General features: G+C 51.9%; 47 protein-coding genes, 1 tRNA gene and 1 pseudogene (1 of these 49 cut by a window edge). 19 read left to right on the top strand and 30 right to left on the bottom strand.

What is annotated here, in order from left to right:
- The 7 genes from rsgA to HMPREF2625_RS09970 all read right to left on the bottom strand — a co-directional run.
- On the bottom strand, nucleotides 1–576 hold the 5' portion of the coding sequence (gene rsgA, locus HMPREF2625_RS09995) for a ribosome small subunit-dependent GTPase A (RefSeq protein ID WP_070524267.1). The gene continues 567 nt to the left of window position 1, outside the view; only the first 576 of its 1143 coding nucleotides appear in the window; it begins with the start codon at nucleotides 574–576; its stop codon lies beyond the left edge, outside the window.
- Complete coding sequence (gene aroA / locus HMPREF2625_RS09990; protein ID WP_083295671.1) at nucleotides 555–1973, bottom strand: 3-phosphoshikimate 1-carboxyvinyltransferase; 1419 nt, start codon at nucleotides 1971–1973, stop codon at nucleotides 555–557. Before aroA ends, rsgA begins: the two co-directional genes overlap by 22 nt.
- A 279-nt stretch (nucleotides 1974–2252) precedes the next feature.
- On the bottom strand, nucleotides 2253–2543 hold the full coding sequence (gene rsrA / locus HMPREF2625_RS09985) for a mycothiol system anti-sigma-R factor (RefSeq protein ID WP_070524266.1): 291 nt from the start codon (nucleotides 2541–2543) through the stop codon (nucleotides 2253–2255).
- Between the two features lie 36 nt (nucleotides 2544–2579).
- Complete coding sequence (locus HMPREF2625_RS09980; RefSeq protein WP_041321511.1) at nucleotides 2580–3221, bottom strand: sigma-70 family RNA polymerase sigma factor; 642 nt, start codon at nucleotides 3219–3221, stop codon at nucleotides 2580–2582.
- 203 nt (nucleotides 3222–3424) lie between these two features.
- Nucleotides 3425–3499 carry a 50S ribosomal protein bL37 gene (locus tag HMPREF2625_RS11185; protein ID WP_095343185.1) on the bottom strand — a complete coding sequence of 25 codons (75 nt, stop codon included), beginning with the start codon at nucleotides 3497–3499 and terminating at the stop codon, nucleotides 3425–3427.
- 197 nt (nucleotides 3500–3696) lie between these two features.
- The gene (locus HMPREF2625_RS09975; protein ID WP_013397390.1) at nucleotides 3697–4293 is read right to left on the bottom strand and encodes a GDSL-type esterase/lipase family protein; all 597 of its coding nucleotides are present in this window, start codon (nucleotides 4291–4293) and stop codon (nucleotides 3697–3699) included.
- Nucleotides 4294–4532: 239 nt separating this feature from the next.
- Nucleotides 4533–8363, bottom strand: a complete 3831-nt coding sequence (locus HMPREF2625_RS09970; RefSeq protein WP_070524264.1) for a multifunctional oxoglutarate decarboxylase/oxoglutarate dehydrogenase thiamine pyrophosphate-binding subunit/dihydrolipoyllysine-residue succinyltransferase subunit — start codon at nucleotides 8361–8363, stop codon at nucleotides 4533–4535.
- Nucleotides 8364–8728: 365 nt separating this feature from the next.
- Between HMPREF2625_RS09970 and HMPREF2625_RS09965 the strand changes: the two genes are divergently transcribed.
- The 5 genes from HMPREF2625_RS09965 to HMPREF2625_RS09945 all read left to right on the top strand — a co-directional run bounded on the left by HMPREF2625_RS09965 (nucleotide 8729) and on the right by HMPREF2625_RS09945 (nucleotide 14233).
- A complete protein-coding gene (locus HMPREF2625_RS09965) occupies nucleotides 8729–10081 on the top strand; it encodes a hemolysin family protein (RefSeq protein ID WP_070524263.1) in 1353 nt (450 codons plus the stop codon).
- Nucleotides 10078–11172 (top strand): hemolysin family protein, encoded by a 1095-nt coding sequence (locus HMPREF2625_RS09960; protein WP_070524261.1) that lies wholly within the window; start codon nucleotides 10078–10080, stop codon nucleotides 11170–11172. The genes HMPREF2625_RS09965 and HMPREF2625_RS09960 overlap by 4 nt, the downstream gene beginning before the upstream one ends.
- A gap of 158 nt (nucleotides 11173–11330) precedes the next feature.
- Nucleotides 11331–12299 carry a metal ABC transporter solute-binding protein, Zn/Mn family gene (locus HMPREF2625_RS09955; protein ID WP_238789001.1) on the top strand — a complete coding sequence of 323 codons (969 nt, stop codon included), beginning with the start codon at nucleotides 11331–11333 and terminating at the stop codon, nucleotides 12297–12299.
- A complete protein-coding gene (locus HMPREF2625_RS09950) occupies nucleotides 12300–13286 on the top strand; it encodes a metal ABC transporter ATP-binding protein (protein ID WP_070524252.1) in 987 nt (328 codons plus the stop codon).
- On the top strand, nucleotides 13283–14233 hold the full coding sequence (locus tag HMPREF2625_RS09945) for a metal ABC transporter permease (RefSeq protein ID WP_037231044.1): 951 nt from the start codon (nucleotides 13283–13285) through the stop codon (nucleotides 14231–14233). The genes HMPREF2625_RS09950 and HMPREF2625_RS09945 overlap by 4 nt, the downstream gene beginning before the upstream one ends.
- A 118-nt stretch (nucleotides 14234–14351) precedes the next feature.
- On the opposite strand, the gene HMPREF2625_RS09940 is transcribed toward HMPREF2625_RS09945, so the two are convergent.
- Entirely contained in the window at nucleotides 14352–14816 is a 465-nt protein-coding gene (locus HMPREF2625_RS09940) for a Fur family transcriptional regulator (RefSeq protein WP_037231042.1), read from the bottom strand.
- Between the two features lie 193 nt (nucleotides 14817–15009).
- On the opposite strand from HMPREF2625_RS09940, the gene HMPREF2625_RS09935 reads away from it, so the two are divergent.
- The gene (locus HMPREF2625_RS09935) at nucleotides 15010–15669 is read left to right on the top strand and encodes an MBL fold metallo-hydrolase (protein ID WP_070524250.1); all 660 of its coding nucleotides are present in this window, start codon (nucleotides 15010–15012) and stop codon (nucleotides 15667–15669) included.
- A gap of 15 nt (nucleotides 15670–15684) precedes the next feature.
- A complete protein-coding gene (locus HMPREF2625_RS09930) occupies nucleotides 15685–16113 on the top strand; it encodes an HIT family protein (protein ID WP_048755193.1) in 429 nt (142 codons plus the stop codon).
- A 177-nt stretch (nucleotides 16114–16290) separates the two neighbouring features.
- Here HMPREF2625_RS09930 and budA read toward each other — a convergent pair whose 3' ends face one another.
- The 6 genes from budA to glnA form a co-directional block, all read right to left on the bottom strand.
- Nucleotides 16291–17040 (bottom strand): acetolactate decarboxylase, encoded by a 750-nt coding sequence (gene budA, locus HMPREF2625_RS09925; protein WP_004004988.1) that lies wholly within the window; start codon nucleotides 17038–17040, stop codon nucleotides 16291–16293.
- Between the two features lie 90 nt (nucleotides 17041–17130).
- Nucleotides 17131–17616, bottom strand: coding sequence for a GNAT family N-acetyltransferase (locus HMPREF2625_RS09920; RefSeq protein ID WP_004004987.1), 486 nt, complete (start codon nucleotides 17614–17616; stop codon nucleotides 17131–17133).
- A gap of 154 nt (nucleotides 17617–17770) precedes the next feature.
- On the bottom strand, nucleotides 17771–18253 hold the full coding sequence (locus HMPREF2625_RS09915; protein ID WP_238382282.1) for a GNAT family N-acetyltransferase: 483 nt from the start codon (nucleotides 18251–18253) through the stop codon (nucleotides 17771–17773).
- 115 nt (nucleotides 18254–18368) lie between these two features.
- Nucleotides 18369–19235, bottom strand: a complete 867-nt coding sequence (locus tag HMPREF2625_RS09910) for a GRP family sugar transporter (RefSeq protein ID WP_070524249.1) — start codon at nucleotides 19233–19235, stop codon at nucleotides 18369–18371.
- A 226-nt stretch (nucleotides 19236–19461) separates the two neighbouring features.
- Entirely contained in the window at nucleotides 19462–19977 is a 516-nt protein-coding gene (locus HMPREF2625_RS09905) for a nuclear transport factor 2 family protein (RefSeq protein ID WP_070524247.1), read from the bottom strand.
- 607 nt (nucleotides 19978–20584) lie between these two features.
- Entirely contained in the window at nucleotides 20585–22009 is a 1425-nt protein-coding gene (gene glnA, locus HMPREF2625_RS09900; RefSeq protein WP_048755196.1) for a type I glutamate--ammonia ligase, read from the bottom strand.
- Nucleotides 22010–22199: 190 nt separating this feature from the next.
- Between glnA and HMPREF2625_RS09895 the strand changes: the two genes are divergently transcribed.
- The gene (locus HMPREF2625_RS09895; protein WP_048755197.1) at nucleotides 22200–22649 is read left to right on the top strand and encodes an RDD family protein; all 450 of its coding nucleotides are present in this window, start codon (nucleotides 22200–22202) and stop codon (nucleotides 22647–22649) included.
- A gap of 109 nt (nucleotides 22650–22758) precedes the next feature.
- Here HMPREF2625_RS09895 and HMPREF2625_RS09890 read toward each other — a convergent pair whose 3' ends face one another.
- The 3 genes and pseudogenes from HMPREF2625_RS09890 to lipB form a co-directional block, all read right to left on the bottom strand.
- Complete coding sequence (locus HMPREF2625_RS09890; RefSeq protein ID WP_013397374.1) at nucleotides 22759–23478, bottom strand: DUF4191 domain-containing protein; 720 nt, start codon at nucleotides 23476–23478, stop codon at nucleotides 22759–22761.
- A 255-nt stretch (nucleotides 23479–23733) separates the two neighbouring features.
- Nucleotides 23734–24741, bottom strand: a complete 1008-nt coding sequence (lipA, locus tag HMPREF2625_RS09885) for a lipoyl synthase (RefSeq protein ID WP_004004979.1) — start codon at nucleotides 24739–24741, stop codon at nucleotides 23734–23736.
- Between the two features lie 208 nt (nucleotides 24742–24949).
- Nucleotides 24950–25657, bottom strand: a pseudogene (gene lipB / locus HMPREF2625_RS09880) (lipoyl(octanoyl) transferase LipB); the annotation flags it as partial.
- Between the two features lie 563 nt (nucleotides 25658–26220).
- Here lipB and HMPREF2625_RS09875 point away from each other — a divergent pair.
- The gene (locus HMPREF2625_RS09875) at nucleotides 26221–27300 is read left to right on the top strand and encodes a hypothetical protein (protein ID WP_246826781.1); all 1080 of its coding nucleotides are present in this window, start codon (nucleotides 26221–26223) and stop codon (nucleotides 27298–27300) included.
- 144 nt (nucleotides 27301–27444) lie between these two features.
- Here HMPREF2625_RS09875 and HMPREF2625_RS09870 read toward each other — a convergent pair whose 3' ends face one another.
- The 4 genes from HMPREF2625_RS09870 to HMPREF2625_RS09855 form a co-directional block, all read right to left on the bottom strand.
- A complete protein-coding gene (locus tag HMPREF2625_RS09870) occupies nucleotides 27445–27792 on the bottom strand; it encodes a hypothetical protein (RefSeq protein ID WP_070524238.1) in 348 nt (115 codons plus the stop codon).
- Between the two features lie 146 nt (nucleotides 27793–27938).
- Nucleotides 27939–29612 carry a 2-oxoglutarate dehydrogenase, E2 component, dihydrolipoamide succinyltransferase gene (gene sucB / locus HMPREF2625_RS09865; RefSeq protein WP_070524236.1) on the bottom strand — a complete coding sequence of 558 codons (1674 nt, stop codon included), beginning with the start codon at nucleotides 29610–29612 and terminating at the stop codon, nucleotides 27939–27941.
- A gap of 166 nt (nucleotides 29613–29778) precedes the next feature.
- Nucleotides 29779–31161, bottom strand: a complete 1383-nt coding sequence (gene lpdA / locus HMPREF2625_RS09860; RefSeq protein WP_004004973.1) for a dihydrolipoyl dehydrogenase — start codon at nucleotides 31159–31161, stop codon at nucleotides 29779–29781.
- Nucleotides 31162–31491: 330 nt separating this feature from the next.
- A complete protein-coding gene (locus HMPREF2625_RS09855) occupies nucleotides 31492–32982 on the bottom strand; it encodes a leucyl aminopeptidase (protein ID WP_070524235.1) in 1491 nt (496 codons plus the stop codon).
- Between the two features lie 224 nt (nucleotides 32983–33206).
- Between HMPREF2625_RS09855 and HMPREF2625_RS09850 the strand changes: the two genes are divergently transcribed.
- From HMPREF2625_RS09850 to HMPREF2625_RS11140, 7 genes are all read left to right on the top strand, one after another.
- Nucleotides 33207–34118: a PAC2 family protein gene (locus tag HMPREF2625_RS09850; RefSeq protein WP_013397368.1), complete on the top strand. Its 912-nt coding sequence runs from the start codon at nucleotides 33207–33209 to the stop codon at nucleotides 34116–34118.
- 263 nt (nucleotides 34119–34381) lie between these two features.
- The gene (locus HMPREF2625_RS09845; RefSeq protein ID WP_070524233.1) at nucleotides 34382–36019 is read left to right on the top strand and encodes a DUF4192 family protein; all 1638 of its coding nucleotides are present in this window, start codon (nucleotides 34382–34384) and stop codon (nucleotides 36017–36019) included.
- A 274-nt stretch (nucleotides 36020–36293) separates the two neighbouring features.
- The gene (locus HMPREF2625_RS09840; RefSeq protein ID WP_070524231.1) at nucleotides 36294–37700 is read left to right on the top strand and encodes an RNA polymerase sigma factor; all 1407 of its coding nucleotides are present in this window, start codon (nucleotides 36294–36296) and stop codon (nucleotides 37698–37700) included.
- Nucleotides 37701–38107: 407 nt separating this feature from the next.
- Complete coding sequence (locus HMPREF2625_RS09835) at nucleotides 38108–38995, top strand: YwqG family protein (protein ID WP_013399322.1); 888 nt, start codon at nucleotides 38108–38110, stop codon at nucleotides 38993–38995.
- A gap of 143 nt (nucleotides 38996–39138) precedes the next feature.
- The gene (locus HMPREF2625_RS09830; protein ID WP_070524229.1) at nucleotides 39139–39993 is read left to right on the top strand and encodes a YwqG family protein; all 855 of its coding nucleotides are present in this window, start codon (nucleotides 39139–39141) and stop codon (nucleotides 39991–39993) included.
- A 12-nt stretch (nucleotides 39994–40005) separates the two neighbouring features.
- Entirely contained in the window at nucleotides 40006–40503 is a 498-nt protein-coding gene (locus tag HMPREF2625_RS11145) for a YwqG family protein (protein ID WP_256387840.1), read from the top strand.
- Nucleotides 40461–40889, top strand: a complete 429-nt coding sequence (locus tag HMPREF2625_RS11140) for a DUF1963 domain-containing protein (RefSeq protein WP_256387839.1) — start codon at nucleotides 40461–40463, stop codon at nucleotides 40887–40889. The genes HMPREF2625_RS11145 and HMPREF2625_RS11140 overlap by 43 nt, the downstream gene beginning before the upstream one ends.
- Before the next feature lie 34 nt (nucleotides 40890–40923).
- On the opposite strand, the gene HMPREF2625_RS09820 is transcribed toward HMPREF2625_RS11140, so the two are convergent.
- Complete coding sequence (locus HMPREF2625_RS09820) at nucleotides 40924–42057, bottom strand: ADP-ribosylglycohydrolase family protein (RefSeq protein WP_070524227.1); 1134 nt, start codon at nucleotides 42055–42057, stop codon at nucleotides 40924–40926.
- A 105-nt stretch (nucleotides 42058–42162) separates the two neighbouring features.
- Between HMPREF2625_RS09820 and HMPREF2625_RS09815 the strand changes: the two genes are divergently transcribed.
- The 3 genes from HMPREF2625_RS09815 (at nucleotide 42163) to HMPREF2625_RS09805 (ending at nucleotide 48145) form a co-directional block, all read left to right on the top strand.
- Nucleotides 42163–43350: a metallophosphoesterase family protein gene (locus HMPREF2625_RS09815; RefSeq protein WP_070524225.1), complete on the top strand. Its 1188-nt coding sequence runs from the start codon at nucleotides 42163–42165 to the stop codon at nucleotides 43348–43350.
- Nucleotides 43347–46538, top strand: coding sequence for an AAA family ATPase (locus HMPREF2625_RS09810; protein WP_070524223.1), 3192 nt, complete (start codon nucleotides 43347–43349; stop codon nucleotides 46536–46538). The genes HMPREF2625_RS09815 and HMPREF2625_RS09810 overlap by 4 nt, the downstream gene beginning before the upstream one ends.
- A gap of 89 nt (nucleotides 46539–46627) precedes the next feature.
- Nucleotides 46628–48145: a hypothetical protein gene (locus HMPREF2625_RS09805; protein WP_070524221.1), complete on the top strand. Its 1518-nt coding sequence runs from the start codon at nucleotides 46628–46630 to the stop codon at nucleotides 48143–48145.
- Nucleotides 48146–48249: 104 nt separating this feature from the next.
- Here HMPREF2625_RS09805 and HMPREF2625_RS09800 read toward each other — a convergent pair whose 3' ends face one another.
- From HMPREF2625_RS09800 to bcp, 8 genes are all read right to left on the bottom strand, one after another.
- Complete coding sequence (locus tag HMPREF2625_RS09800) at nucleotides 48250–48897, bottom strand: MBL fold metallo-hydrolase (protein WP_070524219.1); 648 nt, start codon at nucleotides 48895–48897, stop codon at nucleotides 48250–48252.
- 21 nt (nucleotides 48898–48918) lie between these two features.
- Nucleotides 48919–50010 (bottom strand): S-(hydroxymethyl)mycothiol dehydrogenase, encoded by a 1092-nt coding sequence (locus HMPREF2625_RS09795; protein WP_070524217.1) that lies wholly within the window; start codon nucleotides 50008–50010, stop codon nucleotides 48919–48921.
- Between the two features lie 198 nt (nucleotides 50011–50208).
- On the bottom strand, nucleotides 50209–51144 hold the full coding sequence (locus HMPREF2625_RS09790) for an alpha/beta hydrolase (RefSeq protein ID WP_070524215.1): 936 nt from the start codon (nucleotides 51142–51144) through the stop codon (nucleotides 50209–50211).
- A gap of 164 nt (nucleotides 51145–51308) precedes the next feature.
- Nucleotides 51309–52604, bottom strand: a complete 1296-nt coding sequence (locus tag HMPREF2625_RS09785; RefSeq protein ID WP_070524213.1) for a YihY/virulence factor BrkB family protein — start codon at nucleotides 52602–52604, stop codon at nucleotides 51309–51311.
- 231 nt (nucleotides 52605–52835) lie between these two features.
- The gene (locus HMPREF2625_RS09780) at nucleotides 52836–54317 is read right to left on the bottom strand and encodes a malate:quinone oxidoreductase (RefSeq protein WP_070524211.1); all 1482 of its coding nucleotides are present in this window, start codon (nucleotides 54315–54317) and stop codon (nucleotides 52836–52838) included.
- 182 nt (nucleotides 54318–54499) lie between these two features.
- On the bottom strand, nucleotides 54500–56482 hold the full coding sequence (locus tag HMPREF2625_RS09775) for an ABC transporter substrate-binding protein (protein WP_070524210.1): 1983 nt from the start codon (nucleotides 56480–56482) through the stop codon (nucleotides 54500–54502).
- A 255-nt stretch (nucleotides 56483–56737) separates the two neighbouring features.
- A tRNA-Leu gene (locus HMPREF2625_RS09770) sits at nucleotides 56738–56822 on the bottom strand.
- Between the two features lie 67 nt (nucleotides 56823–56889).
- Nucleotides 56890–57366, bottom strand: a complete 477-nt coding sequence (gene bcp, locus HMPREF2625_RS09765; RefSeq protein WP_070524208.1) for a thioredoxin-dependent thiol peroxidase — start codon at nucleotides 57364–57366, stop codon at nucleotides 56890–56892.
- Nucleotides 57367–57671: the final 305 nt, after the last annotated feature.

Genomic DNA, 57671 nt, shown 5'->3' with positions numbered 1-57671 from the left:
TAGCCCGGAGGCACTGTAATAATCGAGTAGTTGCTGTGGGTGAGAAACATCGGTTTTTGTAATGCACAAAATAGGCTCTATCCCGGCGTCATATGCAGCGACGACGGCTCGATCAATAAAACCTGTGCGCGGCTGCGGATTCGCAGCAGCAACCACAATGACCAGCTGGTTCGCATTGGCCACCACCACGCGTTCGGTTGTATCCGTGTCATCGGCGCTGCGGCGCAGTACCGAAGAACGCTCTCCCAAACGAACGATGCGCGCTAGGGTGTCTTTTGCGCCGGATATATCGCCGACTACATCTACAAAGTCTCCAGTGACAATGGGGGTACGGCGCAATTCGCGTGCCCGTGCCGCGATAAGAGTCCGTTCCTGTGGGGTGCCTTCATCGACAACTACTGACCACCGACCACGATCGACGGTGACGACGCGACCGCGTATAGCATGCTTGTACCGGGGGCGTTCCTTAGTGCGGGGTCGAGAACCCTTTTTATTGGGGCGAACTCGAACGTCGGATTCATCCCACTCGTCGAAAGACCGGTTTCGGGATGGATTCACGAGCGCGCTCCTTCCCATTGCGAAAGCATTTTTTGCCAAAGCGCTGTGAATTGTGGGAGTGTTTTTGCGGTTGTCTGAACGTTTTCGATGCGCACTCCGGGTTCGTGAAGTCCAATAACCGCCGCGAACGTTGCTACTCGATGGTCTTCATAGGTCTGTACCGTCACAGGAGAGTCTTGAGGCAGACGTCGAACGGGGCGAAGAACGTGAATACCGTCGGCTGTTTCTTCGGCAAGCCCGCCCAAACGGTTAATCTCAGTGACGAGAGCCGCGAGGCGGTCAGTCTCATGCCCACGCAGGTGCCCAATGCCAGTGAGAGTGCTCGGGGAGTCAAGAAGCGCAACGAGAGCGGCAACTGTGGGCGCGAGTTCGCCTGCAGTCTGCAGGTTAAACTCGACCCCGGAAAGCCGGGTTATATCTTCGGGCCCGGTGACTGTGAGCGAACCATTAGAGAATTCAACGGCACCGCCTAAGCGGGGCAGAATGGTACGCCACTCATCACCTCCCTGCGTTGTTCCGGGGGAACCGTCTGCTGTAGGAGCGGGCCAACCGGGAATAGTCACTGAGTTGCCCGTTACCATCGCAGCTGCAAGGAAAGGACCAGCGTTAGAAAGATCCGGTTCAACCGTGACATCAAACCCGGAAATAGCGCTCGGGAATACACGCCAGGCGTATTCATCAGCAACAGCTTTGGCGCGTACCCCCAAGTCACGGAGGGTCTGCAAGGTCATCTCAATATGAGGTATCGAAGGCACGGCATTTCCCCGGTGACGAATCGTTAACCCCTGAGGAAGCCTAGGCGCAATCAAGAGCAGAGCAGATACAAATTGCGATGAAGCCGAAGCATCAATAAAGATCTCTGCGGGAGTACCGGATGCGGCCGCAAGTCCGGGGGAATGCAGGGTGAAAGGCAAGGTATCTACGGAATCATTGCCCGATCGTTCAATACGCGCCCCTAGCTGACGCAGACCATCGCAGAGCGCCGCCATCGGCCGTTTGCGGGCTTGTGGATCACCATCAAAGTTGTAATCACCCGGAAGCAAAGCAGCAAGAGCGGGTACAAAACGCATGACCGTTCCCGCAAGTCCACAATCAATCTTTACCATTGGGGGAGCCGAAGCAAGATTTAGAGGGGTTATAAGAAGATCAGGACCAAACTCCGAGCCTGTCTCGATACGCTCGAACTGGGCTCCGAGTGCCTCTAAAGCGGAAATCATGAGGGCCGAGTCTCGCGAGTGCAGGGGAGAACGCAACCGTGAGGGAGAATCAGCAAGAGCCGCGAGGAGCAGGTAACGGTTGGTGAGCGATTTGGAACCGGGGATGCGCATCCGCGCGCTCATCCCAGGCGCACCCCGGTACGTGGGGGCTTCCCATGCATGTGCCATGGTATTTTGCGCCGTACTCAATTCGCTCATCGGTATAACTCTCTGCCTCCCATAATCTGTCTGGTGTTTGCGCTGGAACTCGCCGGTTCTCTGTACCTGAGGACGCTCTTCTTCGCGCCCATACACTTCAACCATTCTACCGGGTGGGTACCCCAAACGGGTGAGAATCTGGGTAAAACGGTGTATCATTTTTCGCGGTGAACACACAATATTATGCGGGTTTATAGAAGAATAGCGGGGAGAAACCCGGTAGTCGAGTTTTCTCCCCGCCGTAGTATGCCGCGAGCTTAGACCAAGAGCGGTGAAGGCTTAGGCCCTCGCCGAACAAAATTCATCAATATGTTCCAAAAGCTTGGCTTTGAGGGATTCAGGCGCCTGCTCGTCGCACGAAGATTTGATCTTCGCACGCAAAAGGACCTCAAGATCCTTTGCTTCGGCGCAATGCGAGCAAGCATCAAGGTGCCTCTGAATTTCTTGTATTTCCTCAGCGGTGAGAGCACCGTCAAGATATTCATAAAGGTTTTTAAGTGTTGTGGAACAGGGGTTGCCGCCACAATCTTCGGTAAGTGCCGTGCTATTCTCGGGTGTTTGCTCTTCCATAGCAGACTCCTTTCTTCCGAGTTTATAAAACTGAGCCTATTTCTTCTTCGCCGCTTTTGCTTCGACCTTTGCGATAGTCGAAGGGCGTAAACCATTCTCGCGAGCATAATCCAGTAATTTTTCGCGCAGAATGCGACGTCCGCGGTGCAGCCGCGACATGACCGTTCCTAATGGAATATCCATAATCTCGGCGATCTCTTTATATGAGAACCCCTCGACGTCGGAGTAGTACACAACCATGCGGAAGTCTTCGGTGAGTGAGGCGAGAGCCTGCCGTACTTCGGTGTCCGGGAGCGCATCCAGAGCCTCCATCTCGGCTGAGCGTAGCCCTGAAGCGTCATGAGCGCCCGCTTGGGCTAACTGCCAGTCTTCGACGGATTCCGTATGGGCCTGCTGTGGCTCTCGCTGGCGTTTACGGTACAGATTAATGTACGTATTGGTCAGAATACGGTACAGCCACGCCTTGAGATTGGTACCTTGCCTGTACTGGTGAAAAGAGGCAAAGGCTTTCGTATACGTCTCTTGAACGAGGTCTTCGGCATCTGCCGGATTCCTGCTCATGCGTAAGGCAGCGGCATAAAGCTGATCGACGTATTGCATGGCATCCGCAGTGAAGCGCTCACGTAATTCACGAGGTGTGAGAGTCGCCGTCGCTTCTGCGGCGTTGGACTCGCTCATAGGTGCTCTTTTCTGTCGTGTAATGACTTTCGGGGGGCCTGTGTACAGCATACCTTCGTGTGAGGCTTCGGGGAATGTAACGGCTCGCTCGAATGAATTATTCCCGGTATCCGCAGTACGATCATTAGCTGAAAGGCCAGATAATTCGATAAAGCAAAACCCCGGTGAAAGACCACCGGGGTTCTTACGTATAGCAAGATACCTTATGCGTTGGGGCGCTTACCGTGGTTTGCGCCGCCTTTACGACGGTCCTTGCGCTTACGACCGCGCTTGCTCATAGGAGCCTCCTTCAGAATTGTGAACCTCTGCTCAAAGAAAGCCAGCGAGGTTCTAAACTAACCGCCCCGAGTCTTAGCACAGGCTTAAACGCATAGGGCAACGCCGTCTATTTTTTCATAGAAACGGCTTGAATGCATCTTACCAACAGGCTGATGCGAAAAATATGGAGATCTAGATACTCTGTCTGCGTAAGATCTTACTGCTCGGGAAGGTTAAGCCAGCTGTACCAACCGCGGTGGAGCACAAGCCACGCCATGAGACCGTATCCAGACTGCCCCGGACGCCCATCATTAGCGGCCAGATCATTGCGCCATTGTTCGTGGTGCAAAAGAGGGTTGAACGTATCGACATACACGTGATTACGGCGGGTTACTACATCTGCATAAGCCGCCGAAAGATCAGCGATGCGGCGGTTACGCTCCGGGTCGAGAGTCGGGGGAGGGCCCACCACAAGTACACGGATGCTGTTCTGAGACGCCATGTCTACCATATTGGCAAGATTCAAGCGTGAACGTGCACTGGTGAGTCCCAAATCAATGTCAAAAGTTGAGGGAGCTATGACCAAACGATTATCGGCACCGGGAAGGAACCTGCGGCGTGCCTCATCAAACCATCGAGTGCTCAGCTGCTCGCTTCCTTCATTCGGGGCGGCGAGATTATAGGCTGAAATGGATGCACTAGTTTGCGGGGTACGTGCCATCACGCGACCAAACCAACCTAGGGTGCGGGGGTCACCGACACCGGCGAGCAGGTCGTCTCCAACCGCTACAAGTCGAATATTGCGTTGCTCCACGGGGTTCTTTCTTCCGTTGATATCTTGCGTCTGCAGTACGTAAACGCTCTGTCCTTTTGTTTAAGCATAAGGTGTTCGAGTTATGTTTTCGAACTCCTCGAAAATTTTTGATCCAATCGTGATGAAAAATCCACTTGAGGCATAGGAAAAGCCCCATCACTACAGTCTTCCACAATCGCACGAGTTATAAAACTCGCTGTGAAGCTACGGTTGTGATGGGGCTTTACACCACAAAGGATTTAGCCTTCGAAGACCTGCTTCATCAGTGCCTCAGCTTCAGCAGCATGGCGTTTACCCGTACCTGCTGCAGGAGATGCCGACGCAGGGCGGGAAACTAAACGCATCCGGTAGTCAATAATTGGCAGCAGGTTCAAAGCCATAAACGGCCACTGACCCTGGTTAGCGGGCTCATCCTGCGCCCATACAATATCGGTGGCGTTCGAGTACAAATCCAGCTGCGCCTTGATCTCTGCCTCGGGCAGGGGGTAAAGCTGCTCAACGGAAACAATAGCGGTCTTCGTATCGCCACGCTTTGCACGCTCAGCCTCAAGATCGTAGTAGAGACGACCAGAGACAAAGACTACACGCTCAACTTGAGCCGGAGTAACACCGGAACGATCCCCAATAACGGGCTGGAACGACCCCTCCGTGAAGTCCTCAATTGAGGACGAAGCAGCCTTCAAACGCAAGAGCTGTTTAGGGCTAATAACCACAAGCGGCTTATACGGGCGGTGCTGTGCGTGACGACGCAACAGGTGGAAATACGATGCCGGGGTAGAAGGCACAGCAACCGTCATATTGTTTTCAGCGCACAACTGCAGGTACCGCTCTATACGTGCTGATGAGTGGTCCGGGCCCTGCCCCTCATAACCGTGGGGGAGCAGAAGAACCAGCGAAGAACGCTGACCCCACTTCTGTTCAGACGATGAGACGAACTCGTCGATAATCGTCTGGGCACCGTTCGCAAAGTCACCGAACTGGGCCTCCCACACCACCATCGAATCGGGACGTTCAACCGAGTATCCATACTCGAAGCCTATGACACCGTACTCAGACAGAAGTGAATTGTAGATACGTAGCTTGCCCTGATGATCCGAGAGATGCTGCAGCGGTGACCATTCGTCATCGGTGAGATGATCATGTAGCACCGCGTGACGCTGCACAAAGGTACCGCGTTGAACGTCTTGGCCGCTCATACGCACATCGGTGCCTTCCATGAGCAGAGAGCCAAAGGCCAGAAGCTCGCCCATGCCCCAATTGACCTTGCCGTTTGTGCCCATCTCAACACGCTGTTCACACAGTTTCTTGAGCTTCTTGTGAACCGTAAAGCCCTCGGGAACTTCGCCGAATGCTTTTGCGATGTGCTCGAAGGTATCGCGAGAGATCGCGGTGTTACCGCCATGAACAATTTCGGTGCTCTGCTGAGAAGCCGGCAGCTCAAGCCCAGCGACGTTGGGGGTCTCAGGAGCGGGTACGGCCGCTTGGGTCTCGCTGAAAATCGCATCCAGCTTCGAGTGGTATGCACTCAATGCCTCATCTGCTTCTTCTTGGGTGATATCGCCGCGACCCACCAGAGCCTCTGCATACTTGGTGCGGGTCGAAGGCATATTATCGATCACCTGGTACATCTTCGGCTGAGTCATCGACGGGTCATCAGCCTCGTTGTGGCCACGGCGACGGTAGCAGAGTAAATCAATTACGGCATCGCGGCCAAAGCGCTCGCGATACTCGAATGCGAGACGACCTGCCCGAACTACGGCCTCGGGGTCGTCGGCGTTTACGTGGAAGACAGGCGCCTTGGTCATCCGAGCAATATCGGTTGCGTTGGTGGCGGTACGGCCATCCTTCGGAGATGTTGTGAAGCCGATCTGGTTATTCACCACGATGTGTACGGTACCGCCGGTAGTGTAGCCACGCAGATTAGCCATCTGCAAGGTTTCCATGACGATACCCTGTGCGGCAAACGCGGCGTCACCATGAATCAAGATGGGCAGAATGGGATGACCTTCGACACCCTGGTCGTTAAGAACATCCTGCTTGGCGCGCACGATGCCTTCCAAAACGGTGTTAACAGCCTCCAAATGTGAAGGATTAGCAGCCAAATACACCTGAGTCTGCTTGCCTGAGGTAGAGGTGAACGTGCCCTCGGTGCCAAGGTGGTATTTCACATCGCCAGAACCACCTTCATATGGTGCCGCAGTACCGCTGAACTCACGGAAAATCTGGGCGTAAGACTTACCCGCAATGTTGGTCAGAACATTGAGGCGGCCACGATGCGCCATACCGATGGCGACCCCGTGCATATTATTATCTGCCGCCTTGTTGATGATCGCATCCAGCAGAGGGATGAGCGACTCTCCGCCTTCGAGTGAGAAACGCTTCTGACCCAGGTATTTGGTCTGCAGGAAGGTCTCAAAGGCCTCGGCCTCAACAAGCTTCTCCAGAACATGCATCAGACGTTCGCGGCTAGGCTTGCTGTAGCCATGCTCTAGCTTCTCTTGGAACCATTCACGGGCTTTACGGTCTTCCATGTACATGTACTCGACCGCGAGAGTACCCGCATATGCCTCACGTAGACGCGCCAGAATAGTACGCAAAGGAAGCTGTTCTTTGTCGCCAAACCCTCCCGTAGGCCATACTCGATCCAGATCCCACAGAGTCAGACCGTAGCTTTCTACGTTCAAATCGGGGTTTGAATGTAGCTGGTAGCCCACTGGGTTGGTGCGGGCGATAAGGTGACCGTGCACGCGGTACGCGTGGATAAGCTGCTGAATGCGGGCGACCTTAGAAACCTCAGTATCAGGATTAACCTGATTATCCTGGCTCCATCGAACAGGTTCGAAGGGAATTTGAATAGCCTGGAAGATTTCGTCATAGAATCCTTCGGCGCCTAAGAGGTAGCTCTCTACTATCTTAAGGAATTCGCCGGAACCAGCACCTTGAATAACGCGGTGGTCATAGGTGCTCGTAAGGGTAATAATCTTGGAAATAGCGTGCTGGGCTACCATCGTCTCCGCCACGCCGCGGAACTCAGCAGGGTATTCAAGAGCACCCACACCGATAATTGCGGCCTGCCCTTTCGAAAGACGAGGAACAGAGTGTACGGTACCGATACCGCCAGGGTTCGTGAGAGTAACCGTAGTTCCCTGGAAATCTTCCAGCCCAAGCTGACCTGCACGACCACGTTTGACGATATCGTCGTAGGCCTGCCAGAACTCCAAGAAGCTCAAGGTCTGTGCACCCTTGATATTCGGAACCACGAGGTTGCGGGAGCCATCAGGGCGGGGCAGATCGATAGCCAGACCGAAGTTCACGTTCGCATTGTGAATAGCAATCGGTTTGCCTTTTTCATCATGACCGTAGGTGACGTTCATTGAAGGCATGGCAGCGAGCGCACGAATAACGGCGTACCCAATGATGTGCGTGAAAGAAATCTTGCCGCCGCGGGTTCGAGCCAAATAAGCGTTGATGGCAGAACGGTTTTCAATCAGCAGCTTAGCTGGTACCGCGCGCACCGTCGTAGCGGTTGGAACGGTGAGCGAGTCTTCCATGTTGGCGGCAACAGCTTTAGCCGGTCCGCGTAGGGGCACAATTTTATCTTCTACAGGTTCCACGTTTTCTGCCTTTGATGAGGTTTTAGGAGCGGGTGATGCTGTCGACTTTATTGGTGCGGCAGGCTGAGGCTCCGGGGTAGTAATAGATGCTGCAGCGGCTGGAGCAGAAGGTGTCGCCTCGGCTTTTTGGGTAGCTGTTACCGGGGCGGAGGCCGTCGGAGTTCCTTGAAGGGCCTTATCAATGGACTGAAAAATGGGCCACCACGAAGGATCCACGAGATTTTTGTCTTGCTGATAACGTTCATATTGTTCTTCGACGAACCATTCGTTACCGGCAAATTCCTCAGGTACCAGGTGATCTGGCAGATTTGGCACTGTAAACGCCTCTTCCTTGACTGTGAATTTATCCGTCGCGTCCGGAGAAATCCGGCACAGACGACCCGCATCTTCGAGGGGCGAATCATCACGCTGAGTATAAGTTGGCTTTGTGTGTGCCTCTTCAAGTCTCGCACACATTGCGGACTGCAAGAGCTGCAGCGCACCAAATACTCTATAACCTAGTTTAGTGAGAACTCACTCGAACTTTCCAGCTGAACCCGGCGGATACGGTGAGTTGTTCTTCACGGGAACACGCTTGTAGGAAGGCAAAACATGCCTTGAGGGTGGGTAAGTTCTGCGAGATATTGTGCTCATGGGAGCTTATGCATCTCTGTTTTACATTGATATCTAAAGGAAAGCGTAGCGACCACTGCAAAATTGCCTTAAACATTCGCTAGAATATGGGCTATGGATGACCCCTTCAGTTACCCCAATACAGACTGTCGAATATTACACTTTTATGACGCTCGTCGTCCTGATGACGTTGGGTGCGCGGTGAACGCATGAACTTTATACTTCTTGCTCTCGGCATCGCACTCATTCTAGGAACCGGTTTCTTCGTAGCTGTCGAATTCTCACTTGTGGCGCTTGAGACCGCGACCGTGTATCAAGAACGGGAAAAAGGTGATACTCGCGCTAACGCCGTTCTTCAATGCTTACGTACTCTCTCAACACAGCTTTCAAGTTGCCAAATTGGCATTACGATCACGACTCTGCTCACGGGGTACACACTTGACGCTTCCATTAATGCGTTAACCGCTGGATTTATCTCTTCGTGGGGTCTTCCTAGGGCTGTAACTTCCACCCTGACCCTTGTGCTTGCTATGGGAATTGCCACCCTGCTATCGATGCTCCTCGGTGAACTGGTGCCTAAAGGCCTTGCGATCGCTGAACCCTACCGGGTGGCGCGGCAAGTCGCGCCTGCGCAGCTTATATTTACGCGCATCATGAAACCTGTGGTCGTCGTGATGAACGGGTCTGCCAATAGGATTCTTCGTCTCTTCGGCATGGAGGCTCAGGAGGAACTTTCTGCTGCCCGCAGTCCCGAAGAGCTTTCGGCAATGGTGCGTCGCTCTGCGGAGCAGGGAACCTTGGATTCAGATACGGCTCGATTTGTGGATCGCACGCTTAGTTTTGCTGAACTTACCGCTTCCGAGGTGATGACTCCGCGAGGGCGGGTTACGATGCTCGAAGATACGGCGCCCGTAACAGAGGTTATAGAGCAGGCCCGTGCGACCGGGCATTCGCGTTTTCCTCTCTATCGTGGAGATCATGACAATATTGTGGGCGTTATCCATGTGAAGAAAGCTGTCGGGGTTCCAACCGATGTGCGTGAAACCCTGGAAGCCGGTGCATTGGCTGATGACGTGCTGCAGGTTCCTGAAACGCTGCACGTGGATGCGCTTCTTACTCAGCTGCGTGAAGGAGCATTACAACTTGCCGTCGTCCTCGACGAATACGGCGGAACATCGGGAATTGTGACTCTTGAAGACCTTGTTGAAGAAATTGTGGGTGAAGTATCCGATGAGCACGATCAAGGGCGAACGGAACGGCCTCTACGTTTTGGTAACGGCGACTGGGTGTTCTCAGGATTGCGTCGCCCGAATGAGGTTAACGAATTTATTCCCGGTGTCATCGCCGAGCATCCTTCCTACGAAACCGTGGGCGGTTTTATGATGGAGCAGCTGGGGCGCATACCTGAACAGGGTGACCAGGTACCGATCCCTGGCGGTATTCTGCGCGTAGACTATATTGAAGGACGCCGGGTAGACCGCATCCGCTTTATCCCCGACAGCATCGGGGAAGGGCTCGTATCGCAGCCAGCGGTTTTGCAGAATCGGCAGGTGCGCTCATGAATGACTGGATAGCTATAGCACTCCTCGTTATTTTGCTTATCGGCAATGCATTTTTTGTTGCGGGTGAGTTTGCCATCATGTCTACCCGCCGAGCCCAAATAGAGCCCCTGGCGGATGGGGGAAGTAAACGCGCAAAAGTGGTGCTCTACGCACTGGAACGCGTCTCTCTGATGTTGGCTACCTGCCAGTTGGGTATTACGATTTGTTCTCTGCTGATTCTGAACGTTTCCGAACCTGCTCTGCACCATCTGCTGGGGTCACCTTTAGAGTTACTTGGTCTTCCGCACACCACGGTCGATATTCTTGCCTTCGTCGTTACCCTTATCGTGGTGACGTATCTGCACGTTATTTTTGGTGAAATGGTGCCGAAAAATGCTGCGGTTACTCTAGCAGCCCGCGGTATTGCCCTGTGGATTGTTCCTACGTTGGTACAGGTTTCGCATGTTTTTGCTCCCATCGTGGCGTTTCTTAACGGTATGTCAAACATGCTTTTACGCTGGATGCGGGTGGATATTAAAGACGAGGTCGCCTCTACCTTTACCCTAGGCGAGCTACAGTCTATCGTTGCCCAATCCACGGCAGAAGGCACCGTCGAGGACGATGCCGGCGTTATCGGCGGCGCTCTCGAATTTAGCGGGAAGCATGTTTCTGAGATTATGGTAAGTCGGGACAACGTGCATACACTGCCCTTCGGATGTACTCCGGCAGAGGTAGAACACGCCGTAGCACGCACCGGATATTCTCGTTTTCCCGTCCACGATGAAGCCGGAATCTATATGGGGTACCTGCACCTCAAGGACGCCCTAGATGTAGCCCCTGAACGCACAGACCAGCCCTTTCCCTGGTATAAACTGCGGTCTTTGACCGTTCTAACACCGACGACCGAAATTGACGATGCGCTCGCCACCATGCAGCAGAATCGCTCGCATCTGGCGCAGGTCGTAGACACTTCGGGCACATTATTAGGTGTGGTCTTTATGGAAGATGTGATCGAAGAGCTTGTGGGCGAAATTCGTGATACGACACAGGACTCGAAGCGGCGTAAAGCCGGCACATCGCACTCTGAAGGGATAAGCCAAGATGAACAATAAAGAGTTGTTTATACGGTATATGGCGTGTTTTAGTGGTAATGCATCAGCAAACCCGGCGCGTCGTAATTGAAAATCGTTTTCACCTTGCGTAGCCTGGTAAAACTCGCTCGGAAAATATTCGCGCCGCAGTCGAAAGAAGAAATAACATGAAAAAACTCATGAGCACCATAACGGTATTGGCTGGAGTATCTCTCATGGTGAGTGGCTGCTCAACCGCTAACTCGGGTTCCAACGGGTCATCAGGCAACGACGGCGGGAAAGTAAAAGTTGTTGCAACCACTGACGTTTATGCCGATATTGTCAAGCAGGTGGGAGGGGACAACGTAGACGTTACCCCCATTATTGCGTCAACTAGCACTGACCCTCACTCCTATGAAGCAACCGCAGCAGACCGTGTTAAAACGAAGGACGCAGGTCTTGTTGTCGTCAATGGAGGCGGATACGACCAGTTCCTTGAAGATATGGCAGGCAAAGACAATAGCTCACAGAAGGTTGTCAATGCCGTCAAGCTGAGCGGGAAACTAACTGACAGCGAATATGATCATCTCGCCGAAGACCACAAGGACGGTCATCATGATCATGAAGACGGTGAAGAACATAAACACGCCCACGAGTTTAACGAACACCTCTGGTACGACTTCGACACCATGAAGAAAGTTGCCACCGAAGTAGCAGAAGACTTGGCACAGCTGGATTCCGCGCACGCGGACTCCTACCGTGAAAATGCTAAGAAACTCGGCACAGAACTTGATACTCTGGACTCCTCAGCGAAGAAGATTAACGGTAAGGGCAAGAAATATATTTCAACCGAACCTGTGCCGGATTACCTGATTGCCTCCACGGGAGCCGAGAATGCAACCCCTGAGGAATTTGCGGAATCTATCGAAGCTGAGAAAGACGTTCCGGCACTTGTGCTTAAGGAAACCCAAGATTTGGTGACTGAGAAGCAGGTCTCCCTGGTGGCATACAATGAGCAAACCGAAACCTCACAGACCAAAGAGGTGCTTCAAACGGCTAAAGACGCGGGGGTTGCCCATGTTTCCTTTACCGAAACTCTCCCCGAAAACACCGATTACCTGTCGTGGATGAAGACGAACGTTTCAAATCTCGAAAAGGCACTTTCCTAAGTGAAAAATACGACACCGTCAGGCACCCCCGTGATAGAAATACGCGGGGGTAGCCTCGCTTTTGGCACCCGTATCCTTTGGAATGACCTCAACCTGTCCATTGCTCAAGGAGAATATTTCGCGGTCCTTGGGCCGAACGGTTCCGGAAAATCCACGTTCCTCAAAGTAGCCCTCGGACTCACCGTGATGAATACCGGCACAATCTCTGTTCTGGGTAAGCCGGCCCGCGCCGGAAACCCCGGCGTAGGCTACATTCCCCAGCAAAAAGCAATCGACCCATCAACCCCGATGCGTGCCCGCGACCTCGTTGGCTTGGGCATCGACGGTCACCGCTGGGGAATCCGGTTAGGCGGCAGAAAGTATCGTGCAAAAGTCGATGAACTCTTAGAGGCCGTCGGCGCTTTAGAATACGCCAATGTTCCGGTTGGTCTGCTTTCAGGGGGCGAACAGCAGCGACTGCGCATAGCCCAAGCTCTCGCGAATAACCCCCAAATGCTGCTTGCTGATGAAGCTCTTCTCTCTCTCGACCTGAACCATCAATACGCGGTTGCTGATCTGATTCATCGGTTTAACCGCGATCAGGGTGGCTCTGTTATCTTCGTAACTCACGAGATTAACCCCATCATTGAGCATGTTGATCGCGTCTTATATCTCGCCAACGGGCGATTTACCGTAGGAACTGTACCCGAGGTCATGAACAGCGAAACCCTGAGCGATCTTTATGGAACCCCCATCAACGTGCTGAAATCCAACGGGCGCTACGTTGTGGTAGGGGAGACCCATGCCAGCGACCATTGCCATGTGGTAGGTGGGGAGCAGAACCTTCATGGTGCGCATCAGGACCTTCGAGAAATTGCAGTCGAGACGGATCATGATGCATCCTCGGGCAAACCGGTCAAAACCGCGAGCGCGGCGGGTGCCCTAGAAGATTCTTCTAATACTACGAAATATCACGCCGAGCACAAGGGCGGAGGGACACCCCAATGATTCTTTCCACAGTAATCTCTCCGGTGCTTGCGGCAAGCCAGCAGCAGAACGATTTACTTTCGCGGATTTTTGTTTTCGACCGATACAGCGAACTTGTTCAGCTGTTGCAGAACTCTATTCTTGCGGGTGCAGTCCTCGGTATCATCGGCGGTTTCGTCGGCATGTTTGTTATGATGCGCGATCATGCCTTCGCCGTGCACGGTGTATCTGAAATGTCGTTTGCAGGTGCCGCGCTGGCACTTCTGCTGGGGTACGATGTCATTACCGGGTCAATGATAGGGTCCATTATCTCCGCCTTGCTGATCGGCATGATGGGCGTGAAGAAAAGCGAATCAAACTCGGTCATTGGTGCCCTCATGCCCTTTGGCTTGGGTTTAGGCATTCTCTTTCTCTCGCTCTACCAGGGCAGGAGCGCCAATAAATTCTCGCTTTTAACCGGTCAGATTGTTTCGGTTGACGGCGATCAGCTGAACGCCATGATCGCTGGAGCCATCGTAATTATCGCAATCCTGACTCTGATCTGGCGGCCACTGAGCTTCGCTTCACTCGATCCCGAAGTGGCCCAGGCAAAAGGCGTTCCTATGCGTACCCTATCCCTGGTCTTTATGGTGGTTCTGGGTATCGCTGTAGCGCTTTCGGTTCAGGTCGTTGGCTCCCTGCTGGTGCTGGCCCTCTTGATTACTCCGTCTGCCGCGGCGCTTCAGGTGACTGCATCCCCGCTTAAAGCGCTTATTCTCTCGGTGATTTTTGCGGAAATGGCTATTGTGGGCGGTATTTTGCTTGCGCTTGCTGGTTCGTTACCGATCAGTCCTTATGTCACCAGTGTATCCTTCGTAATTTATCTTATTTGCCGCATTATTGGCGGAATTAGGAGGCGGCACAGTGCATCGGGTCGCATCGCCCGTCAGACACAGGAGGATGCACATCATCACCCTGCGAGCGTCTAGTAGCGACTCTTTCTAGAGAATCTTAAAGTCTGTTGCCCACAACTCAACCAAGAGTTGTGGGCAACAGACTTTAAGAGTAGTGCGTACTCTGCGGGATGAACCAGGATTCAGGTCTTATTTACTGGCGCCCCGTCAACCGATTTTCTTCATCACGGAGTTCCAGAGTGCATTCAGGGCAGTAGCCGGTAACTTCAACTACATGCTCCAATTCCGAGAACCCGTATTTTTTCCCCATATCAAGGGCCCAATCCTCAATAGCGGGTGCCTCAAGCTCCACGGCCTTACCGCAACGGCGGCACAGAAGATGATGATGGTGCGTATCGCCTTGACAATGACGGTAAAGTGACTCGCCTTCGACACCCTTCACGACATCCAGTTCTCCCGAATTAGCGAGAGACTGGAGCACACGGTAGGTCGTCGCCAAAGACACCTGCTCTTTACGGTTAGCTAGGGTGAGGTGCAAATCCTGCGCCGAAATAAAATCGCCCAGTTCGGCCATCGTGGCCTTGATAATGCGGCGCTGCTTGGTGTTGCGCGCCTCTGCCTGTTTCACGATCTTGCGGACGGGAATATGAGTATCCAAAACATAACCTTCCGGGTGGGGCACACCCAAGTAGTATGCGGGTTTGTGAGCCTTTTTAATGACTCTACACTAAAATTTTGCATATCAAGTGCGAGTTATTAATTCTCTCACGTGGTGAAAATTCTAGATTACCCTGTAGTTAGCCATGGTACAGCACTAGAGCAGGCTCGATTCTGGCGAGTAGACTGGAACCATGGAACTGACAAAATATACCCATTCAAGTGTGCGGATGGAGCACGACGGTCATGTACTAGTGTTTGACCCCGGAAATTTCGCGCCTGAGGGAGAACATGCTCAGCTGCTTGATGGCGCGGACTACCTCTTGATTACACACGAGCATCCCGATCATTTCGATGCCGATCGTGTGCTGCCTTTGATCGCCGAAAAGCCACAGTTACGTATTTGGGCGCCGCAAGCTGTCGCAGAGAAAATTCTTGATACCGCGCCAAACGCCCACGTCACCGTTGTATCGGCAGATAGCGAATTTTCGGTGCCCGGTTTTGATGTACAGACCTTTGGCGGTCAGCACGCGCTGATTCACCCTTTGATCCCTACGATCGCCAATATTGGATACCTCATTAACGGTGTTGTGTACCACCCCGGTGATTCCCTCGTGGTGCCACATGGCGTGAAAGCTCCTCATGTGTTGGTGCCGGTGCACGCGCCCTGGAGCAAGGTTCAAGAAGTTATCGATTTTGTGATCGCGGTGGGAGCACGGCATGCGTACCCCATTCACAATGGCATGATTAATGAGAATGGTACGGGAATTATCGAGGGTTTGATTACTACCTTTAGCAACAAGTACGGTACCGAATATTCGCATCTAAACCCCGGTGACACGGTCAAGTTCTAGATTTTGGAGGATAGAGTGAGCAGTATTTTTACCAAGATTATTGACGGCGAGATTCCGGGCCGTTTTGTCTGGAAAGATGAGAAATGCGTGGCGTTTATGGATATTCAGCCGGCATCGCACGGGCATCTGCTTGTGGTCCCGCGTGAAGAAATTGACCGTTGGCCCGAGCTGCCGGTGGAGCTTGCAGCACATCTTTTCGCAGTAGCACATAAGATTTCCGGTGCGCTAGATCGAGCTTTCGATAAAGACCGGGTAGCGCTTATGATTGCCGGGTTCGATGTGCCACACACGCATATTCATCTGTTCCCAGCGGACAGTATGGCGGAATATGACCCGGCGAATGCGCTCGCTAACGTGACTGCCGAGGAACTGGATGCTGACGCGGAGGCGGTGCGTACCGCCTTGCGCGACCTCGGACACGGTGAATTTGTGCCGGAGGCTTAGGAGAGCCTGATCCTCTTAATATTCCATGTCTGTGGTGAGCATGATGTACAGCTTGCCCCTCAGCGGTACGCTTTGAACGGTGCATGCTGCCCTGTTGTTGCTGCTGTGAAACAGGCAAAAGCCTCCGCATACTCGCAAGAAAAGTATTCGGAGGCTCGCCCTCGCCCGTAGGTAGGTTTAATGTTTTTCCGCCTTTGAGATCTGATCTGCCAAATCTTCGGGGGAGAGGTTGGCGGAAGAGAACTCGGGAGTCAGCGGCAGATGCAGCTGTAAACCGGTACCGGGGCAGATTTCTACGTTTGCTGACTTTAATTTGAAATCGACCACGTGTCCGCCATGAGTACGGTCATCGTCAATAAAGTGGGCGTGGCACCCCGGAACGGAAATGCCCTGCTCATAGATGGGGGTACGGAACCCTACAATCGTGCCCGTCAGATTATCGAACTGAACGATATCCTCATTCTCGGTTGCATCCACCATTTTCGGGTAGGGCTTTTCCTGCTTGACAACGGTACGAGTACGAACCCACTCAAACTCGCCATAAATCTTGATAGCGTACATGTAGTTCTTTGACACCGTAAAATTATCGAGAACCTGTGAGGTGGAGGTGCGCAGCATGTTTTGCGGAAGCTCACGACGGATCATGGGTACGAAGTTTGTGACCACTGCATATGGGGTTCGATCAGTAAGCTGGGGGATAGAAACCGAGCCGTCATGGCGCACCTGGTAACAATCGCCGTCGAGCACCACCATCTCCCCATCAAGGCCGTTAAAAGTTCCTACCCCAAAGTTACCGTGGCTCAACAGTTCACCAATTGTCATTTCGCCGTCGTACACGCCGTCGAGCAGCTGCGACATAAGACCGGTCTGGAAGACCTCGTTGCGGAATACGGTTTCTCCATTGAGCTGAGTCGGCTGATATGCCATCGTTTTACCTTCCATCGCGTATATTTGACTACACCATCATTCTACGCCGCATATTCCAAATGCCGTGTTTGTATATAAAATATGCCCATGCTAGAGATCGAGTACCATTTCAATGTGCTTGATTCCAGCTTCCTGATAGGGTTCACCGCGAGCCACAAAACCGGCCGCCCCATAGTAGGTATCTCTTAAATATGCTTGCGCGCTAATCACAATCTGCCGTGCAGATGTGTTCGTGCGAATCCAGTCAATGGCCGCGTGTAAAAGTTTACGTCCTAGCCCATTTCCGCGTACTTCTTGACGTACCGCAACACGACCCAGCGTCCATGCATCTGCGATGGTGCGGTGATTACCGTCATTGACATGTTCCAGATCAAACATGCGCAGATACGCGAGTACACGACCAGAATCATCAGCGGAAAAGAAATGGACGCATTCAAAATCGGTTTCATCAGCCTCGGGCTCAGTAATCTTCTGCCCCGCAGTAAAAACCAGGGTGCGTGTTATATGAATCTGCTGAAGTTCATGCAGTGTGAGCTCATCAAATAGTTTGGCCGTAAAACCGGGAGAGGAAGTCATGAATCCTGCTTGTCTGACGAACGGTCTGTTGAGAGCGGGCGGGCATATAATGCGTAAAAACCTACACTACTAGAGGCACATATCCGGCACTGTAGTTTCCTAAAACTTGCCCGTCCCGCATCATCCGTGGATGCGCTAGTGCTCAATCGCCGGATTAGCGCTGCAAATCGAGCACCATCTCGACATGCTCGATTCCAGACTCCATATAGTGCTCACCGCGCTCAACAAACCCCTCAGGACTGTAGTAGGTATCTTTCAGATATGCTTGAGCGGCGATCACGATTTCTTTTGCGTCCGTGTTATTCCGGATCCATTCCAAGGCTGCGTGTAAAAGCTTGCGTCCCAGGCCGGTACCGCGTGCATCTGGGTGAACTGCCACACGACCGAATGTCCACGCGCCCGGAATGTAGCGGTGGCGTGCATCCTGAACCTTCTCAAGATCGAATAGACGCAGATACGCGAGCACTTTTCCCGAATCGTCCTCATTCACCATATGGATGCATTCGAAATCAGCGTCATCAGGCTCCTGATCAGTTGATTGCTGACCCACTGTGAACACCAGCGAACGAATAATATGAATCTGCTGCAACTCGTGAGCGGTCAGTTCGTCAAAATGCTTGGCGATGAATTTGGACACGGGCTCTCCTGCGTTGGTCATATCGGTGAAAAGACAGTTCTCATTATTCTAACGTGATGTGTGCGAATCACACGAAATCTAGAGAATATACGGTGAGAATGTGCGGCGTGTACAGCTAAAGCGTACCAATAAGAACGCCGCCAATAACTACGAGGGCGAGTCCTCCTAACACATACAGCAGCTCCAGCCTCGTTTTCTTCTCTCCCAGTAGTAAGATACTGCCCAGAGTGGAGATAATAACGTTCATCTGTGAGAGTGTAAACCCGCTGGCAACACCGTTGCGATGCGGCTCAATAGACACTAGGTAGGCTAACGCAGCACCCGAGAAAATCACGCCACAGATAATGTTCTGTAAAGACTTCTTATCCCAAGGGCGGGTACCGTCACGGGTCAGCATAGACATCGTGATAGCTGCTACCACCATACCCACTGATTGGGGCAGGAATTTATACCACCCGTCTACACTCACATAGTTGGGAAAGAATGAATATCCGACATATCCGATGGTAGAAATTAAGAGTGTGATAATACCGGCCCGCATATTCCCGCCCGACTGTGGGTCAGGATTCTCTTGCTTCGTGGTCATCCAGATACCGATGATAATGAGAGCCAGAGCTACGGCCCCAATTACTTTAGCTTGAACGGTACCCCAGTCACCGAACGCCACCACACCCATTAACGAGGTACCTACCAGCTGCATGCCAGTTGATAAAGGCATGGTTTGAGAAACACCGATCTGGGTAAACGCGCGGTACTGGTTTATTTGCCCGAACGCCCAGCTTGCCCCGGAGAGGAAACATAGGAAGAACGCCCAAGCGTCAAGGCGCATCGGGAAGAAAAGCAGAGAAGTCACAATACCCGTGAGAAGCACACCCATCGTGGTGCCCATAATTTGCTGAGTCGGTTTGCCGCCAATCTTAGAGACACACAGCGGCAGAATGCCCCAGAATAGCGCGGGTATAAGACCGATAAGGATATTCATGGAAAATATTTCCTTAGGCACTATGAGAGAACACAGAATATACAGCTGTTCCTTGGAAGGAACGTTAAACTACCATTTTTTGAAACGTCTATAGCGACTATAAGCTCACTCTAGCTTATCCTGTTTTATAAACTTCGGGTCCAGCAGATACCCGTGCTGTTTGAGATTTTAAAACAAAAGATGCCCTCCTTACATAAGGGCATCTTTAGGATAGTTCGGTCGAGCTTTAAGACCATAGGGAGGCGACAGTCTTCGTAAAGTGCGTACCATCGGGGTGTATCTGCGATACAAGCTGGAGATTCCAGGTTCCATCGCTCCCATTAATATTTGCGGTCGTGCGCGTGCGTGCTACGAGCTGAGCTCCATTGTCACTTCGTTCCACGCGAGCAGATATTACCTCAATATTGCTGTAGGACATAGTTTTGTCGGCAACCGACTGTACCCACTCATCGCGAGTCTGGATTTGGCCTGTGATGTGGGTGAGTGTAGCATCCTCAGTGAGAGTGGAACGGAGAGATTCGGCGTCAGCATCCATCATCGCCATAAACATACGCTCTTGTGTGCGAATAGGCTGTTCATCGGAACCTGTATAGGGCTCGCCTGGTGCAGAGGGTAATAGCTGGTCATTCTTATATAGTGCTTCATCGGATGACAGCGAGCTGGAAGCGCAACCTACGAAAGTTGCAACTGCTGTAAGACCAGCTGATAGACATACAGTACGGCGTGATAGTACATGCGACACGTCAAACTCCTTTAGAACGTGGAGGCAGTAATCCCCTAAGAACTTACTTGCGGCTTCATCATACGTGAAGGTTAAGCCTTAATTCCAGATTTTGTAAGTATTCCACATTATGGCCACTGAGGGAATCAAGTACCTTGTGGAGCTGTTCTTTCTGAGTGGGGAAACTTGCGAATAGGTCTATCTTCTCAGTGTTTACTAGTTAAGGAAGGCTACTATGCTAGGCAATGCCGCAGTGTATTGTCAATATGAAAGCACAACCGGAATATACAAATTCTGGAAAGGTTAGTATGTGCATGCTCGCCATGAGCATAATCTATGATGAAGCAAAGGCAGACAAAAAACTATAAGAATATCTCAAAATTATTATAAAGCTAATAAATATGCTTGTCAGAGGTCATATTCTTAAAATCTCAGGACCTGTCATTATGAGTTTTTGATAGGCATATATATCGGAAATTAGGTTCCGTTACGCTAGAAAAAGAGAGATCTCTTTTGCTCTATTTATATCTTAGGGTCAGAGGTGCAGACTTATCTTCTATGACACAGAAGAATGCTCCGTGTCCTCATATATGAGGACACGGAGCATTCTAACCTCTATAAATAACGGTTAGACACCGTAGTACAGCTGGTATTCCAGCGGGTGAGGAATCAGCGAGAGCGGTTCAAGCTCGTTCGTGCGCTTGTAGTCAATCCACGCATGAATCAGATCCTCGGTGAATACGCCGCCTTCGAGCAGGAAGTCGTGGTCTGCCTCAAGCGCGGCCAGCGCTTCCTCAAGGTTAGCGGGAGCCTTCTTGATATCCTTGGCCTCTTCGACGGGCAGCTCGTATAGGTCCTTGTCGATCGGTGCTGGTGGCTCAATGCGGTTGCGAATACCGTCCAAACCGGCCATAAGCTGAGCTGAGAACGCGAAATAGGGGTTACATGAGGGGTCAGGGGCACGGAACTCCAGGCGCTTAGCTTTCGGGTTGGCGCCAGTAATCGGAATGCGAATACCGGCAGAGCGGTTACCCTGCGAGTACACCATATTCACGGGGGCTTCGTAGCCAGGCACAAGGCGCTTGTAAGAGTTAACGGTTGGGTTGGTAAACGCCAGCACAGCGGAGGAATGCTCAATCAGACCGCCGATGTACCAGCGAGCGATATCGGAGAGGTTTGCGTACCCACGCTCATCGTAAAAGAGTGGCTCGCCGCCTAACCACAGTGACTGGTGGCAATGCATCCCCGAACCGTTATCGCCGAAGACAGGTTTCGGCATGAAAGTCACCGACTTGCCCCACTCATCGGCGGTGTTCTTGATAACGTACTTAAACTTCAGCAGGTCGTCGGCGGCATTGGTGAGGGTTGAGAACTTGTAGTTGATCTCTGCCTGTCCAGGGGAACCGACCTCGTGATGGCTGCGCTCAACTTCGAGCCCAACCTGATCCATCGCTACGCACATAGCATCACGCAGATCGGCTTGCTTATCGACAGGGGAGACCGGGAAATAACCGCCCTTGATAGGGGTCTTATTACCAAGATTGCCGCCTTCTTCCTTGCGGCCGGTGTTCCAATATGCTTCATCGGAATCGATTTTATAGAACACGGAATTGGGCTCTACCTGGTAACGGACATCCTCAAAGACGAAAAACTCGGCTTCAGAAGCAAAGAACGCGGTATCGGCAACACCTGTGGACTGCAAGTATGCTTCGGCGCGTTCGGCTACACCGCGAGGGTCACGATGGTAAGGCTCACCGGTGCGGGGATTCACGATAGAGCAGATAATAACAAGGGTTTTTTCAAGACGGAAAGGATCAACATACGCCGACTTAACATCAGGAATAAGCTGCATATCAGATTCGGCAATGCCCTGGAAACCACGAATAGACGAGCCATCGAAAAGCTGACCGTTGACGAAGAAATCCTCGTCGATCGCCTTCGCCGGAAGGTTGAAGTGCTGCTGCACCCCGGGCATATCGGTGAATCGAATGTCGACGAAGACAATTTCGTCGCTCTTAATAAAATCGAGAACTTCTTGGGGACTGGTAAACATACGGACTGCTCCTCGTGGTGTTTTGTCCTTGGTGTCTGGTGTGGCGCCCAGTTTATGAGTTGTGCACCACTATCTAGCATAGGGGGTATTTTTTGCTCTGTCGTGTCTATTATGTTTCGGTAGTGTTACAAAGTTGCCGATGTGGTAGGGTGGCGTACGTTGAGGAAAGAGATACAGGATAATAGAAACCATGATTGAACGTGACGATCTTGGGTCGTGGCTCAACGGCGCGCCCAGCGACCAAAAATACCCCGGAGAGATCATGGGGCGACCAGAGACAGGACCTGGCGCTATAGCCCGTCCGATGCGTCGCCTCCTAGGTTTCATCATAGATTGGTATCTATGCTTGGGTCTCGCGTTTCTGCTAGTCGGAGCCCAAAACGTACAAATACATGGTCTAACAACACTAGGAATTTTTCTGCTGTACCTGATCGTACTCGTAGGATTTATGGGGCACACTCTGGGGCATTTTCTGGTTGGAGTCCAAGTGCAAACTCTAGATGGCAGGCCTGCTGGTTGGAAGCGAGCCCTTATCCGAGCTGTGCTGACCATGCTGGTGCTGCCCACCGTAATTTTGGACGCGAATTCACGCGGTCTTCACGATCGCGCGGCAGGAACTATACTTGTGCGCATCCGCTAGATGCGAACTGTATTGCCGGAGAGCTTATATTATTTTCCGGGTATTAGACAGACAAGCTGAGCCCCGACCTTACCATGAGGTCGGGGCTCAGCCATAGGATGTACCGTTTCTAACGCCCACGCATTGCGCGACGATCGGGGCGCACACGGTTCGGATCTATACCCTTTGGAATGCTGTTCATGGGGTTACGCACATGGTTGAGGGTACTAAGACGATTAGAAACTCCCTGAACTTCTTGCTGAGTCAGGGCTTTAGGCAGCTTGTTCATAGTCTTGACGACATCTTTTAACTCAACCTGATTCTCGTCGTGACCGGTCTCAATCACGTGTACGGGAACGCCGGGAACTACGCGGTTAAGATGTTTCTTCTCATTTTTCACAAGGTTCTGCACACGCGATGAAGGTCCCTCGGTTACCAGCACAATTCCCGGCCTACCGAGACCCCGAAAGACAAGATCCTGATTGCGGTTCGCAGCTACAGGCTGCTCTTCCACAATCCAGCCACGGCGCACGGAGTTCATGGCGGCACCCGCACGCCCAGGTTGTCCTTCGATCTGCGTGAATGCTGCTTTTTGTGCGCGACGACCCAGAATAATCATGGCGGCAAGAACGCCAACCGCAAGACCAAGAATAATAAAAGTGATGATGTTGTTGAGTAACGCGCCGATCAGGACAAAAACAAGCAGGGTAACGACCACTGCAAGAAGCAGAATCCACCCGATATTCGGGTCAGATTTTTTGGTCATCTGGTAGACCTGCTTCATCTGGGCAAACGTACCCGGAGATTTATCTTTCTTCTGCTTTTTCTTCTCTTCGCGCTTTTCTGCCACGGTGCTTCCTCTGGACAACGGGTAGGAAAATGCAGTATATGACTGCAGTATTTATTCTATCTTAGATTGTTCTTGACCTGGATGCCCGTGCATTCTCCTAAGGAAAAACTCACCTAACAGCCAAACCCGGCAAATGTGTCTAAAGTTTGGCCCTCGTTGGGGTAAACAAAGTTCCCCGATTCGTAACCTTCAGGAGAAGATGAACCGGGGAATTTTCTAAATCTATGTCTCTGCAGACTGAACTATTCTACTATTCTAGAAACCCGCTGCGACGAGGGAAGAAGCCTCTTGCAAAGCCGCACCGCCATCTTCGATATGCGCAAGGTTTTCTGGAATCTCATAGCCGTTCTTCTTCATCGCGCGTGCCCACAGACGACCGGCACGATACGAGGACCGAACCATCGGACCAGCCATAACGCCAGCAAAACCGATGGATTCTGCCATAGCTGAGAACTCCAGGAATTCGGCGGGCTTCACCCAACGCTCAATGGGATGGAAAAGGGGACCGGGGCGCAGATACTGAGTCAGGGTGATAATATCGCATCCGGCGTCGTACAGATCGCAGAGTGCCTCGTAAATCTCATCGTTAGTTTCACCCATACCCAGAATCAGGTTGGACTTCGTGACCATGCCGGCCTCTTTACCCTGGGTAATCACATCGAGTGAGCGCTCATAACGGAATGCCGGGCGGATCTGCTTAAAGATGCGCGGTACGGTCTCTAGGTTGTGGGCAAAAACCTCTGGACGTGCATCAATGACTTTCTGCACATGCTCTGGCTTACCCTTGAAATCAGGGATCAGCATCTCAACACCGGTATTGGGGCACATCTTGTGAATCTGGCGTGTAGTCTCTGCGTAGAGCCAGGCACCGCCGTCTTCAAGATCGTCACGTGCCACACCGGTCACCGTGGCATAACGCAGACCCATAACCTTAACGTTTTTAGCGACTTTGAAGGGCTCAGCGTAATCAACTGCAGCGGGTTTACCAGTGGCAATATTGCAGAAATCGCAACGGCGAGTGCATTCAGAACCGCCAATAAGGTAGGTTGCCTCGCGGTCTTCCCAACACTCATAGATATTAGGACAGCCAGCTTCCTCACACACTGTATGAAGCCCCTGGCCCCGGGCCAGTTCCTTCATTTCATTGTATTCAGGCCCCACAACGGCTTTGGTCTTAATCCAGTGAGGCTTCTTCTCGATGGGAACCTCAGCATTGCGAGCCTCGACGCGCAGCAGCTTGCGGCCTTCAGGCTTAATGCTCATGTGTGTTGCTCCTTCTAACTGGATGCGCCCTCGGTTTAAAACGGGCTGAAACCTATTTTACGCCTGCATCGTGCAGGCGAAAAACACTGTGGCGTGGATTATGGTTTGTATGTCTTTAAGTCTTGTTTACGCACACAAATTTCTATTCGGATTACTCGCCGAATATCGATAAGCAGTACTGACAAGGGGAAATACGTGAACCTTGTGGCTACGCAGCCGTCTCGTGTGCCACCTTGTGCTCCTGCGGAACAAGGGGCTCAAAAGGCATTGCCAAACGATCCTGATACTTAATAAGCTCACGCTCAAGGGTCTCTAGAATATCTGCCGGGGTTACTGTACGACCGAGCTGCTCTGAGATTGTTGTGACGCCAGCATCCGTAATACCGCAGGGAATGAACTGCATGAACGGTGCGGTCTCATTGCAGCAGTTAATGGCGAACCCGTGCATTGTGGTTTGCTTTGAAACGCGAATCCCAATGGCGGCGATTTTCTTATCCGGTGTGATGCCATCGCCCAGAATCCATACGCCGCTACGCCCTTCCACGCGTTCGCCTTTGATTCCAAAGTGAGCGAGTACATTCATAATAATCTCCTCTAGGATGCGTACATACGCTACTACATCAAGAGGCTCAGGAAGTTTCAGAATGGGATACCCGGTCAGCTGTCCGGGACCATGCCACGTGAGTTTTCCGCCGCGGTCAATTTTCACGACTGGAGTTGAACGGTCAGTGGGGTACTCGTGATCTTCAGTGCGCTTGCCAGCCGTAATCACGGGCTCATGTTCGAGCAGAAGAATAGTGTTTTGCCGAGCGCGTGCCGCTACCTCTGCATGAAGGCGAGATTGCATATCAAGGCTCTCAACATAATTCACATAGTCAGGGGCAAACCCCACACGTTCAAGTATTACGGACATAGCTTCTACCTTAGTACCGGAACGACCACGATAAAAATTAGGGCTTCCTGATTACACGTGCTCTGGGCCGCAGCATCGCTCTAGGAAAACAACTCGTACTTTGTGTGACAGATTATGACGTCATAAACAAGGCAGAAGGCGAGCAGAAACGCGTTATACAGCATGAAAATCGCTAAAAACCTTGTGTCTGTGGATAACTTTCACGGTGCTTTTCCAAAATCCGGTACATCTAGAGTATGAACACCGATAGCATCACATACCTTGAAAATCTTCACGAAGAACCAAACCTGAGTATTTGGACAGTTAAGATACATACAAATAGAGATTCATCGGTTAAGAATCGTATACTTCCCAAACAATTAGCCCCGGGGCTTTACACCCTTGCGATAAGTCATGATTCTCAGCAAATACCATCGCACCAGATCAAAACACTTTGCGGTTTACCACCCTTACCCGGTGTCGCCACTGTACTAGCCGTAACGCGGGACGAAAGGCAGTCGTCTGGCACAGAGACAGGAACTTATTATTGGTACGAACCGGTTGAGGCAGGATCACTCGAATCCCTTGTGCATGCACGCGGATCCTTACCGCTCGCCGAGGTTGCGACCCTAGCACACCATATAGGATGGGGCTTCAAAAGCTTACACGCGGCGCATATCTATCCTGAGCATCTAGAGCCTCAGTACGTGATGATAACCGTTGCTGGACTCCCCGAGTTTCTTTGCCTGCCCAGTTCTATCAAAGCGAGTAAACACCAGCCGGATGAACATGAACATGTCGGAGTTCATGATTTTGTGGCTCTTCTGTGGTATGCGCTCACCGGAGAGTCGCCTCGGCAAACTCATCAACGCATCCCGCTGCCGCTCCTTGCCGATGTACCGCAGACATTGGGAACCGAGCTTGAGCGTCTGCTTGATGATCCTAAGGCCACTGTACAGGAGGTTCTTGACGCATTCAGCGCATTCCAGACGCAGCCTCTCAACGCTTATACCAGCGCGCCTGAGTCAGTACGGTCTAAACTCCCTGTTGCTTTGCGAGAACCGAATACCGTTAAAAGCACTAAGACCCTGCCCAAGGTTAGACATCAGAACGCTCAGAAACTTATAGGGAAGAGCACTTTCAAAGTTGGGCATAGCCGTGGACATTCAAAGGCTCGTAATTTTACGACCCGCAAACTCGTGATTCTGGGGGTTGGGAGTCTCATAATCTTAGGAGCTGGAGCAATAGCTGGGGCAACCTGGGTTCCGGAAGCTATGCATCATCACGAGTCTCACGCTACTCAGCCTGCCGTTGTGAGTACTCCGCAGGATGAGCAGGTTATTCTCGCTCAGGTTATAGAGGAGCGCAATCAGTCGTTGAGCTCTCAGGGGGCGGCGACGCTGAAACTGCGCTCATTGACCCGTATTCTGCACAGAGACTCTGACTCTTTAGGAATAACCGCAGAAGTAGAGTCGCCCGGATACGCCCCAACGGATGCGGAGCAGAAAGAATCCGGTGTTCACATTGTGGACGGCGTGCCGGTGCAGACAGTTATCTTTGAGCTGCATCGCGACGAGGGGGTATGGCGTATTGTCACGGCAATGCCAGTCACGGATGAAACACCCAACGAGCCCGATGCGCAGCCTACGGTTGTCCGTGAGCCGTGAATAAAAATAACCACCAGGGGAGAGCTACATGTAGATGAGGCAGCTGCGAGTTCAAGCGTGTAGCTCTTAAAAATATATCCCCGGTAGGTCTATAAAAACTACCGGGAACATGGGCAAGAGTATTGTGCCGAAGTGAAGAGCTGTTTAGTGCCAGATGGTGGCAACGGCAACATTAATGACGGCAAGACCGCCCACTGCATGCGCTAAGCCTGTTGAAATTGGTTCTCCCGCCTTGTACTTGCGTTGACCGATGAATGCGGCAATAGCGATGCCCAATGCAATGAGAATTTTGACCGCAATCTTAATGTGGTTAGGACTGCCGGTAACCTCAGCAATTCCTACCAGGAGTAAGCCCGTTATGAGCATCAGAAGCGATGCGTGAAACTGCCCGGGCAGAACTTTAGGTGTGCGAAAATGAGCAATCCAGAGCCCAATAATAATCGCGGCACCTATGATGTGCAAAAACACAAGAATGTTGTTGAGAAGAAACATAGCTAATATTCTGACACTCTGTCACTATAATGTCTACTTTAATAAACTCGGCATAACGACGAAGAATAAAAAATAAAAAAGGGGTGCGTTGGCTTATACGCCAACACACCCCTTGAAACACGATGCTACATCATGCCAGGACCCCTTTAGAGACCGAGCTCAGCCTCAAAGTTTGCCTCTTCCAGGCGAGTCTTGAGGGTGTACAGGAAGCGACCTGCATCCGCACCATCGACCACGCGGTGATCGTAGGTGAGGGAGAGGTAGCACATGGAGCGAATCGCAATTGAATCGTTGCCATCAACGTCCTTAACCACCATGGGGCGCTTCACGATGGAGCCGGTACCCAAGATCGCCACGTTCGGCTGGTTGATAATCGGGGTATCAAACAGAGCCCCGAAGGAACCGATGTTGGTGATGGTAAAGGTAGAGCCGGTCAGCTCTTCGGGAGCGATATCGCCGGTGCGTGCACGTCCACCCAAGTCACCAATTGCCTTAGCCAAGCCAGCGATGCCGAGATCCGATGCGTTCTTGATAACGGGAACAAGCAGACCCTTGGGGGTATCTACAGCGATCGCGACGTTCTCGGAATCGGGGTAGGTAATCTGCTTCAGATCCTCGGTCATGGAAGCGTTCAGTGCGGGGTGCTGCTGCAGAGCCTCGGTAACAGCCTGTGCGAAGAAAGGCAGGAAGGTCAGCTTTGCGCCCTCGCGAGCGAGGAAGCCGTCCTTAGCCTTGGCACGCAGCTGTGCCACACGAGTCATATCCACTTCGGTAACCTGAGTCAGCTGAGTGGAAATATCGAGGGACTCACGCATACGTTTTGCAATAACCTGGCGAATGCGTGCGGTCTTTTCGACGGTACCACGCTTGGGCGAAACTTCGAAGGTATGTGCTGCCTTGGGAGCACCGTCTGCGGCGGGAGCTGCTGACGCGGCGGGTGCTGCAGCAGGAGCGGTCGAGCCCTTAGCGGCAATAGCTGCCTGAACATCCTGCTTGCGGATACGACCGCCTACGCCGGTGCCCTTCACAGTGGACAGGTCAATGCCATTGTCTTTGGCGAGCTTACGAACCAGCGGGGTTACGTATGCTTCGCCATCGGCGGCGGGAGCCGCCGGGGTAGCAGGGGTGTCGGGCGCAGAAGCAGGAGCTGCAGGCGCAGCGGGAGTTGCAGGAGCCGGTGCTGCCGCAGCAGGTGCGGGGGCGGCCGGTGCAGCAGGAGCAGCTGCGGCGGAAGAATCACCAATGATGGCGAGAACCTGGCCGACCTCTGCTTCCTCGTCTTCCGGAATGCGAATTTCGAGCAGGGTACCTGCTACGGGCGAAGGAATCTCGGTATCGACCTTATCGGTAGAAACCTCTACGAGAGGTTCGTCTACCTCGACCTGCTCGCCAACTTCCTTCAGCCAGCGGGTCACGGTACCCTCTGTGACAGACTCGCCCAATGCGGGAAGAGTCACTTCCTGACCAGATGCAGAGCCAGCTGCGGGCGCCGCAGCAGCTGCGGGTGCCTCAGGAGCAGCAGGGGCGGATGCTGCAGGAGCCTCGGCAGCGGGCGCGGCAGGTGCAGCTTCGGGAGCACTGGAACCATCGCCAATGACAACGAGAGCAGCGCCAACCTCAACATCTTCGTCTTCTTCCACCAAGATCTGCTCAACAACGCCTGCTACGGGCGAGGGGATCTCGGTGTCGACCTTATCGGTAGAAACCTCGACAATAGGATCGTCCACAGCAACAGTGTCGCCGACAGCTACAAGCCAGCGGGTCACGGTGCCTTCGGTCACGGATTCGCCCAATGCGGGCAATTCTACGGTGTGGGACATATCTCTTCCCATTCTCCTTGTGAATGCTTGAACTAGAAAAACTTTTACTGGGCAAGGCCACCCGCGCATAATTTTCGTTTGATAACAAAACACGGGGTAACTCTCTGCCCTGGTGATAGGGCATCTCAGTCTATTGTGACATACCCATAATTTGATAAGGCGATAATTAGCCGTGTAGCGGGGTACCGTTCAGAGCCATGGCAGCCTCACCCAGAGACTCATTTTGAGTCGGATGAGCGTGGATAAACTTAGCAACATCCTCGGGGAATGCTTCCCAATCAACCCACATCTGAGCTTCGCCGATCTGCTCGCCCATACGCTTACCGATAGCATGAACGCCTACGATCGGACCGTCCTTTTCACGCACGACCTTGACGATGCCGGAAGCGCCCAAAATTGAGGACTTGCCATTACCGGCTAGGTTGTATTCGGCAACTTCAACATTGTCCTCACCGAATTTCTCCTTCGCTTTCGGTTCGGAGTAACCCACGGAAGCAATCTCAGGATCGCAGAAAGTCACCTTCGGAATATTAACATCGGGAACAACGGTGGGGTTCAAACCAGCAATTTCTTCGGCAACAAAGATGCCCTGCTGGTAACCACGGTGTGCAAGCTGAACGCCAGGAACAATGTCACCCACAGCATAGATATTTCCAACACCGGTGTGCAGGCGCTCGTTAGCAAGCACGAAGCCACGATCCATGGGGATGCCTTGCTCTTCGTAACCCATATTTGCAGTGTTGGGGCCACGGCCAACAGCAACGAGCACGATGTCGGCCTCAAATACCTTACCGTCTGCCAGGGTTACCTTTGCACCGTTAGCGTCCTGCTCAACCTTCTCAAAGAAAGTACCAGTATTGAACTTGATGCCGCGCTTCTTGAAGGCACGCTCAAGAACCTTGATGATGGCGGGATCTTCGTTCGGAACGAGGTTGGGCAAACCTTCGATAATAGTGACGTCTACGCCCATAGCTTTCCACATGGAGGCAAACTCACAGCCAATCACGCCGCCACCGAGAACGATAGCGCTCTTCGGCAGGTAGTCCATTTCAAGAGCCTCGGTAGAGGTCAGAACTCGACCTTCAATAGGCAGGCCAAAAGTCTTAGAAATAGAGCCGGAAGCAAGAATAATATTCTTGCCCTTGTAATCCGTACCGTTGACGGTCACGGTATCTTGAGCGGTCAGCTTGCCTTCACCAGCGATAACTTCTACGCCCTTCATCTTCAAAAGACCGGAGAGACCCTTGAATTTACCCGCGACAATACCATCTTTGTAATCGCGTACCTTACCCATTTCGATGGACTCTAGGGTGGCGTTTACGCCTACTTTAGAGGCTTCACGAGCGTCCTCCGCCAATTCTGCGGCGTGTAGGTATGCCTTCGTCGGAATACAACCGGTGTGCAGGCAGGTGCCGCCTACTTTTTCCTTTTCAACGAGGCCAACGGTAAAACCCAGCTGGCGCGCGCGCAGAGCGGCAGAGTAACCAGCGGAACCGCCGCCAAGGATGAGGATGTCGAATTCTTGAGCCACGATGTTGCTCCCTTGCATAGATTGTGGGGCTGTAACCCCGGTGCAATGCGTTCTTTATCTATATTGCTTTTCTGTCAAACAGCAGACCCGCACCTTCCGGTTTGCGTGAGGGCGCGCATCTACGAGAGAGCAGAAAAACACTCACTACAACAATACCCCTGTTTTAGACCCTTTAAGTTCACCTGACGCTAATTTGGGGCAATAATCGCACAAACTGTGCAAATTTTTTGAAGAGCGTAACCATCCTGGAATTTATGATGTGAGATTTTGCACGTAGAAGAAGAGCAGTATCGGGGGCCCTGAGACCGTCAGTCTAGGGACCCCGATATAAAGCGGATGTTTCCTTTACTATGCATACGATTCGATGAAATTCACCAGGGTCGCGGTACCAAAACCGGTACCTTCCTTAGGGGTGAACCCATAAGCACTTTCTTCGTTAAAGGCAGGACCAGCAATATCGAGGTGAGCCCAGGGAATGCCTTCACCCACAAACTCTTGAAGGAACAACCCTGCGATCATCATAGAACCGTAGCGTGAACCCATATTTTTAATATCTGCCACTGGAGAATTCATAGAGGCACGCAAGTAGGACTCAAGCGGGATTTGCCAGTAGGCCTCACCAGATTTTGCCCCCGCCTGCTGTACTCGATCACGGATATCTTCATCGCCCATAAGCGCAGCTGTACGCAGTCCCAGTGCTGCCATGGCTGCGCCCGTGAGCGTCGCAATATCAAGGATGACGGTGGGGTTCGATTCGGAGGCGAGGGCAATACCATCCGCCATGACCAGGCGACCTTCGGCATCGGTATTGAGAACTTCAACCGTGCGGCCGTCACGAATAGTGATGATGTCTTCGGGGCGCAGGGAGGCGCCACCGGGCATATTCTCGGCAAGGCAAAGGTATCCGGTGACCTCAACCGGAATTTCCAGCTCGGACGCCGCAAGAACTGCGTGCAGAACCGATGCTGCACCTGCCATGTCGCATTTCATCGTCATCATAGATGCCGCAGGTTTTAGGGAGTTTCCACCGGTATCAAAAGTAATCCCTTTGCCAACGAGAGCCACATGTGCAGAAGGGGTCTCGGGGGTGTACTTAACAACGGCGAGTGCGGGCTTTCGCGGGGAGCCTTGACCGACTCCTGCGATGCCTCCAAAACCTTCCTTGAGCAAACGGTCATAGGGGTAGACTTCAATGCTGACATCTGAATAATCTTTGACAAGCTCTGCGGCGAGATTTGCAAAAGATTCCGGGTACAGGTGTGAAGGGGGCATATTGACGAGGCGGCGCGCATCTTTGGTAGCCTCGCCCAGGATGACGGCGCGAACGAGGGCGGGCTCGGCTTCGCTGGCATCGGCTTTTGCCACAATGGTGATGGACTCCGCTTCGTCTCGAACGGAACCTGCAGTTTTGCTGCGTACTCCTTCTTCGGAGAATGATCCGAGAACGGCACCGTGAGCTACAGCTTCAATTTCGTCGCGTGAGGTAATACCGAAGTCAAGCGCGATATGTGCAGTTCCTAAAAGCTGACGGGTTGCCGAGCCAGCAGCGAAGCGAAGGGCATCTAGGCGCTCCTGGTCAATTGTGGTGTCTGAGCCTAAGCCGATGAGAGCGATGATGTCGGACGATGCCCCTTCTACGCCGGGGAGGCGAAGTATTTGGTCGAGAGCACCTGTGGCACCTAGAGACTCCAGAAGTTTATTGATGCTCTGCGCCGAGTCATCAGGAAGTGAATTTGAGGCTAGGTAAGGTCCGTCTTCTCCCGAAAAGACGCCGAGAACAAGTACCTCAGCATTCAGCGATTGCAGGTCGTTGGTGTGAAGAGAAAGTGCTGTCGACATAGTTCCTCCGCGAATGGGTTGGAATATTGATATTGGGTAATGTGTTTCTACTGTACACTGCGGGTATCGGAAATCTTGACGAACAGTACGGTGAAAATACCCTTCTAACGCTTTTATGAGTGTTCGCCTCGCGCGAGAGACTAGGAAATAGTACTGTTGCGGTTAGACACATACATTAAAATAAAAAGTTCAGAGACTAAACCCGGCGAGGGAAAGGAGTGAAGATGTTAAACCCTGAAGATTTATATTTGGCGAATAATAAAATTCTTCATGATGCACGGTTGAAAAATCTCACTCTGGTTATTGCTCTCTCAAGCCCACAGGATGCAGGATCCACAGCGGGGCAGCTGGGGCATTTTCTTCTCAAGGAACTTAAGAATATTGAGGTTGTGGAGTTTGATACGGATCAGCTTCATGATTACCGTAGCCGCAGACCGCATATTTTCTTCAATAAAGACCATTTTGAGCAGCCAATTATGCCTGCTCTGAAGCTTTATGCGGTCGAAGATACCCTTGATAAGCCTTTCTTGCTTTTGACCGGTTCAGAACCTGATTATCAATGGCAGCGTTTTCAGCAGGCGTTGTTGTCTATTGTGCGGACGCTGGACCCTTCACTTGTGGTGCTGGTGTCGGCGTTTCCAATGCCTGTACCGCATACACGTCCTATGCCTGTGACGGCGCATGGCTCTCGGAAAGACCTCATTGAAGGGATTTCGCCATGGCGTCCTAAGGCTGATTTGCATGCTAATATGACGAATCTTTTAGAGGTTCTTTTCACCGAGAATGGCTTTGATACCGTAGGATTCGGCATTAATATTCCCCAGTATGTTTCTGATGCTGATTTACCGCAGGGAACGCTGACCGCGCTTGAACACGTGAGTATGGCAACCCGATTGGCTTTTCCGAGTGATGAGCTTAGGGAGGCTGCGAGGGCTGTTCATGGGCAAATTAATGAGCAGGTCAAGGAGAACCCAGAGATTGGGCGTATGATTTCGACGATGGAAGCGAATTACGATGAAAACTTCCGTACCTCAAACGTCGCTATTCCGCTCTCGCAGCGCGACGCCCATAAGATTCCTGGACGTGATGAAATCGGTGCCATGTTTGAGCGATTCCTTGAGGAGCATGAAGAATAATTAAGGCTCACCCATGGTTTAACTCAGGGGCGCACGCAACATAGAAAATTCAAGCTATGGTGGGTGCGTCCCTAAACTTTTAGGGGTCACATATGCCTTGTGCTGCTCGTGTGGGTTATGGATCGTAATATTTGGATAGAAAACAGCTAATTCTTATCCACAGAAGCGAAATATGTGTCTTAACGAAGCGAATGCACCTGGGTTATCCACAGGTTAGTTGGTCTGCGAACTTTTAAGGTGAGCAATCTTGCCATAGTAAAGATATGACAACAACGAGTAACCTAACGACAACCTATAGCTTACATACCGAAGAAGACTTGATAGCTCTCGTGCTGCATCAGTTTGGATACTGGCCGCAAGAATCGCTGGTGCTTTTAAGCGTGACGAAGCATGCCGTAGGGCCGTGTATACGCGTTAATCTTCCTGATGAGCAACAAGATCTAGAACAATATTTTGATAAGTTAGCGAATCTGGTACCCGCCACCGTTGACGGGTTCGAGCCCATTACTGGGGTCTTTGCTTTGATCTTTAGCGGCAATGCGGCAACTCGAGAGCGGCAACTTTCACCTGCTACACGCACTGTCTTACACAATACGGATTTGTATATCGATAATCGCGCCGGAATCTCATTCAACCAGTGGCTGCCCACACTCTACGCAGCCTGCAACAATGTTCATCTTGATCTTTACGATGTGCTGTACTGCGGGTCCGTATCGCGATGGTCACTTGATCGAAACCAGCTTGCGCTCACTTACCGCGGCCCTATTGAAGACATTATGCATAGCTCGTACTATCTCGATCGGGTGTATGAGGGACGCCGAGTATCCGCAGAACCCCTGTCTGCATATACGCAATGCCTCTGGGATACTGCAACCAGTGCCTCCACGAATGAGGTGACAGAATGGGAACAAGCAAGTCTGTTGTGGATGCATACCTTTGAAGAAGAACTTAACCAAGCTACGGGTCGGCATACTGTTTTAGAACATCCTGGTTACTACCGTCAGAAAAGTATTGAACTCTGCTACTGGGAAAGCGCCCTTGAGGCTGTACGCTGGGTAATGCGTACCTATCCTCCTGAAAACGCCGAAGAGCACGATAACGCCATAAGTTTTGGGGATCGTTTACGTTCGCTGATATCGCCCGAAATAGCCGGCTATCTGCTGTGCAGCATGAATACCCAGGCAACCCCAGAATTTATACTGTACCAAGCGGCTAAAGACCTGCCGGAAGCACTGGGGGTACTAGACGGATATGACTGTATGCATGCCGCATGCGGTGAAGGATCATACGAACCGGTGGAACCTCTATGCTACGGCAAACCAACAACTCGTCGGCGCACGACGCTGCCGGAGACCTTTTATCAAACTTTTCGGGGCGAAAGCCCCCGTATCGGAGGTATCGGGCACGGTCGCGTGAGCTGGCACGACTGGATACGGCGTACGCATCGTATACTTCAACAGCAGATTTTAGACGACACATGCGACTCGTCTGAGACCAGACCGGAAGAACACATAACGAAGATAGACCGGATGGTGGAATTTCTAAGCGGTCTAACAAAGGACTATAAACCGGCCTGGAGCCGTCTTAACGCTCTCGAAGTTCTCTGTAATCTGTTGGTGCATGCGGTTCAATCGGGTGAACAGTATGGTCGACTGAGGCTTCTTCAAGCCTGGATAAATTGGCTACGTGGAGGAAACACCTATGCAGGTATTCTCGCCGATATCGCTAGGCTTCACTGTGATGAAGATATGCCTCTTTTTCAGGCCCTATCAGAATCTGTATTTCCGCTCTGGATTACGGATCCCGTGCGGTGTTGGCGTGGCGACCTTTACTTCAGTACTCTATTGCCTCACGAGGCAACCGACGCCAAGGTAGAGACGATTGAGCCCAAGGCAGGGTAGCGAACGTTGTGTTTGCAGGGAATAAAACAGGGTTGTCTAGGCGAGCCTTATTTGAAAGAAAATAAGATTCTGCCATACTTGATGATGACCCCGTAAAGTCTGTGCTTTTGCGCGCGCCTTCATGAGGTGAAAACGCAGGGAATAATCCCCAGTATTTAGCGGTTATATTTATTCCGCTAACCCTGCTTTCACCAGTAATGTGAGGAGCAAGACTTGACAGGGTCTTAGGTGTTTTGCAGACAAAGCACCCCAACACGAGTTAGAAAGGGTTCTTGTGGCACCTGCAACCAGCAAGAAGACCGCGACCGGTGAAACCTCTGAAGAGACTGTAGCCGAAACCCCCAAAAAGACAACCCGCACTAAAAAAACTGCAGCCACATCCAAACCTGCAAAAAAAGCGCCTGCTAAGAAACGCGCAGCAGCCAAAACTCAAGAAGACGCAAAATCTGATGCAGAGGACTCGGTCGAAACCACTGCCGAGGCCGTGCCTGAAGAGAAGCCTAAGCGCGCGCGTAAAACAACCACTAAACGTAAAACCGGTGGACGTAAGAAGAAGACCGACGAGGACGAGTTTGATCTTGACCTTGACGACGAGCTAGATCCCGAGAACGTTGACGGCGAAGAGCACGAAGACGCTGACGAAGATGAAGAAGCCGTTGCCAAAAAGGAAGAGAAGAAAGCTGCCGAAGAAGTGGCAGCTAAAGGCTCTGGCTTCGTGCTGACCGCCAGCGATGATGACGATGCACCTGCTCAACGCGTCGTTACTCCCGGAGCAACAGCTGACCCTGTGAAAGACTACCTGAAGCAGATCGGTAAAGTCTCGCTCCTGAACGCGCAGCAGGAAGTCGATCTTGCGATGCGCATTGAAGCTGGCCTGTATGCGGAGCACAAGCTTGCCGACAACCCCGATATGGATCCGAAGCTCAAGAAGGAACTGCGCTGGGTGATCCATGACGGTAAGCGTGCGAAGAACCACCTGTTGGAGGCGAACCTGCGCCTCGTGGTCTCACTCGCTAAACGCTATACGGGCCGCGGAATGCTATTCCTTGACCTTATTCAGGAAGGTAATCTTGGTCTGATTCGCGCGGTCGAGAAATTCGACTACTCGAAGGGCTTTAAATTCTCCACCTACGCCACCTGGTGGATTCGTCAGGCGATTACTCGTGCAATGGCGGACCAGGCGCGTACTATTCGTATTCCTGTGCATATGGTTGAGGTCATTAATAAGCTCGCCCGTGTGCAGCGTCAGATGCTTCAGGATTTGGGGCGTGAACCCACCCCCGAAGAGCTCGGTAAAGAGCTGGACATGGCTCCCGAAAAGGTTATTGAGGTGCAGAAGTACGGGCGCGAACCTATTTCTCTGCACACGCCGCTGGGTGAGGACGGCGATTCCGAGTTCGGCGACCTGATTGAGGATTCGGAGGCTGTCGTTCCGGCTGACGCGGTGTCATTCACTCTTCTTCAAGAGCAGCTGCACTCGGTGCTCGATACGCTCTCCGAACGTGAAGCGGGCGTGGTTGCTATGCGATTCGGCATGACCGACGGGCAGCCTAAGACTTTAGACGAAATTGGCAAGGTATACGGCGTGACGCGTGAGCGCATTCGTCAGATCGAATCAAAGACCATGTCGAAACTGCGTCACCCCTCGCGTTCGCAGGTTTTACGTGACTATCTAGACTAGAGACAATACCCCTAGTCGTAACGTGTTGAGTGCGCCCATCAGACCTTTCTGATGGGCGCACTTACGTATAACACTTAATACAATTAAGCAGTATGCGAATAGAAAACACCCCTACTGAAATCTATCTTGAGGGTGAAAGAGTGTAACTCGCAGCCTTGAATACCGCGCTGTTGCGGCTTGGAAGGGCCCGCTAACAAGGCGGTGGTAAACAACGCAAATCTGAGGCATGTTCGTGCGTATAAAGTCGACCCTGCAAGTACACGACACGGAACGCAAGGTATGGCATAGCGTGTTTATCTGTGATTACCTAGAAGTAGTGGTTACCACAAGATAACGAACCCGCATTTTTCCGGAAATGCAACCAACAACCGCATCCCACATCCACATCACCGATAGGGGACGATACTGTGAGTATTCTTGAAAAGACCGCTCTTGAACAACAAGCTCTGAACGTTATTGACCGCATCAATGCACAGCAGATATCGCCTGTTATTTTCTTTGACACTCAACAAACATCAGAACCTCTGCCAGTGACCGCTTCTAAGGTTGGAGGTGTTCCCTACGTTCCGGTTGGTACCGCGGCGCCGACCAACGGCAGTGGACAGAATTTGGGGCTTATTGCCCAGATTAATTGTTCTGAGCTTCCCACAAACGACATTTACCCCGAAACCGGAATCCTACAGTTCTGGCTTGATCCGCACGAAGACTTGTGGGGGCTAAACTTAGACGATCCCACCAGCCAACAAAAAACTCGAGTTGTCTATTATCCGACTCTGGATGCGCCAGACTCCGGGGTCGGTACCGCCGTAACGGAACTTATAGTTAATAATCCTCAAGATGACTTATATTGGCCGGTCAGCGGACGTCATGGGTATGGTCTTATCGCCAAATCCCAGAGTAATGAAGAATGGATTTTTGACGGACGCCCACATTCGGAATTTACTCGAATCTGGAACGATATGTACCCTGAGCAGCTTATAGCGAGCATTTGGGACCTTCGAAAGTTCGACGGCGGTGCTGACACTCTCAAGACTTTACGCGATATGACGGGCACCCCCGAAAGCTATACCCATCACAAAATTGGTGGTTACCCCCTCTTCGAGCAACGCGATCCGCGTGATGGTGATGCGGCTCTTACTCAGTACACCGTGAATCTGCTGACGCTTATATCACGGGTGGAGTCAGGTAGCCATGAGGGCATTATGTGGGGCGATATGGGAACCGCAAACTGGATGGTGACCTCGCACCAGCTTAAGAACCGAGACTTCTCGAAGGTTCTCTTCGAATGGTCATAAGGTCCAATATTTAGAACCAGCTGGCTGTACGCACAAAATTCTCCGGCGTGTATCTTCTCCGACCGGGTGTAAAGATAATGCTTCATGCTAAGGTGTGAGTCATCTTTATATAGTACTGGGAACCCAGCCCACGAGGAGAACGCGTGACGGATAAACAGACAGAAATACTAGAACGGGCTCGCACTTTACTGGCTGAGATGAATGTGGGACATCAGGTTCCTACAATGCGCATCAACACACAATTCGCTAAGTATAAGACGTTGCCGGTCACCGCCTCCAAAATCGGGGGAATACCGTACCTGCCCAAGGGCCAGGACGGACCCGTAGACGTTAACGGTGAACCTTTACACATGATTGCGCAGATTAACTGTGCCGATCTGCCACCGAATAGTATTTACCCGGCGGAGGGGATGCTGCAGTTCTGGATTAGCCCGATCGAGACCGATACGGAAGATTACACCTCATCACGATATGATCGCGTGATCTACTATCCTCAGCTGGGAAAAGCGAACAGGAAGGCTCATAAACTAGTCATTACCGAGGATAACGGCTTTATATGGCCTCTTTTGGGCGGAGAATACGCCCTGAGTTTTGAGCCTGAAAATCTAGAGCCCGGGCTAAAACTTAAACAATACAGTACCGGGCAGTTATTTACGCGGTTGTGGAATGAACGTTACCCGCAGGAGCAGATTGAAAGTCCTTGGGATCTTGATGAGCTTGCAGGGCTTGAAGGCGATGGCCTTGCGAGCACCTTTTACGAAGATCTTGACCACCACCAGCTGGGCGGTGTTCCCGAGTATATCGACTGGGACCCCCGAGATGACAAGGAAGAATGGAAAGACTACACGATTAATCTGCTCACTCTTGTCTCTGCGTATGAAGGTGAAACCATAACCATCATGTGGGGCGATGCCGGAGCGGCAAACTGGCTGATTACCCCAGAGCAGCTGAGGAATTTAGATTTCTCTAAGGTCTTTTATTCGTGGGATAGCTGCTAAAGAAAATACACCATGAGCACTATTTTTGAGCGGGTCAAACACCTTAATTATCTGCTGAGCCAGCAGGATTGCAAACCCACTGTGCGCGTCATTCCTCGCGCAGCTCAGGGAACTGTGCCGGTGACCGCCTCTAAATTTGGGGGAGTGCCGTACCTGCCCGCCGGGGCTCAGGCCCCCACTAACCAGAACGGTAGGCCGCTGGGTATGGTCGCGCAGATTAACTGTGCCGACCTGCTGCAGAACACGGTCTATCCGCAGACTGGGATGCTTCAGTTCTGGCTGGATCCGTATGATGATTTGGGACTGGGCGTCGATCTGAAGAACCCGGTGTCGCAGGTCAATACTCGCGTGATCTATTATCCTAATCTTGAGGAAACAAACCCGTGCGCCCACACTCTTGTTATGCCAGATCAAGAGAAACAAACCGAGATGGAATTTATGGCCTGGCCAGTACACGTGGATCAGGGATGGAAATCGGACTCAGCTTTGAAGAAGCCTCAGAAGGAATAACCCCACAGAATTGGTGGGTCTACCAGAGCCGGTTTGTAGAGTTGCGGAATGAACTATACCCCCAGCAGCCTATCGGCGATTTCACGGGTGTTGATGCATACGCGCCCACAGATGAGGAACGCCCGAGCATGACGTTCTACCGCGACATAGATCAGAGAAGTTACCACAAACTTGGCGGGTACCCCGAGTTTACCCAGCAGGACCCGCGTCAAGAGCATGATGGGCTCGGTAACTACACAATCAACCTGCTCACCATGTTCTCTGAGGACGCCGAAAAATTTGTTACTGTTTGGGGAGATCAAGGCACTGCAAACTGGCTGATCACCCCCGAACAGCTGAAAAACTGGGACTTCTCGAAAGTCCTTTTTGAATGGTCCTGTAGCTAGCCGCTTCGCGCCGATTGTTTGCGTGAAATATAGTCTATAGTCCAAGTTGAGCAAGAAACCGCTCAGCAACGGCCTGCACTTCATCAAGACCCCGAACACGTTTTATCTGCGGCTCCACCAAGTTGCCGAGCTGAAAACAAAGCGCCACGAGAGAACCCATCACAGACCCGATGGAATCCGAATCGGAATCTACCGATACGGACTGCGTGTAAGCGTCGAGCAAAATATGACGGGTTAGACCGGAGGAGGCGCGGGTGCGCGATTCCGCGTAGAGCGCCACCCACACGGCGATCCCCAACACCGTCGTAGCCATCCAATCGGTACCGAACTCTTGTGCTACCGTCTCCGCAGAGGGCTCTACAGGATGTTCTCCGCTCCCGAGACGAAGCGCCTGCTCTAGAACATAGCGGGTCTGCGAACCGTCACCGGGAAACACACCATCCGCATTTACCGTGCCGCACCACTCGATAATTGTCTTTACTGATGCGGCGAGTATGTCTGAAGATCGTGAAGGTTGGTCGGAAGTTACCCGACCCAGAACATCACGAACCAGCAGAGCATATGCCGCTGCAGAAACCAGAGCCTCCGGATGCCCATGCGTGAGCACCGCACCACGTACCGCCAACGATACAACTGTACGTTCCTGCTCCACCGGTAAAAACCCGAAGGCAACCGACCGTACAAGAGCACCAGAACCTAGCCCCTCAGGATTAATGTTCTGCGTAGCGGTCTGCATCTCTCCGCTTGCTAAAGCATGCAGAGTTGCTTTCCCTGGACCTTCCTTCCGGGTCATATACGTACCATGATCGATGGTACGAGGCAGAGCATAAGGAGCGTTCTCGGGTAAAACGAAACCCATACCTCGGTACCAGCGCAGATAGGCGAGCCACAGACATGCCGCTTCATCGGCAGCTACCCCTTGATTGTTCCACTCCAAAACCTCGGTCAGGGCATCAACGGTATAGCAGGTCAGCTGGGTATCATCGCTAAAGATCAGCGGGGTATTTTCCGTTACGATGTTCTGCGGGCGTTCCGCGATCTCGGTGGCGCTCAGAAGCTCTAAAGGATACCCGAGCGCATCGCCTAGTGTACCCGCAATCAGGGCAGACCGAAGGCGTTCGACATACATTGGAGAAGAAATATGAGGCACCCGAGTAAAATCACCCATAACGCACATTATCCCATACCCCCATAACGCCAAAGTACGGGCGTAAGTTACGTACATGATGAAATCAGGGTGCATGTTCCAGCACCCAATGTAATACTAAAAACTATGAAGATTCTGCACACCTCCGACTGGCATTTAGGGCGTACCTTCCACCGGCACAGCCTGCACGAATGGCATCAACGGTTCATCGATGAACTTATCGACTATGCGACTGCCGAAAAGATTGATGTGCTCCTTATTAGCGGAGACGTGTACGATAGCGCCCACCCCAGCGCCGAAACCACCGAGCTTCTTGGCAAGACTTTAGACCGTCTGGCGCTCGCGGGAATTCAGGTAGTTCTGAGCGCGGGAAATCATGATTCCGCTCGTAGGTTAGGGTATGGGGCAGGTACTTTAGCGCGGCAGGGTATATACCCTGTGACGACTTTGAAGGAAACATTTGAACCGGTAGAACTTACCCGAGACGATATACGAGTGCGTATTTACGCCGTACCCTACCTAAACCCACGTTATTATGGGCGTCAGCTTGATATCGAACCTACCCATGCAGCCGTGCTGGGAAATGTCTGCACACGAATTCGAGAAGACAATGAGAAACGGAACGCAGGGGAGAACCCCGCAGATTTCACCATTGTCATGGCCCATGCCACCGTGAGCGAGCACGGTGACTTCGATGAATCTGTGCGTTCTTCTTCGGAACGAAATATCAGCGTAGGCGGCGTGGACTGGGCGCCAGCTGCGCTTTTCGAGGGATTCGATTACACGGCCTTGGGACATATTCATCGCCGCTATCCGGTGACGGATCTTACACGATACAGCGGCTCGCCGTTGCCCTTTTCCTTTAGCGAAGAAGCTAATAAGAACGGAGCTTATTTGCTGAACCTCACATCACGCGAAGGGTGCGTGAAGGTGCAGATTGAATCCCATGAATGGCGCACTCGGCTGCCCCTCAAGACCCTGACGGGAACTTTCGATGAACTGATGGGAAGTGACGAATTCTCGCCCTACGAAACCGAGTATTTTTGCCGTATTATCCTGCGCGATGATAAGCAGCCGGTAGGCACTCTCGACGAGCTCCGTAAACGATATGAGAATATTGCCTCGTTTGTTTTTGAGCCTCTGCATCAACAACCGCGCGCAAATACTCGCCCGCGCATCACCGAAACTACTAACCCGGCGCATGTGTGCGAGGAATTCTACGCTACTGTGCGGGCGCATCCGCTGGAGGCGGCAGAAACCCGAGCCCTTGAACATATTGTTGATGAGGTTATCAGCAGCGGGAGGTCAGCATGATTTTTCATCGCCTAGAATTTGAAGCATTCATGGCCTACCCCAAGCGAGAGGTCATAGACTTTGATGCCCTCAACGAAGCCGGTATTTTTCTTCTTAATGGTCCCACCGGGTCGGGAAAAACGACCGTACTCGACGCTATCTGTTATGCGCTGTACGGAATGCCCTCTTCCGAGCGTGATATAGGATCTTTGTACTCTACCCATGTGCCCCCTGGAGAAATAAAACCCCATATTTTTCTGGAGTTGAGCATACAGAATCGTCGTCTAAGGATCGACCGAACCCCAGCGTATCGTCGGCTCATCACACGCGGGAAAAATAAAGGAACACCCACCCTCGAAAATCCGCAGGCTTTAGTTTCTGAACTTATTTCGGGCAGAGACCCGCAGGATGAACAATCCTGGCGTAAAGCCGCGGAGGGCATGGCAGACTCGGCGGACTACCTGACAAAACTTATAGGACTCAACCGAGAACAGTTTTTGAAGGTTATGCTCTTACCGCAGGGGCAATTCGCCGATTTTCTTAAAGCTCGCAGTAAAGACCGAATTCCGTTGCTTAAACAGCTTTTTCCGGTTGATACCTATGAACAGGTAATGAATAGGCTTCGAGAGGAAGAACAGATTAGTGAGCGTGCTGTACAGGATATTAAACATGCTTTAGACAGGACTCTTGAGCAGACCGTCACGACGTACACAAAACTATGTGAACGACTTTCGCGTAGCGGCACAGACCTTGACGACAACAAAAATATCGTTGATGCGCAGGAGCGTGAAGTTTCTGAAGCATATACCAAGCTTGACCTAGCGACCGATCTTGAGACTGCACGGCATGATTTCGAGGGGTGGTTCACGGAGCATCTTCACGCTGTACGCCGGCAAGAACAGCAGGATGAGCACGCCCTGGCCGACCTCAAAGATAAACGTGAAAAACTTGCCGCGCAACAGCAGGACATAGCCCAGCGAATACAGGATTGGACGGAATATGAGAAACTGCAGTCGGCATGGGTGCGACACGAATCCCAGGAAGAGGAACATAAGAAACAGTGCCGAACGCTCAGTAACTCTCGGGCAGCAGCCCCTGTGGAGGCTGAACTGGAACGTTCCCGCCGTGATGAGGAACGCCGGATGCACGCCGCCGAGCACGCACAGGATACGCTGAACATGGCTCGGAGCAGCGCCTCACAAGCTCTAGAAGCCCTAGGGGACTGCACCGAGCACCTTGAGGCTTCACTGTACCGGATAGACACGGCGCAGGATCTTCAACGGGTTCTCAATCAAGCTCCAAGCGTGATGGCGCAGCTTCGGGTATACCAGCACGATGAACAAGCTTTAGAAGAGGCAAAAGCAGCCCTTACAGCGCTCAAGCGGGACTCCGAGAAAGCGCAACGAACGGTGGAAGGAATTGCGAAACGCGAGCTCCAGAGCCAGCAAAAACTCAGTGATATTAGCAAACGGCTAAGCTCCCTGCACGATATTGAACAGAACTACGCTCGGGCCCAACTTGCCCTAGAAACTGCGAAAAAGACCCAGCAAGAAGTCGCTGCCCATGCAGAAAAATTAGAGCAGGCGCAAACTGCTCACGACCAGGCTGTGCAGGCGTATGAGCTAATTCAGCGGGTATCTATCACCGCTTCAGAAGAGTACACGAGGCTTCAAAAACGGCGCTTAGAACAGGTTGCTTTCACTCTTGCAAAGGAGTTGGACGAGGGGCAGCCCTGCATGGTGTGCGGCTCTCGGGAGCATCCGCAACCGGCCCAGCCTAGTGTCAACGGCATTACCTTAGTGGAACAATCTGAGATTGATGCCGCCGAGAAGCGTGCCCACCGGGAGCAGCAGAAAGCATCGGCAGCAGCTACTTCCGTGGCGCAAACCCAGACCGTTTTGGAGCAACTTAACGAGTCTCACATGCCTGATTCTCAAGAAGCGCAGCGTCAAGTTGCAGAGGCACAAAACGTCTATAACCAAACTCAAGAAAGCCTAGAGAACAAGCGTGAAGCGCAGCATCAACAGGAAAAAGAGACGCTTGAACTTCAGAAAATTTTGGAAGAGCAGACCCGTGCACGTACATCTTTAACCCAACTGCAGACTCAGCAGGCGAGTGAGCAGCAAACCCTGACAAAGCTTGAGAAAAAACTTTGTCAGGTAGCGGCTACCATAAGTTTTGCCGACCGGGTACGCTTGCTTGAAAGCTACGTGGAGCAGGCGCATCGTGCCGTTGATGCAAGCCGTCGTCTTGACGACGCCACAATTAGCGCCGCAGAGAGCGCCCATCAGGCACAGCAAAGTCTGGAACGGTCGGTTTTCGAGACTTTCGAGGCGGTTCAGCAGGCGGTTCTCACAGAGGTACAGCAACAGCATCTTGAGCAGGCTATTTCGGCTTATCGAGAAGAACATGCCACTCTTCAAGCCTCTCTTGACCGACCAGCCATGTGTACCGTTGCCACGCTTATTGAGCATGGACAGAAGGCTCCTTCCCAAGAAGAACTTACCCGCATACGTCAAGAACGCGATAATGTTGAGCAACAGTATGAAACTTTGATGACACGCGAGGGTATCCGTACAAATGGTATTGAAACTTTAGAATCTCTGTTTCAGGACTACCAAGAACAGCAAGGGGAATCAGCCCATGCCGTGGAACAGGCCAATCTTTACGCCGGGCTGGCGAGCATCGCTCGGGGTGACAATCCTGATAAAAACCATCAGATAGATCTTGTGAGCTATGTGCTCGGCGGTGAATTTGAGCAAGTCTTACAAGTGGCTTCTGAGCATCTGCAGCGTATGAGCGATAATCGTTACCGTTTGGTACTCAGCGACAAACGAGAGAAACGAGCGCGTATTGGCGGTGGTCTGAGTATTAGCGTTGAGGATAACTGGAATAACGACCAGCGTGAGGTGAATTCTCTTTCCGGCGGCGAGTCTTTCCTCGCATCGCTTTCATTAGCCTTGGGCCTTGCCGAAGTTGTTCAAGCACGTAACGGCGGTATAGAAATTGAGACACTTTTCATTGATGAAGGTTTTGGAACTCTCGATGCGCAGACTCTGGAGCTTGTAATGGAAACGCTGGAGAATATTCGAGAGAACGGTCGTGTTATTGGACTTATATCACACGTTGAAGATATGAAAGAGCGTATTTCTGCCCAAGTCAGTATAGAAAAGCGACAAAATGGCTCGACTCTTCGAGTTAACGTTTAGGTTTGGACGAATGCGGGGGTAAACTATCCAAAGAGATATCACTTAGACGGTTGAGAAGACCGGCCTCAAACACCCCCAAGGAGAACAGGATGCGCCCCACCACATCCGGAAGAGACGGCGGTGAGAGAACCTCACCTACACCGTTAGGTTCTGGTGCGTCTGGTACGCGCATTACTAACAAGCCCTCGCAACAGCGGCATAGCTCTTTAGGGACCGGAGTACCCCGCTGGAGCTCTGGGCTTCAGACAAATATTGTGGTTCCTCACGAAGAATACGATCTGCGAGAAGCGACCCGTGCTCACGGTCGCAGCTTTCTGGGAATGTTGAGGATTCGCCTAAGATACCTTATCCGCACACGGCGCGAAGAAGGATTTCTTTACAGCGCATTTGACGTTATGATGCACATGCCTGTTGCCCTGATCGGTATGACCCTTTTTCTGGTAATTGCACGAAATCTGCATACAGTGCATGATGGCGGCTATGCTGTAGGGGCTCTTGCCTTTGCCTATACCCTCAAGATATCGACAACCCCGATTTTGGAGCGTTATTGCGGTCTTAGACTCGTATTAGGAGGCAGCGCGGTTCTGCATATTCCTGCGGTACTGTACCTCATGCATCTGTCAAATATGCTGGCTACGGAGGCCGCAGCCTCGGTCACGACTTTTGAGTATGCGGCGGCATGTATGCTGGCGGGCTATACCCTTCCGCCATGGCCTGTGATTGTGCATGAAGCTCGGTATAATCCCACAAAAACTTCTGATCCTGAGTGGCTTTTTGTCATGGTTGCATGGACGAATGTCGAAAAGCTGGCGCTGTATCCTCTGGCTGCATTTGTCTTGGTGCTTCTGAACAGCCTTATGGGTATTAACGCTGGGTTCTGGGCGGCTATTTTATTGGCTGGTTTGTTAATATTTGTTGTCGTTCTTATCCCCAACGTACTTCCTAGAACTCCAAAGTCGCTCCCCTCAGGTTCAGACGTGGCGCGAGCAGATGGAACCGCACAACCGCATGTACAGGAGACACCCTCAGATTCTATAAGTATGGTTCTGATCTTGGGACTCATGGTTATCAGCGGATGCATCGGATCTATCGGTTCAGCTCTGCTGGGATTCGCTCTCAATCACAATGCATTATCGCTCTACCCCTTGATGATTACAATATGCTTGGGGACGGCTGTTATCACTATGCTTCCGGTGCTTTTAGGCGCAGATAAAATTGTTCCTTGGCACGGTTGGCTTTCGAGCGGCGTTGTGCTCACACTGGCTGCACTTTTACTGCCTACTGTCGATCGAATATCAATGATGATGGTAGGCCTAGCAATCTACGGCGTGGCGTTAGGAATTGTTGTTGGCGGCCATAAATTAGCTTTGGCGCATGTGCTGGTACGCACTCCCGACACCCAGATGAGCTTCTATATTAGTGGTGCTATGGCACTAGGGCTTACTTTTGGCGCTACCTGGGGAGGGTACCTGGGAAGCGGGCCCTACTACCGTAACGCCTTTATCGTTCCGATCGTTGCCGCTTGCCTGTACTTCTGCATGGGGCATCTTTACGGGTATCTCTGGCGCCGCCGCTACGAGGAACAACTGGCGCCATTAGACGGCTGATCAGCAAGCAGGACTTACCCTTATGAATAATATATGAGGTGGTACGGGTCTTCGAGAGGAAAACCTGTACCACCTCATATATGAGCAAAAGAGCCGTGAGGTTCTTAGTGCCCGCGTTTCTTCCAAGCGTCTAGATCGGGTGCCTCTACACCGATGCCTGTGGAGTCTCCGTGACCCGTGAGAACCGCAGTGGATTCGGGCAGGGTGAGCAGCTTCGACTCGATGGAGTCGATAATAGTGTCGAAGTCGCTGTAGGAACGCCCAGTCGCTCCGGGACCGCCCTTGAAGAGAGTATCGCCCGAAAAGAGTACGCCTTCGCTGTTCTCCCAGCTCAGTTCAGGTGCATAGAAACAGACCGACCCGGGGGAGTGCCCGGGGGTAGCGATCACATGTAGCTCGGTATAACCAGCACTGATTTTCTGCCCGTCATGCAGGGGCTCGTCGAAGTCCCAAGAGGGGTACACCATTTCCCAGAGCACCCGATCCTCAGGGTTTAGGTAGACAGATGCTTTAAAACGCTCGGCGGCTTCTTGCGCGGAGCGAATATGATCATCGTGAGCGTGGGTAAGTAGAATCCTCTCGACCGTGCGCCCGGCAACCTTTTTTGCGATTTTATCGACGTCATGCGCGGGGTCAATGATTGTCACACGCTGGTCATCACCAATAATCCACACGTTATTATCGACTTCCCAGGTGCCGCCGTCGAGCGAGAACGTTCCGTGAGTAACAACCCGTTCAATAATTTCAGTCATATGAGAGTTCCTTTCCCGGTTTTAAAGTTCCACCACGGAACGCAGCACTCGACCGGTTTTCATGGTTTCAAAGGCATCATTGACGTCTTCCAGCTTAATACGCTCGGAGACAAAGCCGTCTAGATCGAGGCGACCGAGCAGGTACTGATCCACGAACTCGGGGAAGTCGCGCGAAGGCAGCGTATCACCATACCAGGCGCTCTTAATAGAGCCGCCGCGCCCGAAGACCTCATCCAGGGGAATATCCCAGGTGGTGCCAGGCTCAGGAACTCCCACAAGTACCACGCGCCCGGCAAGATCGCGTGCCTCGAAAGCCTGCTTGAAGGTGGGGGCGATACCTACCGCATCTATTACCAGATCCGCACCAAACCCGCTGGTCAGTTCCCGAATAGCCTCGACCGGGTCTACCTTGGCGGAGTTCACGGTGTGTGTTGCACCCTGCTGACGTGCGCGTTCGAGCTTATCGTCATCAATGTCAACGGCGATAATGGTAGTTGCTCCGCCCAGCTGCGCGCCAGCGATTGCTGCGGTGCCTACACCGCCGCATCCAATAACGGCCACGGATTCTCCGCGTTTGAGCGCACCCGTATTGAGAACGGCACCCAGGCCTGCGGTCACACCGCACCCGAGCAGTCCAATAGCGGCGTACTGCTCGGGCGAAATATCGGCGGTAATCTTCGTGCACTGACCCGCTGCGACAAGGGATTTCTCAGCAAAAGAGCCAATGCCTAAAGCAGGAGTGAGCTCGGTGCCATCCTCTAGAGTCATTTTCTGGGTAGCGTTATGGGTAGCAAAGCAATACTGTGACTCGCCCTTACGACATGCACGGCATTCACCGCAGACCGCACGCCAGTTGAGGATCACAAGATCTCCGGGGGCAATATCGGTTACGTCATCGCCAACTGCCTCCACTACGGCTGCTGATTCGTGCCCCAACAGGTAGGGGAAATCATCGCCCACACCGCCTGCAACATAGTGGTGATCTGTTTGACAAACACCGCAGGTAAGAACCTTCACGAGAGCCTCGCCCGGACCGGGATCGGGTACGTGAATAGTCGTTACGGTAACGGGCTCGTTCTTAGCTAGCGCTACAACAGCTTTAACCTTGTGCATGCTTTGGCTTATTCCCTTCGGGATCGTTGAAGAAGTTTTCGGGACCTCGTGCGGCTTTACCCGTCGCATAGAGCATGTATGACCACATGTTCTGACGCATCAAGATTTCTTGATACGTCTTTCCATTCTAGGGCTATCACTAGGGTCTGTACATATGAATAGCTATAAGCTAAGCGTGTTGGTGCGCATGAAAGATGCTTATACTGCTTGCCGGTTACTTCCCTGAGAATCGTGCGCAAAGGCTAAAGCGTTGCGCCTAAAAACGCCTGAGGTTAAGGCGCTCACATGATCCCGCCCCGGAATATCAAGAAATTTTAGATACGGATGTACCCTCTGGAGCAGGGGATATAGCCTACGTCCGTCGGCAGCGATGGAGTCTTCGGAACCGATTGCGATCAGCAGAGGAACACGAGGGTACGGGAAAGGCGGGTTCGCAGCGTGAATAACGGGAATGCGCGTAGAGTCTGCAAGCACAGACGGCAGTGAGAAGAACTCGCCGAAGGGTATATGCACAAAATCAAGGAGAGCATTGGCGCGTAGCGGTGACGATTCAATAATGCTGGTAAAGGCTTCTTCTGTCGCAGGATCTTGGGTAATGGCATCATCAGCGCACGAGGCAGAAAGCATAGAGTGCAGGGCTTCGAGGTGATTGTGCAGGGGCATACCGCCCAGAATAAGCGATGCAACGCGAGATGGGTGCCTCAGAGCGAGCTCCCACCCTACCCTAGACCCGAAGGAAAAACCCACGCCATGTACTTGCTGGATAGCAAGTTCGTCAAGGAGAGCAGAAAGCGTATCAGCAAAGAGAACCATGCCGTTCTGCGGTGAACCATCTTCTGACACTGTGGTCTGGACGACCGGAAAAATACCGTGTTCTTCGATTGTTCCCACCGGGAGTTTGGCATGTACCGTAAAGTTGGAGTCTTTGAGGTATTTTCGCCCGTGAAAAGGTAAATCGACGGTTAGCACGGGTATACCCGCCCGAATGTACTGACGAATCCAGCCGGTACCGCCCCAGAGCTGGTCGCTACGGGTTGCAAAGCCGTGCAGAAACAGAACGGGAGTTGTACCTTTTTCCGCGTTTGCAGGTGTGTAGCGGGTGTATTCAAAAGGCGGTATGGGAGTCTCACACATATGTATATTTTTGCACCTGCGCGTGCTGATTGTGTAGACGAAAATATATATGACGTGTGGGGCGAAAAATCACGTTTATGACAAACACAATCGTGGTGGGTGCGGTATATTTCCGCCAACTACCACGGGTCTATCCGGTAGTGCATGTGCCGCTCATGCTGCACTTAAAAAAGCGTGTCTCGCGAAGAGTCTTGACGCTTGGAGCTGCCGTTTTGAGGATTATCGCTGTGTGGAGTGGAATCGCGGGTATGTTTTTGAGAGGACTCCGAAGCCTTCTCCTTCACGTCCCCAGAATCCTCAGAGGATTGTGCCTCCGTCGCCCCTGCACGGGTATCGGAAACAGCCTGTCGAAGCATCTCAGTGTTGGTAGAAACAGCAGTCTGCACCCGTTCGAGGATTGAGGGCTCGGGCGGTTTGGGCAGCGTCTGCTGACCGCTTGCAAGATCTTGGATCTCTTGGGCACTTGAGCTTAGGACCTCTAACTTTTCCTGGTACTTGGTAATGGCTCGGGTGTCGCGGGGTTCCACACGCAGTTTTCCGTCGATATCCTCACCCGCCACAATCTGGCGCATCCGTTCAAATTCAGCATCGACATGAGCGCCAAAGACCAGCATATTGTTCATGATCCAGAGGAACACCAGCATGACGATGACACCACCGATAAGTCCGTAGGTAGCGTTATATTTGCTGAAATTATTGGTGTAGATGGTAAAGCCTAATCCGCCTAATCCCATGCCAAACAAGGCGATAACGGCTCCCGGCGAGGTCCACCGAATTTTAAGACGCCGCACATTGGGTGTTGCAGTGTAGAGCATCGCAATGAGAAATACCGCAAGAATGAGAATTAAAACCCAACGTCCATTGAGCCACAGAACCTTGATGAGTTCTATATCTACTCCAGGCATATAGGGCGCAACCCAGTCGAGAACTGATGCTCCCAAGAGGAACATCAGCATCATGAGAACCACAAGCACTATAACCCCGGTAGTGATGAGTACGTTATAGGGTTTGAGGAACCACCCGGGTCGTCCTTCGCGTACTCCGTATACGTTATTGAGTGCGCGCCCGAAAGACCCTACATATCCGGAGGCAGACCAGAGCGCACTGAGAATACCAATGATTAATGCAAACCCGGCGCCTTGTCCATTGGTTAGCTGATGAATAGGTCCTTCCAGAATCGAGTACATTTGCTGAGGGGCACGCTCTTGGAGGAACTCTAAGATTACCTTGGCGCTGTCTTCTCCCTGCCCAAAAATTCCCAGGAGTGACAGGATCGCGAGCAGAGCAGGAAATGCAGAGAGCACCGTGAAATAGGTGAGCGCTGCGGCTAGATCTGTTCCCCCGTGCGCTCCAAAGGAAAAACCCGCGCGTCGAAAAATATAGGCGATACTGCCCTGAGGAAATTCGCGTATTTTTACATATTCTGAATGAGGAAGTGATTTTTTGCGGCGTCGTGCCATAGAAGCGTTCCTTGTCTTGGTGTTTGCGTGCGGCGCTTAGGAGTACCAAGTACTTGTGGCAATAATACAGGAAATAGTTTTTCTCATGAGGAGGAACGATAGAGCGCGGCACGTATGAGTTCTCTCCACTGAAGAGTTGTACTATTACTTAACAGCGAAAACCTCCATCCAAAAACCTGCGTATGGCAGGGAACAGGACGAAGGTTTTCGAGTCAGCACCTCAAGTGTATCTTAGTTGGCGATATCTAAGGTATGTGCAGTGTGAGCCATAATTTCGTCAGCGAGATCCGGATTATCGTTGAGTTTAACCCCATACCCCGGAACCAGAGCACGGATGCGCGACTCCCAACCTGCAAACTGAGAGGGAAAGCACCTCTTGAGTAGGTTCAGCATAATGGGTGCTGCGGTTGAAGCCCCCGGTGATGCGCCAAGCAGAGCGGCGATAGACCCATCGGCCGAAGAAACAACCTCGGTGCCAAATTGCAGAATTCCGCCCTTCTTCGCATCCTTCTTCATAATTTGCACACGCTGACCCGCTTCAATGAGTTCCCACTCGTCGCCGTTAGCCTCAGGGTAGTAGCGGTGCAGGGACTCCAGACGCGCATTCTTATCTTTAACCAACTCGGTGAGCAGATATTTGACGAGCGACAGGTTATCGAGACCCGCACGAGTCATGGGATAAATATTGTGCAGACGAAGTGAGAGAGGCAGGTCAAGGAGAGACCCTTGCTTCAGGAAATTAGTCTTGAACCCAGCATAAGGTCCAAAAAGCAGAGAACGCTTACCATCAACATATCGAGTATCCAGGTGCGGAACAGACATCGGAGGAGCGCCTACGGATGCCTGACCATACACCTTTGCATTATGCTTAGCGGCGGTAATTTCATTGGTATTGCGCAGGAACAGACCCGAAACCGGGAAGCCGCCGTACCCCTTGCCTTCCTCAATTCCCGACTTTTGGAGTAGATGCAAGGCACCGCCCCCAGCACCAAGGAAAACAAATTTAGTATGGATTTTCAGGGGTTCTTTGGTATTGATGCGGTTAATAGCAGACACAGTCCACGCACCGTCAGATTCACGGTCAAGGTTCTTAACCTCGTAGCCGTAGCGTACTTCGACTCCCTGAGATTGCAGATAGTCGATCATGCCGGAGGTAAGCGCACCAAAATCAACGTCGGTACCTTCCGGAGCCCAGGTAGCTGCGACTGATTCTCCCTCGGAGCGGCCCTTGACCGTCAAGGGTGCCCATTGAGCGATCTGGTCGCGTTCCTTGGAGAACTGCATTCGCTCAAAGAGCTTCTGCTGGCGGAAGGAATCGTAACGTGCCGCAAGGTACTTGGAATGATCTTCGCCGAATACAAGGGACATATGGGGTACAGGGTGGATGAAATCGTTATTGGGCAGAATACCTTCATTCACAAGGGAAGCCCAGAACTGACGTGAAATCTGGAACTGCTCATTAATACCTAAGGCTTTATCGGCGCTTACTTTTCCGTCGGGACCAGCGGGGGCGTAATTCAACTCGCACAGTGCAGAGTGACCGGTGCCAGCGTTATTCCACGGGTTCGAAGACTCCTGTGCGGGCTTATCAAGGCGTTCCAGAAGAGTAATATTCCAGGTGGGTTCCAATTCCTTCAAAAAGACACCAAGCGTTGCGCTCATAATACCGCCGCCCACAAGGACGACATCGGTCTGTTCAGTACGTGCTACCACTGATACTCCCAGGGGTTTGGTGCCCGGCTTTGGGCACGGTCATATGACAGTTGTATGACTCTAGCGTACTCCCTGAGGGTCTGTAGGTACACATTCCACTGAGAAAAATCCAGAATCAGTAATGTAGTTCACAAAAGAGTGAGGAAATTCTGCGAAATACATTAAATTCCACAACAGAAGCCTTAGGAAATTCGCACTTTAGCAAAGAGCTCGATAGCGCTTTGTTCGGTTTCGTAACCAATAATACGTCGATTAATACCTATGTTAGACGTAACGTTCAAAAGTGGGACCGCAGGCATAAATGCCGCTAAATCCTGGTTGATGGAACGATATTTTTCACGTTGTTCGTCTAAAGAAGTGGCGCTGTCGGCTTCGCGGATCTTACTCATAATCTGTTCCAGCGTAGGCGCAGGTTCTACCTTTGCAGGAGTGATGCTGGGAGACGGGGTAGGCGATGTTTCGGCTTCGGAACTGTCCTTCGGGGCAGCGCTTGCTGACGGTGATGGAATCGGAGAATCGGTGGGATGCGCCTTCGCCTCGGGGGTATCGTGCGATACGGGGTTTAATCCCATAGCATCGATCCACTGCGCCACCAGAAGAGGTGCAAGAACCGGCCCAAGAAAAGCGTAAGGATCACGATAGGTTCCGTAGAAACCACCGAGGAGAATGCCGCGAGTAGTATTTATTTCCGTAGCGCGGGCATGATAATCGGACCAGTTCAGTGGAATAGGTTTAATATTGAGCCCAATATCGAGAAGAGCTCCGATCATCTCAGAATAGACTTTTTGGGGTGACATAATCCACGGAAGTGAAACATCAATAGGGTAGTAGCATTCGATAGTTTCGCCTGTGTAACCTGAGGCTGCGAGCAACGATTTTGCTTGGTCAACATCTCGCTTATACAGACGTTCCAGAGAGTCATCCGAGGTACGAAAAAGCCTAGGCATAAGGTGCAGTGCTTCAGAAGTTCCAGAAAGGTAATATCGGATGAGGGCACCGCGATCGACAGCTCGCGCGATAGCTCGGCGCACCGAAATATCTTTGAGAACCGGATGCGCAAGGTTGAACCCCAGATAAAGAAGCGAGAAGGGATCACGCAGCGGGTACAGGAACCCTTCACGCCCTAGAGGCCCTAAGTCATTGCCGCTTACTTGATCGCAGGCATCAACTTTATTGTCTACGAGAGCATAGTAACGCTTGTCGGAAGAATTGAGAGTCGAGAAATGTATTTCGTCGAGTTCAATCTTTTCCTGCTTGATACTCACAAATTTATCGTTGCGTATGAGAACGATATCGGTATTTTGCGAAGCGGGCGTTGAGATTTTAAAGGGCCCAGTACCGATGGGCATCTCTTTGATACGGTGGTTCTCGGTAAGTGCCTCAGGTGAAACGATGCCGAAAGCCGGTTGGGTCAGAATCCGCAAGAACGCTTGTGAAGGACGTACAAGCGTAAACACAAGTTTGGAGTCGGTGACGCGCACATCGGAAACGAGGGGAGCATAACGTAAAGGTATCTGCTCGGTGTGTTCATCAGTCTTTGGTGTATCGGCCTTGGGTGTATCTGTGTCTTCCTGAGCCGAAGGGGTTTGCGTTGCGGCGGCAGACGGTGAAGAGCTTGCCTCCTGTGATGCTTTACCTGCGTGTGGCGAGTTGGAGTGCACAATGTTACCAAAACCCCAGCCGTAGAGCGGCTGAAAGGGAACGCAGCGTGCCGCCGTTTCTGGGGATGTTGCTAACGCCTGCCACCGCTGTACATTACGCAGTACTGCTTCTGCAGTGAGGGGAGTGCCATCGCTAAATGAGACCCCTTCCCGGAGCGTAAACGTATAGGTCAGACCATCCGGGCTAATCGTCCACGAGGAGGCGAGCGCCTCTTGTGGAGTACCTGTGTAGTGGTCGGCGCCCACGAGAGTTTCAAGAATCTGTGCTGTTACACGGTACGTTGGGGAGACTGGGTCAAAGGCGGGATCTAGAGAGTAGGGTGCCGCGCCTTGAGCAAATCTAAAGATCCTGCGGCTGTCTCCTGAATCGTTATTAGGCGTCGAATCACCGCAGGCCGTCAAGGTATAACCTGCTGCCAGAAGAGACCCTAACCGCAGCGCAGTGCGGCGGCTGATACCGCTATAGCTGATACCGGAGGCATCGGTTGGGGAAAGATGATTCACGGACAAGCCCTTTCATGGTGATTACTGAACCGTGATAGGTAATGCGTGGTTGATAAGGCGTTTATGTCTGGGCGAAAACACTATTCTTTTAGAATACAACGTCACGATTAAACGCCGCGATACCCAAAGAGGGTTTTAGGCACGACTTACAGTGAATTGTAAGCTTGGGGGTATAGCGCCAGGGTACTCTGCTGTGCGGTATATAACAAAAAGTCCGCAACTTCTTCGGTAAGGAAGACGCTGCGGACTCAAGATTGGTGCGCGAGGGGGGACTTGAACCCCCACGCCGTAAGGCACAGGAACCTAAATCCTGCGTGTCTGCCAATTTCACCACTCGCGCGCGGTGAGCAAAGCTACCTAGGAAAGTCTACACGAGGATATAAGACTATACAAACAGAAAAATTAGGTTATTTGGGGTCAATCCCCAGGTCGCGGCGCAGCTTAGCAACGTGGCCGGTGGCGCGTACGTTATATTGCGCCAGCTCTATGATGCCCTGCTCATTGATGACGAATGTAGATCGGATAAGTCCTTCGTAGACTTTGCCGTAGTTTTTCTTTTCGCCCCATGCACCGTAGGCGAGTGCGACAGCGTGATCGGCATCGGAGAGAAGGGGGAAGGTGAGAGACTCTTTGGCGGTGAACTTCTCTAAAGCTGCGGGCTTGTCGGGGGAAACACCTAAGACAACGTATCCGAGTGACTTCAAAGAGGCAAGGTTATCTCGAAAATCGCAAGCTTCTTTGGTGCATCCGGGTGTTGAAGCCTTGGGATAGAAGTAGAGAATGACCTTATGCCCTGCGTAATCCGCTAGGGAATATTGCTGACCGGTGTAATCTTCAAGGGTAAAACTTGGGGCTTTTGTGCCGGGCTCTAGTCGGGTGCTCATGGTTTCTCCTTAAAAGTAGATGTTCTCGGTATTGCATGTGTTGCCGTAAACGTTCTATTTAGTGTACGGGGTTTATAGGATCTCTGGGAGGTTTTTCGTGAGGGCGTGCCATGAGATGAGGTACTGCGGTGCCATCGAGAGCATGAGCGAAAACAAAAAATGAGAGTTTGTGTGAAGCGTCACTTATATGTAACTTGCGTGAAATATTAATTATCCGTATAGTATTTATCTGTTGTCGTACGAATGCGATACATCACCCCAAGTAAGCGCCTCTAGCTCAATTGGCAGAGCAATTGACTCTTAAT

The sequence above is a fragment of the Rothia sp. HMSC064D08 genome (genome assembly GCF_001809525.1).
Lineage (GTDB): Bacteria > Actinomycetota > Actinomycetes > Actinomycetales > Micrococcaceae > Rothia > Rothia dentocariosa.
This window is presented reverse-complemented; position numbering and strand designations above follow the sequence as displayed.

Excerpts from the sequence above, each read along its gene's own strand:
- aroA (WP_083295671.1), bottom strand. The coding sequence starts at position 1,973 with ATGAGCGAATTGAGTACGGCGCAAAATACCATGGCACATGCATGGGAA.
- rsrA (WP_070524266.1), bottom strand. The coding sequence starts at position 2,543 with ATGGAAGAGCAAACACCCGAGAATAGCACGGCACTTACCGAAGATTGT.
- HMPREF2625_RS09980 (WP_041321511.1), bottom strand. The coding sequence starts at position 3,221 with ATGAGCGAGTCCAACGCCGCAGAAGCGACGGCGACTCTCACACCTCGT.
- HMPREF2625_RS09970 (WP_070524264.1), bottom strand. The coding sequence starts at position 8,363 with ATGTGTGCGAGACTTGAAGAGGCACACACAAAGCCAACTTATACTCAG.
- HMPREF2625_RS09965 (WP_070524263.1), top strand. The coding sequence starts at position 8,729 with ATGAACTTTATACTTCTTGCTCTCGGCATCGCACTCATTCTAGGAACC.
- HMPREF2625_RS09960 (WP_070524261.1), top strand. The coding sequence starts at position 10,078 with ATGAATGACTGGATAGCTATAGCACTCCTCGTTATTTTGCTTATCGGC.
- HMPREF2625_RS09955 (WP_238789001.1), top strand. The coding sequence starts at position 11,331 with ATGAGCACCATAACGGTATTGGCTGGAGTATCTCTCATGGTGAGTGGC.
- HMPREF2625_RS09945 (WP_037231044.1), top strand. The coding sequence starts at position 13,283 with ATGATTCTTTCCACAGTAATCTCTCCGGTGCTTGCGGCAAGCCAGCAG.
- HMPREF2625_RS09935 (WP_070524250.1), top strand. The coding sequence starts at position 15,010 with ATGGAACTGACAAAATATACCCATTCAAGTGTGCGGATGGAGCACGAC.
- budA (WP_004004988.1), bottom strand. The coding sequence starts at position 17,040 with ATGGCATATCAGCCGACTCAGCTCAATGGAGAAACCGTATTCCGCAAC.
- HMPREF2625_RS09920 (WP_004004987.1), bottom strand. The coding sequence starts at position 17,616 with ATGACTTCCTCTCCCGGTTTTACGGCCAAACTATTTGATGAGCTCACA.
- HMPREF2625_RS09910 (WP_070524249.1), bottom strand. The coding sequence starts at position 19,235 with ATGAATATCCTTATCGGTCTTATACCCGCGCTATTCTGGGGCATTCTG.
- glnA (WP_048755196.1), bottom strand. The coding sequence starts at position 22,009 with ATGTTTACCAGTCCCCAAGAAGTTCTCGATTTTATTAAGAGCGACGAA.
- HMPREF2625_RS09895 (WP_048755197.1), top strand. The coding sequence starts at position 22,200 with ATGATTGAACGTGACGATCTTGGGTCGTGGCTCAACGGCGCGCCCAGC.
- lipA (WP_004004979.1), bottom strand. The coding sequence starts at position 24,741 with ATGAGCATTAAGCCTGAAGGCCGCAAGCTGCTGCGCGTCGAGGCTCGC.
- HMPREF2625_RS09870 (WP_070524238.1), bottom strand. The coding sequence starts at position 27,792 with ATGTTTCTTCTCAACAACATTCTTGTGTTTTTGCACATCATAGGTGCC.
- sucB (WP_070524236.1), bottom strand. The coding sequence starts at position 29,612 with ATGTCCCACACCGTAGAATTGCCCGCATTGGGCGAATCCGTGACCGAA.
- lpdA (WP_004004973.1), bottom strand. The coding sequence starts at position 31,161 with ATGCAAGGGAGCAACATCGTGGCTCAAGAATTCGACATCCTCATCCTT.
- HMPREF2625_RS09855 (WP_070524235.1), bottom strand. The coding sequence starts at position 32,982 with ATGTCGACAGCACTTTCTCTTCACACCAACGACCTGCAATCGCTGAAT.
- HMPREF2625_RS09850 (WP_013397368.1), top strand. The coding sequence starts at position 33,207 with ATGTTAAACCCTGAAGATTTATATTTGGCGAATAATAAAATTCTTCAT.
- HMPREF2625_RS09845 (WP_070524233.1), top strand. The coding sequence starts at position 34,382 with ATGACAACAACGAGTAACCTAACGACAACCTATAGCTTACATACCGAA.
- HMPREF2625_RS11145 (WP_256387840.1), top strand. The coding sequence starts at position 40,006 with ATGAGCACTATTTTTGAGCGGGTCAAACACCTTAATTATCTGCTGAGC.
- HMPREF2625_RS11140 (WP_256387839.1), top strand. The coding sequence starts at position 40,461 with ATGGAAATCGGACTCAGCTTTGAAGAAGCCTCAGAAGGAATAACCCCA.
- HMPREF2625_RS09820 (WP_070524227.1), bottom strand. The coding sequence starts at position 42,057 with ATGGGTGATTTTACTCGGGTGCCTCATATTTCTTCTCCAATGTATGTC.
- HMPREF2625_RS09815 (WP_070524225.1), top strand. The coding sequence starts at position 42,163 with ATGAAGATTCTGCACACCTCCGACTGGCATTTAGGGCGTACCTTCCAC.
- HMPREF2625_RS09810 (WP_070524223.1), top strand. The coding sequence starts at position 43,347 with ATGATTTTTCATCGCCTAGAATTTGAAGCATTCATGGCCTACCCCAAG.
- HMPREF2625_RS09805 (WP_070524221.1), top strand. The coding sequence starts at position 46,628 with ATGCGCCCCACCACATCCGGAAGAGACGGCGGTGAGAGAACCTCACCT.
- HMPREF2625_RS09800 (WP_070524219.1), bottom strand. The coding sequence starts at position 48,897 with ATGACTGAAATTATTGAACGGGTTGTTACTCACGGAACGTTCTCGCTC.
- HMPREF2625_RS09795 (WP_070524217.1), bottom strand. The coding sequence starts at position 50,010 with ATGCACAAGGTTAAAGCTGTTGTAGCGCTAGCTAAGAACGAGCCCGTT.
- HMPREF2625_RS09790 (WP_070524215.1), bottom strand. The coding sequence starts at position 51,144 with ATGTGTGAGACTCCCATACCGCCTTTTGAATACACCCGCTACACACCT.
- HMPREF2625_RS09785 (WP_070524213.1), bottom strand. The coding sequence starts at position 52,604 with ATGGCACGACGCCGCAAAAAATCACTTCCTCATTCAGAATATGTAAAA.
- bcp (WP_070524208.1), bottom strand. The coding sequence starts at position 57,366 with ATGAGCACCCGACTAGAGCCCGGCACAAAAGCCCCAAGTTTTACCCTT.